Here is a 56,724-nt window from a genome sequence, read left to right on the forward strand (position 1 = left end):
CAACACCCCCGACCTGGCCCAGCTGATGCCGTTCGTGCTGCGCACCTGGATGTACGCCTCGGGCGTCATGTTCAGCATCCCGGCGATGCTCGCCGACAAGGACGTCCCGCACTGGCTCGCCGACGTCCTGCAGTGGAACCCGGCCGCGGTCTACATGGACCTGGTCCGCTTCGCGATGATCGACGACTACGGCTCCTCCTACCTGCCGCCGCACGTGTGGGCCTTCGCGGTGGGCTGGGCACTGCTGGCCGGCGTGATCGGCTTCGTCTACTTCTGGAAGGCGGAAGAGAGGTACGGCCGTGGCTGACGAGAGGACGGACACCCACATCCCCACCGTCATCGCGGACGACCTGCACATCGTCTACCGGGTCAACGGTGCCCGCGGCGGCCGCGGCAGCGCCACGGCGGCGCTCAGCCGGATGCTACGGCGGGGCAAGGACGCCGACGCGCGGGGCGTGCGCACGGTGCACGCCGTGCGCGGGGTCTCCTTCGTCGCCCGCCGCGGCGAGGCCATCGGCCTGATCGGCTCCAACGGCTCCGGCAAGTCGACCCTGCTGCGGGCCATCGCCGGCCTGCTCCCCGCCGAGAAGGGCAAGGTCTACACCGACGGCCAGCCCTCCCTGCTCGGCGTCAACGCCGCCCTGATGAACGACCTGACGGGCGAACGGAACGTCATACTCGGCGGGCTGGCCATGGGCATGACCCGCGAGCAGGTCAAGGAGCGTTACCAGGAGATCGTCGACTTCTCCGGCATCAACGAGAAGGGCGACTTCATCACCCTGCCGATGCGCACCTACTCCTCCGGCATGGCCGCCCGGCTCCGTTTCTCCATCGCGGCGGCCAAGGACCACGACGTCCTGATGATCGACGAGGCCCTGGCCACCGGCGACCGCAAGTTCCAGAAGCGCTCCGAGGCGCGGATCCGGGAACTGCGCAAGGAGGCCGGCACCGTCTTCCTGGTCAGCCACAACAACAAGTCGATCCGCGACACCTGCGACCGCGTGCTGTGGCTGGAGCGCGGCGAACTGCGCATGGACGGCCCGACCGAAGAGGTGCTCAAGGAGTACGAGAAGTTCACCGGTAAGTAGCCCGGTCGGCCCGGACCCCGCCACTACTGGCCCATGGGGTCCGGCGTCCGCAAAAGAAGTGTCAACTCCTGCCGTGCGCAGGAATCTTGACACCGGTCGGTGCGTTGTTCCGAGGCGCGGGGACACCCCGGCGGTCCGTACCGCGCTGTACAACGTAAGCTGTACCGGTCCCTAAAGACGGCAATCAGGGCCATAACGCGCGACACCGACGGGCGACCCGGCCGGGCTGAAGTGCGGGCGGCGTGTCCGAAATAGTGTGTATTGGGTCGGCAGTGTAGAACGGGAGATGTGACGGCAATGGCTACGGAGACTCCCCTGCTCAACGCAGTGTGCGCCGTCCCCGCCCAGGGCAGTCCGGGATGACGCGAACCGGCACGACGCGCGCGGAGGGCGCCGGGCGCGCCCCCCTGGACACCGAACGCGCCACCCTCGACAAGGCCGCCGCCGAGAACTTCCCGGTGGCGCCGTTCTTCCTGCCCAGAGCCTGGCGTGCCGACCTGATGGCGGTCTACGGCTACGCCCGGCTCGTCGACGACATCGGCGACGGCGACCTGGCCCCCGGCGGCGCCGACGCCGGACTGCTCGGTGTCGCCCCTGACCGGGCGGGCGACCGGACGGTGCTGCTGGACGCCTTCGAGGCGGACCTGCACCGTGTGTTCGACTCGGCCCCGCGCCATCCGCTGCTGCGCCGGCTCCAGCCGACGGTCCGCCGCTGCGGCCTGCCCCCCGAACCCTTCCTCGGCCTGATCGCCGCCAACCGCCAGGACCAGGTCGTCAGCCGCTACCAGACCTACGACGACCTGCTCGCCTACTGCGAACTGTCGGCCAACCCGGTCGGCCGCCTGGTCCTCGGCGTCACCGGGACCTCGACCCCCGAGCGGGTCCGCCGTTCGGACGCGGTCTGCACCGCCCTCCAGATCGTCGAGCACCTCCAGGACGTCACCGAGGACCTCGGCCGCGACCGCGTCTACCTGCCCGCCGAGGACATGAAACGCTTCCACGTCGAGGAGGCGGATCTCGCCGCGCCGCACGCCGGCGCGTCGGTGCGCGCACTGATCGCGTTCCAGGCGCAGCGCGCCCGGGAGCTCCTGGAGGAGGGCGCTCCCCTGGTGGACAGCGTCCGCGGCAGGCTGAAGCTGCTGCTCGCGGGGTTCGTGGCAGGAGGACGGGCGGCCCTGGGCGCGATCGCCGCCGCCGAATACGACGTACTTCCCGGCCCGCCCAAGCCCGGCAAGGTCCGGCTGCTGCGCGAGGCCGGCACGACGCTGCGAGGAGAGGGGTGATCCGGGCCGTGGAGCCGGACACACACACGTCGGCGCCGGTGCTCGCCGCATACCGGTACTGCGAGGCCGTCACCGGACAGCAGGCCCGGAACTTCGCCTACGGCATCCGGCTGCTGCCGACGCCCAAGCGGCGCGCGATGTCGGCGCTGTACGCGTTCTCCCGGCGCGTCGACGACATCGGCGACGGCGCGCTGCCGGACGACGTCAAGGCCGCCCGGCTCGAGGACACCCGGGCGCTGCTCACCCGGGTCCGGGACGGGGCGGTCGACGAGGACGACACCGACCCGGTCGCCGTCGCCCTCGCGCACACCGCGCAGCGGTTCCCGGTCCCGCTCGGCGGTCTGGACGAGCTGATCGACGGCGTGCAGATGGACCTGCGCGGCGAGACCTACGAGACCTGGGACGACCTGAAGGTCTACTGCCGCTGCGTCGCCGGCGCCATCGGGCGGATCTCCCTCGGCGTCTTCGGCACCGAACCCGGGGCACGGGGCGCCGAACGCGCCCCCGAGTACGCCGACACGCTGGGGCTCGCGCTCCAGCTCACCAACATCCTCCGGGACGTCCGGGAGGACGCCGAGGGCGGGCGCACCTACCTGCCCGCCGACGACCTGGCCAAGTTCGGCTGCTCGGCCGGGTTCAGTGGGCCGGTCCCGCCGGAGGGCTCCGACTTCGCCGGCCTCGTCCACTTCGAGGTGCGCCGGGCCCGCGCCCTGTTCGCCGAGGGCTACCGGCTGCTGCCCATGCTCGACCGGCGCAGCGGCGCCTGTGTCGCCGCCATGGCCGGCATCTACCGCCGTCTCCTCGACCGCATCGAGCGCGAGCCCGAGGCCGTACTGCGCGGCCGGGTCTCCCTGCCCGGACGGGAGAAGGCCTACGTCGCGGTGCGCGGCCTGTCCGGCCTGGACACCCGGCACGTCACCCGGCGGGCCGTCAGGAGGCGCGCCTGATGGACACACCACTCCCGCCCGACGGCGCGGCCGGCAAGCGGGACGCAACCCTCCGCCGCCGCCCTGCGTCCCTGACCAGGACGGCCGGCCGCACACCGATCCGGCGACACGGCGGCCGGGCGGGGGAGGGCGCGTCATGACCCGTGTCACCAGCTCCGAGGACCCGTTCACCGGCGACGACGCCCCGGCGGGACGGCACGCCGTCGTGGTCGGCGGCGGGCTCGCCGGCGCCACCGCCGCGCTCGCGCTCGCCGACGCCGGCGTGCGCGTCACCCTGCTCGAAGGCCGCCCCCGGCTCGGCGGGCTCGCCTTCTCCTTCCAGCGCGGCGACCTGACCGTCGACAACGGCCAGCACGTCTACCTGCGCTGCTGCACCGCCTACCGCTGGTTCCTCGACCGGATCGAGGGGGCCGCCCTGGCACCGCTGCAGAACCGCCTCGACGTGCCCGTGATCGACGCCGACCGGCCCGAGGGGCGCCGTCTCGGCCGGCTGCGCCGCGACCCCCTGCCGGTCCCCCTGCACCTGGGACGCAGCCTCGCCACCTACCCGCACCTCTCGCTCGCCGAACGGGCGAACGTGGGCCGGGCCGCGCTCGCGCTCAAGGGACTCGACCTCGCCGATCCCGCCCTCGACGACCAGGACTTCGGCAGCTGGCTGGCCGCGCACGGCCAGTCGCCGCGCGCCGTCGAGGCGCTGTGGGACCTGGTGGGGGTCGCCACCCTCAACGCGGTCGCGGGCGACTCGTCCCTGGCGCTCGCCGCGATGGTCTTCAAGACCGGGCTGCTGTCCGACCCGGGCGCGGCCGACATCGGCTGGGCCCATGTCCCCCTGGGCGAACTGCACGACCGGCTGACCCGCAAGGCGCTCGACTCCGCGGGCGTCCGCACCGAGGTCCGTACCCGCGTCACCTCCGTCTCCCCGCGCGGTGACGGGAGCTGGAGCGTGCAGGTTCCCGGCGAGACCCTCGACGCGGACGCCGTCGTCCTCGCCGTGCCGCAGCGCGAGGCGTACGACCTGCTGCCCGCCGGGGCGCTCGACGACCCCGGGCGGCTGCTCGGCATCGGCACCGCGCCGATCCTCAACCTGCACGTCGTCTACGACCGCACGGTGCTCACCAGTCCCTTCTTCGCGGCCCTCGGCAGCCCCGTGCAGTGGGTCTTCGACCGCACCCGGGCCTCCGGCCTGCGGGAGGGGCAGTACCTGGCCGTCTCGCAGTCGGTCGCCCAGAACGACATCGACGAGCCCGTGGCCGTGCTGCGCGAGCACTACCTGCCCGAACTGGAGCGCCTGCTGCCGGGCACCCGCGGCGCCACCGTGCGGGACTTCTTCGTCACCCGGGAGCGCACCGCGACATTCGCCCCCGCTCCCGGCGTCGGACGGCTCAGGCCCGGCGCCCGCACCAAGGCTCCCGGCCTGTACCTGGCCGGAGCGTGGACCGCCACCGGGTGGCCCGCGACCATGGAGGGTGCGGTCCGCAGCGGCGTCGGCGCGGCGGACGCCGCGCTGAACACCCTGGGCCGGCCCCGCCCCCGTCACCTCTTCGCGTGGGACGGGGCGGCCGGCCGCCCCGTCCCGGCCCCCGCCGTGCGAGAGGGACTCCGGTGAGCGCCGACGCACCCGCCGTGGCGGGTCCCCGCACCCCCGGTACCGCAACAAGAGGAGAGACTGTGCCCACTGTGCCCCCGGCCTCGAAGGCCGCTGGAAGGACCGCGGCGGACGTGCCCGCGCTCCTGGAGCGCGGCAGGACACTGGCCATGCCGGTACTGCGGGCGGCCATCGACCGCCTGGCGCCCCCCATGGACACCGTCGCCGCCTACCACTTCGGCTGGATCGACGCCCAGGGCAGGCCCGCCGACGGCGACGGCGGCAAGGCCGTGCGCCCCGCGCTCGCCGTGCTGTCCGCCGAGGTCACCGGCGCCGCCCCCGAAGTCGGCGTCCCCGGCGCGGTCGCCGTCGAACTCGTCCACAACTTCTCCCTGCTGCACGACGACCTCATGGACGGCGACGAGCAGCGCAGGCACCGCGACACCGTCTGGAAGGTGCACGGCCCCGCCCAGGCCATCCTGGTCGGCGACGCCCTGTTCGCCCTCGCCAACGAGGTGCTGCTGGAACTCGGCACCGTCGAGGCCGGCCGGGCCACCCGCCGGCTGACCACCGCCACCCGCGCCCTCATCGACGGCCAGGCGCAGGACATCTCCTACGAGCACCGCGACCGGGTCGGGGTCGAGGAGTGCCTGGAGATGGAGGGCAACAAGACCGGCGCCCTGCTCGCCTGCGCCAGCTCCGTCGGCGCGGTGCTCGGCGGCGCCGACCCGCACACCGCCGACACCCTGGAGAAGTACGGCTACCACCTCGGCCTGGCCTTCCAGGCCGTCGACGACCTCCTCGGCATCTGGGGCGACCCGGCGGCCACCGGCAAGCAGACCTGGAGCGATCTGCGCCAGCGCAAGAAGTCCCTCCCGGTCGTGGCGGCGCTCGCCGAGGGCGGCCCGGCCTCCGAGCAGCTCGCGGAGATCCTCGCCGCCGACGCGGGCAGCAGCGACTTCGCGAACTTCTCCGAGGAGGAGTTCGCGGCCCGCGCGGCCCTCATCGAGCAGGCCGGCGGACGGGAGTGGACCGCCGGGGAAGCACGCCGCCAGCACACCATCGCCATCGAGGCCCTCGACGCCGTCGACATGCCCGACAGGGTCCGGGAGCAGTTCACGGCGCTCGCGGACTTCGTCGTCGTACGAAAGAGATGATCACTATCGGTCGAATAACCCTCGCGTAGTCGCCGGCCGGTGCTGCGGGGAGGTACGGCACCGGCCGACGGCGGACCCACAGCAGACGCACACATTGCAGGACTGCACGAAGGGGAAGCCATGACAGCGACGACCGACGGAAGCACCGGGGCGGCCCTGCCGTCCTCGGTGGCCGCGGCCAGCGACACCGACACCGACACCGACATCCCCGTGGCGGCCGGGGTACCCGACATCGCCGCCGGCGCCATGCGGCGCGCCACCGAGTTCCTGCTGTCCCGCCAGGACGACCAGGGGTGGTGGAAGGGAGACCTCGAGACCAACGTCACGATGGACGCCGAGGACCTGCTGCTGCGTCAGTTCCTGGGCATCCTCGAGGAGGAGACCACCCGGGCCGCCGCCCTGTTCATCCGGGGGGAGCAGCGCGAGGACGGCACCTGGGCCACCTTCTACGGCGGGCCCGGCGACCTCTCCGCCACCATCGAGGCGTACGTCGCGCTGCGGCTGGCCGGTGACCGGCCGGACGCCCCGCACATGGCGCGCGCCGCCGCCTGGGTCCGCGACCGGGGCGGGGTCGCCGCCTCCCGGGTCTTCACCCGGATCTGGCTGGCCCTGTTCGGCTGGTGGAAGTGGGAGGACCTGCCCGAACTCCCGCCCGAGCTGATCTGGTTCCCGTCCTGGGTGCCGCTCAACATCTACGACTTCGGCTGCTGGGCCCGCCAGACCATCGTCCCGTTGACGATCGTCTCCGCCGAGCGGCCGGTACGGCCCGCCCCGTTCCCGCTCGACGAACTGCACACCGACCCGGCCAGGCCCAATCCTCCCGGACGGATGGCACCGGCGATCAGCTGGGACGGCGCCTTCCAGCGGCTCGACAAGGGCCTGCACGCGCTGCGCCGGGCCGTCCCGCGCCGGCTGCGCAGGGCGGCGATGAACACCGCGGCCCGCTGGATCATCGAGCGGCAGGAGAACGACGGCTGCTGGGGCGGCATCCAGCCGCCCGCCGTCTACTCCGTCATCGCGCTGCACCTGCTCGGCTACGACCTGAACCATCCGGTGATGCGCGCCGGACTGCGGTCCCTCGACCGGTTCGCGGTGTGGCGCGAGGACGGCGCCAGGATGATCGAGGCCTGCCAGTCCCCGGTGTGGGACACCTGCCTCGCGACCATCGCCCTCGCCGACGCCGGTCTGCCCGCCGACCATCCCCAACTGGTCAGAGCCGCCGACTGGATGCTCGGCGAACAGGTCGTACGGCCCGGCGACTGGTCGGTGCGCAGGCCCGGACTGGCGCCCGGGGGATGGGCGTTCGAGTTCCACAACGACAACTACCCCGACATCGACGACACCGCCGAGGTGGTCCTCGCGCTCCGCCGGGTCAAGCACCACGACCCGGAGCGGGTGGACAACGCCATCGGCCGCGGGGTCCGCTGGAACCTCGGCATGCAGTCCCGCAACGGTGCCTGGGGCGCCTTCGACGTCGACAACACCAGCCCGTTCCCCAACCGGCTGCCGTTCTGCGACTTCGGCGAGGTCATCGACCCGCCGTCGGCCGATGTCACCGCGCACGTCGTGGAGATGCTCGCCGTCGAAGGGCTCGCCCACGACCCGCGCACCAGGCGTGGCATCCGGTGGCTGCTCGCCGAACAGGAGCCGGACGGTTCGTGGTTCGGGCGCTGGGGCGTCAACTACCTCTACGGCACCGGGTCCGTGGTGCCCGCGCTGGTCGCCGCGGGCCTTCCCGGCTCGCACCCGGCCGTCCGACGGGCCGTGTCCTGGCTGGAGTCGGTCCAGAACGACGACGGCGGATGGGGCGAGGACCTGCGCTCCTACCGTGACTCCCGCGAGTGGAGCGGCAAGGGCGCCTCGACCCCCTCGCAGACCGGGTGGGCGCTGATGGCCCTGCTGGCGGCGGGCGAGAAGGAGTCCGCGGCCGTCGAACGCGGCATCGCCTGGCTGGCGGCCACCCAGCACGAGGACGGCTCCTGGGACGAGCCCTACTTCACGGGCACCGGGTTCCCCTGGGACTTCTCCATCAACTACCACCTCTACCGGCAGGTCTTCCCGCTCACCGCGCTCGGCCGGTACGTGAACGGGGAGCCGTTCGCCGAGCCGCCGGCGAAGCAGCCGGCGGAAATCCCGGGGATACAGCCGAGGGCGGGCACGACGGAGGCCGGCGTGCCGGGCGCCGGCGCACAGCAGCAACCGGCCGAGGCGAAGGGCAGCTGATGAGCCCCCGGGCGGCCCGGGCGCCGTTGCTGATCGCCTGCGCGCTCGGCATCGAGCGGCTCGCCCTGCGCGGGAAGGGCCGCGGCGGCCCCGGCGGGCCGGTCACCGTCCTGCGCACGGGCATGGGGCCCGCCGCGGCCGAGCGCTCCGTCACCCGGGCGCTCGCCGGCCCGGGGCTGCGCGACGCCGCCGTGCTGGCCACCGGCTTCTGCGCCGGGCTGGCCCCCGGGATGCACCCCGGAGACCTGGTGGTCGCCGGGGAGACCCGCGACCCGCGCGGCAGCGTGCCGTGCGTCGGGACCGGCCTGCTGGTGAAGGAGCTGGCCCGGGTCGCGCCGGGGCGCACCGTCCACACCGGACCGCTCATCGGCTCCGAGCACGTGGTCCGGGGGCACGAACGGGCCGAGCTGCTCGCCACCGGCGCGATCGCGGTCGACATGGAGTCCGCGGTCACGCTCCTGAGCGCCGTCCGCGCGGGTGCGCGCCCCGTTGCGGCCGTACGGGTGGTCGTGGACGCTCCTGAACATGAACTGGTCCGGATCGGCACGGTGCGCGGTGGAATATCGGCTTTCCGCGTTCTTCGTTCCGTTCTTCCCGCGTATCTCGAATGGCACCGTTCCTTGCTGCTCCCCAGGAGGTGAGCCAGATGGCCATGCCGCTGCGTCAGTCCATCAAGGTCGCTACATACTTGGCCGAACAGAAGCTCCGTCGGCGGGACAAGTTTCCGCTGATCGTCGAGCTGGAACCGCTCTTCGCCTGCAACCTCGCCTGTGAGGGCTGCGGCAAGATCCAGCACCCGGCCGGGGTGCTCAAGCAGCGCATGCCGGTCGCGCAGGCCGTGGGCGCGGTGCTGGAGTCCGGGGCGCCGATGGTGTCGATCGCCGGCGGCGAGCCGCTGATGCACCCTCAGATCGACGAGATCGTGCGCCAGCTGGTGGGCCGGCGCAAGTACGTGTTCCTGTGCACCAACGCCATGCTGCTGCGCAAGAAGATGGACAAGTTCACCCCGTCGCCGTACTTCGCGTTCGCCGTGCACATCGACGGCCTGCGCGAGCGGCACGACGAGTCCGTGGCGAAGGAAGGCGTGTTCGACGAGGCGGTGGCCGCCATGAAGGAGGCCAAGCGGCGCGGCTTCCGGGTCACCACCAACTCGACCTTCTTCAACACCGACACCCCGCAGACCATCGTCGAGGTGCTCAACTACCTCAACGACGACCTGAAGGTCGACGAGATGATGATCTCGCCCGCCTACGCCTACGAGAAGGCCCCCGACCAGGAGCACTTCCTCGGTGTGGAGCAGACCCGCGAGCTGTTCAGGAAGGCGTTCGCCGGGGGCAACCGCCGTCGCTGGCGGCTCAACCACTCGCCGCTGTTCCTGGACTTCCTCGAGGGCAGGGTCGACTTCCCGTGCACCGCGTGGGCGATCCCGAACTACTCGCTCTTCGGCTGGCAGCGCCCCTGCTACCTGATGAGCGACGGCTATGTGCCGACGTACCGGGAGCTGATCGAGGAGACCGACTGGGACAAGTACGGCCGCGGCAAGGACCCGCGCTGCGCCAACTGCATGGCGCACTGCGGCTACGAGCCCACCGCGGTCCTCGCCACCATGGGGTCCCTGAAGGAGTCCCTGCGCGCCATCCGCGACACGGTCTCGGGAAACGGGGAGTGAGGCCATGACCGCTGTCTCCCTCGGAGTGCCCGAGGTGCCCGTCCGGCCGCTCGCTCCGCGGCGCAGGAGCCGGCAGATCCAGGTCGGGTCGGTGGCGGTGGGTGGGGACGCGCCGGTGTCGGTGCAGTCGATGACGACGACGCGGACCTCGGACATCGGGGCGACGCTGCAGCAGATCGCGGAGCTGACGGCGTCGGGCTGTCAGATCGTGCGGGTGGCGTGTCCCACCCAGGACGACGCCGATGCGCTGGCGACGATCGCGCGCAAGTCGCAGATTCCGGTGATCGCGGACATTCACTTCCAGCCGAAGTACGTGTTCGCGGCGATCGAGGCGGGCTGTGCGGCGGTGCGGGTCAACCCGGGCAACATCAAGCAGTTCGACGACAAGGTCAGGGAGATCGCGCAGGCGGCCGGGGAGCACGGCACGCCGATCCGGATCGGGGTGAACGCGGGCTCGCTGGACCGGCGGCTGCTGCAGAAGTACGGCAGGGCGACGCCGGAGGCGCTGGCGGAGTCGGCGCTGTGGGAGGCGTCGCTGTTCGAGGAGCACGGCTTTCGGGACATCAAGATCTCGGTCAAGCACAACGATCCGGTGGTGATGGTGGAGGCCTACCGGCAGCTGGCCGCGCAGTGCGACTATCCGCTGCATCTGGGGGTGACCGAGGCGGGTCCGGCGTTCCAGGGCACGATCAAGTCGGCGGTGGCGTTCGGGGCGCTGCTCTCGCAGGGGATCGGTGACACGATCCGGGTCTCGCTGTCGGCGCCGCCGGTGGAGGAGGTCAAGGTGGGGCTGCAGATCCTGGAGTCGCTGAATTTGAAGCAGCGGGGTCTGGAGATCGTGTCGTGTCCCTCCTGTGGCCGGGCGCAGGTGGATGTGTACAAGCTGGCGGACGAGGTGACGGCGGGTCTGGAGGGGATGGACGTGCCGTTGCGGGTCGCGGTGATGGGCTGTGTGGTGAACGGTCCGGGGGAGGCGCGGGAGGCGGATCTGGGGGTGGCCTCGGGCAACGGCAAGGGGCAGATCTTCGTGAAGGGTGAGGTGATCAAGACCGTTCCGGAGTCGAAGATCGTGGAGACCCTCATCGAGGAGGCCATGAAGATCGCCGAGCAGATGGAAGCCGAACGGACGGAACAGGACGGCGCCGGCACCGGCGCCCCGGCCGGCACCGGAAAGCCGGCCGTGACGGTGGGTTGAGACGAGGCACGGACCGATAGGGGACCGAGCGTGACGATACTGGAGAGCATCAGGCAACCACGCGACCTGAAGGCGCTGTCCGAGGCGGAACTCGGTGAACTGTCCGAAGAGATCAGGGAGTTCCTGGTGCACGCGGTCGCCAGGACCGGCGGTCACCTCGGACCCAACCTGGGCGTGGTGGAGCTCACCGTCGCCCTGCACCGGGTCTTCGAGTCACCCGTCGACCGCATCCTGTGGGACACGGGTCACCAGAGCTACGTACACAAACTGCTCACGGGGCGTCAGGACTTCTCCAAGCTGCGCGGCAAGGGCGGCCTCTCCGGCTACCCCTCGCGCGAGGAGTCCGAGCACGACGTCATCGAGAACAGCCACGCCTCCACGGCACTGGGCTGGGCCGACGGGCTGGCCAAGGCACGCCGGGTGCGGGGGGAGAGGGGGCACGTCGTCGCGGTGATCGGCGACGGCGCCCTGACCGGCGGCATGGCCTGGGAGGCGCTGAACAACATCGCCGCCGCCAAGGACCGCCCGCTGATCATCGTCGTCAACGACAACGAGCGCTCCTACGCGCCGACCATCGGCGGCCTCGCCAACCACCTCGCGACCCTGCGCACCACCGACGGCTACGAGCAGGTACTCGCCTGGGGCAAGCACCTGCTCCAGCGCACCCCCGTGATCGGCGGCACCGTCTACGAGGCGCTGCACGGCGCCAAGAAGGGCTTCAAGGACGCCTTCGCCCCCCAGGGCCTCTTCGAGGACCTGGGCCTGAAGTACGTCGGCCCCATCGACGGGCACGACATCAAGGCCGTGGAATCCGCCCTGCGCCGCGCCAAACGCTTCCACGGGCCCGTCCTCGTCCACTGCCTCACCGAGAAGGGCCGTGGCTACGAACCCGCCGTCTCCCACGAGGAGGACCGCTTCCACACCGTCGGCGTGATGGACCCCCTCACCTGCGCGCCGCTCGCACCGGCCGGCGGGCCGTCCTGGACCTCCGTCTTCGGCGAGGAGATCGTCCGCATCGGCGAGGAGCGCGAGGACGTGGTGGCGATCACCGCCGCCATGCTGCACCCGGTCGGCCTGGGCGCCTTCGCCGAGCGGTTCCCCGACCGGGTCTACGACGTCGGCATCGCCGAGCAGCACGCCGCCGTGTCCGCGGCGGGCCTGGCGACGGGCGGCACGCACCCGGTCGTCGCCGTGTACGCCACCTTCCTCAACCGCGCCTTCGACCAGCTGCTGATGGACGTGGCCCTGCACCGCTGCGGGGTCACCTTCGTCCTGGACCGGGCCGGCGTCACCGGTGTCGACGGGCCCTCGCACAACGGCATGTGGGACCTGTCGGTGCTTCAGGTCGTGCCCGGTCTGCGCATCGCCGCACCACGCGACGCCGACCAGCTGCGTGCCCAGCTGCGGGAGGCGGTCGCCGTCGACGACGCGCCGACGCTGCTGCGGTTCCCCAAGGAGTCCGTGGGCCCGGCCGTCCCGGCGCTCGACCGGATCGGCGGCACGGACGTGCTGCACCGCTCCGGCGATCCCGAGGTGCTGCTGGTGTCGGTCGGCGTCATGGCGCCGGTCTGCCTGCGGGCCGCGGAACTGCTCGAGGCACGCGGCATCGGGTGCACCGTGGTCGACCCGCGCTGGGTCAAACCCGTCGCACCCGAACTCGTCGGCCTGTCCGCGCGGCACCGGCTGGTGGCCGTCGTCGAGGACAACAGCCGTGCGGCGGGCGTGGGTTCGGCCGTGGCACTGGCACTGGGCGACGCGGATGTCGACGTACCGGTACGGCGGTTCGGCATTCCGGAGCAGTTCCTCGCGCACGCCAAGCGCGGAGAGGTACTGGCGGACATCGGCCTGACGCCCGTCGAGATCGCCGGCCGGATCGGCGCGAGCCCGGCCGTGGGGCAGGAGCGGCGGTCCCCGAGCGAACCGTCCGAGGAACAACGGGAGCACCAGCCATGACCACCGCGGAGTCCGCCCCGGAGCCCTCGCGGGCCGGGGACTTCGACCTCGGCGCGCTGCTGGCCGAGCGCGGAGCCGAACGCTACGAGCTGCACACCAGGCACCTCAACCACCAGCTCCCGCGCATGCTGCACACCATCGGCTTCGACAAGGTCTACGAACGCGCCGAGGGGGCCCACTTCTGGGACGCGGACGGCAACGACCACCTGGACATGCTCGCCGGATTCGGGGTGATGGGCCTGGGACGCCACCACCCCGTGGTCCGCAAGGCGCTGCACGACGTCCTCGACGCCTCGCTCGCCGACCTCACCCGCTTCGACTGCCCGCCGCTGCCCGGACTGCTCGCCGAGAAACTGCTCACCCACAGCCCTCACCTGGACCGGGTGTTCTTCGGCAACAGCGGCACGGAGGCGGTCGAGACCGCGCTGAAGTTCGCCCGCTGCGCGACCGGAAGGCCCCGCGTGCTGTACTGCGCGCACGCCTTCCACGGGCTGACCACCGGTTCCCTGTCCGTCAACGGCGAATCCGGCTTCCGGGACGACTTCGCCCCGCTGCTGCCCGACACGGCCGTGCCCCTGGGCGATGTGGACGCGCTGGAGCGGGAGCTGGCCAGGGGCGACGTCGCCGCCCTCATCGTGGAACCCATCCAGGGCAAGGGCGTGCACGCGGCCCCGCCCGGCTATCTGCGCGCTGCCCAGGAGCTGCTGCACCGGCACAAGGCGCTGCTGATCGCCGACGAGGTGCAGACCGGACTCGGGCGGACCGGTGACTTCTACGCCTACCAGCACGAGGAAGGGGTCGAACCGGACCTGGTGTGCGTGGCCAAGGCGCTCTCCGGAGGCTACGTGCCGGTGGGGGCCACGCTCGGCAAGGACTGGATCTTCCGCAAGGTCTACTCGTCGATGGACCGGGTGCTGGTCCACTCGGCCAGTTTCGGGGGCAACGCCCAGGCCATGGCCGCCGGCCTCGCGGTGCTGGCGGTGATGGAGAACGAGCAGATCGTCGCGAACGTCCGGGCCACCGGGGAACTGCTGCGGTCCCGGCTCGCGGCCCTCGTCGACACGTACGAGCTGCTCGCCGACGTCCGTGGCCGGGGCCTGATGATCGGCATCGAGTTCGGCCGGCCGCGGTCGCTGAAGCTGCGCGGCCGCTGGGCCGTGCTGCAGGCCGCGCGCAAGGGACTCTTCGCGCAGATGGTGGTCGTCCCGCTGCTGCAGAAGCACAGGATCCTCACCCAGGTCTCCGGCGACCACCTGGAGGTGATCAAGCTGATCCCGCCGCTGATCATCGGCGAGCGGGAGGTGGACCGGTTCGTGGACGCCTTCACCGCGGTCATGGACGACGCCCATGACGGCGGTCTGGTGTGGGAGTTCGGCAGGACACTGGTGAAACAGGCGGTCGCCGACCGGTGAGACCATGACGGTCCGCCGGCCGGACGCGTTTTGCCTGTGAGGCAAGGAATTTGCCCCACAGGCAAAGATGCGGCTGAATGGGGCCATGAGTTCCCCCGAGGCCGAGCCGTCGGCCGGACCGGCCGCCGCGCTCCCCGCGGTCGCCCCGCAGCTGCGCGCCCTGAGGCGCCGGGCCTCCCTGACGCTGGAGGCCGCCGCCCGGGACGCGGGACTGTCGCCCGCCCATCTCTCCCGGCTGGAGACCGGGCAGCGCCAGCCCTCGCTGCCGATGCTGCTCTCCCTCGCTCGTATCTACGGTACGACGGTTTCCGAACTGCTCGGCGAGACGACCGCCGACCGCGAGCCGGTGACGCGCGCCGGCGACATGGAGCCGACCTCCGCGGGCGGCTGGACGTACTGGCAGGCCGGTTCCCCCGGGCGCGGGATGCAGGCCCTGCGGGTCCAGGTCCCGTACGGGGCCCAGGGCGACATCGTGCGGGTCCACCCGGGCGAGGAGTGGCTGTACGTCCTCAAGGGGCGGCTGCGGCTGCGCCTCGGGGACGCCCTGCACCGCCTCGCCCCGGGCGACAGCGCGCACTTCGACTCGCTGACCCCGCACCGTATCGCCGCCGAGGACCCCGACGGGGTCGAGCTGCTGTTCGTCCACACCCTGCTGCAGAGTCCCACGGCCGCCCTGTGCCTGGGCCCCACCCAAGGAGATGTGTCATGAAAGACCTGGAGGAGAAGTTTCCCCGCGCCCTGTGGGTGAGGCTGTTCGTCTACGTGGTGGTGGGGCACCTCTTCGCGGGCTTCATCTATCTGCTGTTCGAGGTGGGCGCGAAGCAGTAACTCCCGGACGGACACGGCAGGAGCCGAGCGGTCCTGTGATCCCCCGGTCGGGCAGGTGCCCGACCGGGGGATCACTCAGTCCAGCATGCGCTCGCGCAGCCGCTCCCGGTTCCCGGGGGTGAGCCCGAGCCCCTGCTCGAGGTAGGGGTCCACGCCGCCCCAGGTCTCCTCGATCGTCTCCAGCGCGGCCGACAGATACTCGGCGCGGGCGTCGAACAGCGGGTCGAGCAGCTCCATGACCTCGGGGGAGTAGGCCGAGGCGGAGGTGCCGCTGCGGCGCACCTTGTAGCGGCGGTGCGCGGCGCTGGACTTCAGGTAGTCGTCGAAGATCGCGTCCCGCTCCACGCCCAGCGCGAGCAGTGTCACCGCCACCGACAGGCCCGCGCGGTCCTTGCCCGCCGCGCAGTGCATCAGCGCGGGCACGCACTCCTCGGCGAGCGAGAGCAGCACCTGGGAGTGCTCGGCGGTGCGTTGCCTCACCGTCATGCGGTACGAGGTGATCATCCGCTCCGCCCCCTTGCCGCCGGCGAGGATCGAGCGGAGCTGGTCCAGGTCCCCGTCGCGGACCATCCTCCAGAACTCGGCGCCGTCGGCCGGGTCGCTCAGCGGCAGATTCACATTGCGCACGCCGGGCAGTTCGATGTCCCGCCCGTCCAGCTTGTGGTCGGCCGCGTTGCGGAAGTCGAAGACGGTGTGCAGTCCCAGGGAGGACAGGAAGGCGGCGTCCTCCTCCGTGGCGTGCGCGAGATGGCCACTGCGGAACAGCACCCCGTGCCGCACCCGGCGGCCGTCGACGGTCGGCAGACCGCCCACATCACGGAAATTGCGCACTCCGATGAGCTCGGGTTCGGTCGACGGGATCTGCTGCGTCACGGGGGCCCCTCTCCCACTCTGCGCCGCCGGCGCGTCGGCGCCGGCGGGTGTCACCCGACGATACGACATGCCTGGCAGGGGCAATGAGTTGGCGAGGGGGCCGTCGGAGTGGAGACGGGGCCCTCCCGGTGGAGCTCCCGGTGCGGAGTCGCCGGCGCGGACGGACCCGTGCCGGACCTGCGGCCCGGCCCGGCCGAACCATCCGAGATTCTCCCATTAGAGCGTTCTGTCCGTTTAAGGAGTTTCGCCATAACGTGCCCCGATAGGAAGGGAGATGGGAATGGGGTGGTGAGCATCGTCATAGAGGTGACGATGTGTTGTCGCCATGCTCACGTAATTCCGGTATTCAGCAAGGAGATTCGCGGGGTGTCGAAAATCCGGGGCGACTCTGGGTGACGGTTTTCAGGTCAATGGATCACGAAAACACGCCTTCGCTCGGAAGATCGCGCTTGTCCCTTTGCGTCTCGGTCGCCTACGTTCGCCATCGATCCGGACGGACGCCTAATCCTGCCGCTGTCCGGAGCCTTCACCCTCTGACCCGTATATGGCAGGAGCGGGGGACCCACAGGTACGACTGCCTGTTCCGGTCTCCGGAACGGCTTGGGGTTAAGCCGCGTTTTCGACGCGGCCGGGCATCTCCAGTCCGCACCCGACAGCTCACCTCGTAGGCGCCGGAGAGGAATTCGTCATGCCCGCAAAGGGTAAGCACCGTCGTCCCAGCGCTTTGCGTTTCACCCGCTCCATCGCCGTCGCCGGAACCGGTGGCGCCGCACTCGCCCTGCCGCTTCTCGGTGCCACCGGAGCGAACGCCGCCACTCCGCAGGCCGCCCCGGAAAAGGCCGTCCAGTCGTATGCCGTCGCCGGCAAGACGTCTGACGGCGTGAAGGCCGACGGCGACAAGAACGGCGAGACCCGCACGTACATCGTGAAGGGCGGCGACTACCTGGCGAAGATCGCCGAGTCCGAGAACGTCGACGGTGGCTGGAAGCAGCTCTACTCCGACAACCGCGAGGCCGTGGGCGGCGACCCGTCGCTCATCCACCCCGGTCTGAAGCTCTCGGTCGACGGCAAGGCCGCCGCGACCGGTGCGCCGAAGAAGTCCTCTTCTTCCGAGGCGCCCTCTTCGGCCGCTCCGTCGGCTCCGTCCTCCAAGGCGAAGCCGTCGACGGCCGGCGAGGCCTCCGAGCGGTCCGCGCCGAAGTCCTCCTCCGGCTCGGCCACCGCGAACCAGGCCGCGGCCACCTCCGGTTACAGCTCGCCGGTGCCCGGCGGCGGCCTCGGCACCGCCTACAAGGTGGCCGGCAGCATGTGGTCCAGCGGCTACCACACCGGTGTCGACTTCGCCGTTCCGACCGGCACCTCCCTGAAGGCCGTGGGCGCGGGCACCGTCGTCTCCGCCGGCTGGGCCGGCTCGTACGGCAACCAGGTCGTCATCAAGCTGGACGACGGCCACTACGCCCAGTACGCCCACCTCTCCTCGCTGTCCGTCTCGGCCGGCCAGACCGTGAGCGGCGGCCAGCAGGTCGGCCTCTCGGGCTCCACCGGCAACTCGACCGGTCCGCACCTGCACTTCGAGATCCGCACCACGCCGAACTACGGCTCGGACCTGGACCCGGTCTCCTACCTCCGCGGCAAGGGCGTCTCCATCGGCTGACCCCCGAGGCAACCCGCCTGACACGCCGCCGAAGGCCGGACCCCGATCCCCGGGTCCGGCCTTCGGTGCGTCCGGTGTGCCGGGTGTGCCCACAGAAAGGGAGTACGGGGAGTACCGGGAGTGTTCCGTGCGTCACGTTGCCCGCCGGTCAACGTCCCCGCCCGGAGGGCTATTCCAAATGTGCCGGCGCTTTACGAGTGGCTTATCTCACCGTCCGTCAATGCCTTCCTACGGTCGCGTAGGTCACATTCGAAGGTGAATCATGTCCGGTTGTGGCAGACGATTCGAAGAATGACAGCAAGGCAGTGATCGGGTCGTACGTGGCGGTGGGGGACAGCTTCACCGAGGGCGTCGGCGACCCCGGCCCCAACGGGGCATTCGTCGGCTGGGCCGACCGATTCGCGGTACTTCTCGCCGACCGGCGTCCCGAAGGCGACTTCCGGTACGCGAATCTCGCGGTGCGCGGAAAACTGCTCGACCAGGTCGTGTCCGACCAGCTTCCGCGGGCCGTCGAACTGGCCCCCGCACTGGTCTCTTTCTGTGCGGGCGGCAACGACATCCTGCGCCCCGGCAGCGACCCGGACGAGGTGGCCGAGCGTTTCGAGCGGGCGATCGCCGCGCTCGCGGCGGTCTCCGGCACGGTTCTGGTGACGACCGGGTTCGACACCCGTGGCGTGCCCGTGCTCAGGCATCTGCGCGGCAAGATCGCCACCTACAACGGGCATGTGCGGGCCGTCGCCGACCGGTACGGCTGCCCGGTGCTCGACCTCTGGTCCCTCAGGAGCATCCAGGACCGCAGGGCCTGGGACACCGACCGGCTGCACCTGTCGCCCGAGGGGCACACGCGCGTGGCGCTCCGCGCGGGACAGACCCTCGGCCTGGACGTCCCGGCCGACCCGGAGCAGACCTGGCCCCCGCTGCCGCCCCGCGGCAGCCTCGACGTCCGGCGGGACAATGTCCAATGGGCGCGCGAGTACCTGGTGCCGTGGATAGGGCGCAGGCTGCGGGGAGAGTCGTCGGGGGACCACGTGACGGCGAAGGGCGCGCTGTCCCCGCACGACATCAAGGAGCGCATCGCCTCGGTGGCATGACGAGGGGCGGGAGGGCGCGAGGCGGGGGGAGCGGGTGCGGGCGCGGCCCGCGCCGGGGGCGTCCGCGTTCCCGGTTCGGCGGGCCCGCCCGGACAGTTCCTCCCGCTCCGGCTCCCGCTCCCGGGCCGGCGGGATCCGGACAGCGGAGCCCGCCCGCGTGGGCGAAGGCGGTGACCGCCGGCTGTTCCTTCGCCGAGAAGTGAGGGAGCACGTGCACGGCTCCGGGACGCTTTCCGGCCAGTGAGGCGTACCGGCGCCGGACCGGCCGCACATAATGGAATGTCTGACCGACTCCACCTGGAGGCAATGTGGCCGGTACCCGTTCCCAGAGCTCCGGGCTCCGTGCGCTACGGCCCGCGGCCTTCGGCGCGGAGCCCACCGGTGAGCGCATGGCGCGTATCCGCAGGTCCCCGCACTACCGGGACGGCGTGTTCCAGAACCCCGAAGGCCCCACCCGGCTCCGGCCCCCGGGCTCCTCCCGGGACCTGGCGAAGACCTACTTCGACAAGGACACCCGCTCCCACCGTGCCCCGCACGGCGCCCTGCCGGTGCATGCCACCACCCTCGCCGACCTGGCCCGCCCGCCTGCCTCCGGACTGCGCCTGACCTGGATGGGCCACTCCAGTGTGCTCGCGGAGATCGACGGGCGGAGGGTGCTGTTCGACCCCGTGTGGGGTGAGCGCTGCTCCCCGTTCCCCTTCGCCGGGCCGAAGCGGCTGCACCCGGTGCCCCTGCCGCTGGCCGCGCTCGGTCCGGTCGACGTCGTCGTGATCTCGCACGACCACTACGACCACCTGGACCTGCCCACCATCAAGGCGCTCGCCGGCACGGACACGCTGTTCGCCGTACCGCTCGGTGTGGGCGCCCATCTCGAGCACTGGGGCGTGCCCGCCGACCGGCTGCGCGAACTGGACTGGCACGAGGCGACCGGGATCGGCGGACTCACCCTCACCGCCACCCCGGCCCGCCACTTCTGCGGCCGGGGCCTGCGCAACACCCAGCACACCCTGTGGGCCTCATGGGCCGTCGCGGGCGAGGAGCACCGCGTCTACCACAGCGGCGACACCGGCTACTTCGACGGCTTCAAGGACATCGGCGCCACCCACGGCCCCTTCGACGCGACGATGATCCAGATCGGCGCGTACTCGGACTTCTGGCCCAAGGGGCACTCGGACCCGATTCCCGGGCCCGGTTCCTGGCCGGAGATCCACATGAACCCCGCGGAGGGTCTCCAGGCCCACCTCGACCTCCAGCAGGGACGGCCGGGCGGGGTCTTCCTGCCGATCCACTGGGGCACCTTCAACCTGGCGCCGCACCCGTGGGCGGAACCCGGCGAGTGGACGATGGCCGCGGCCGACGCGGTCGGGCAGCCCGCCGCCTTCCCCGTTCCGGGCCTGCCGTTCGAGCCCGCCGGGGAGCTGCCGGCCGAACCGTGGTGGCGGGGTGTGGGACACGTCCCGAGCCGCAAGTGGCCCCTGCCCGACCCCGTCACGGACTCCTCCCGCGAGGACCTGGACCTGGTGGGGGAGGAATGAGCCTTGGCCTTGATCGCTACGGTGAGTGATATGTCCGCGAAGGGCACGCAGGGCGGGGAGGTCTTCCGAGGGGCCCTCCGGTAGGGCGGCCGAGCGGAAGACCGAGGGCCGGGGAGCTTGGAGCTCCCCGGCCCTCGGTGTTTCCCGGTGACCATCTCTGACCAGGTCGGATCGAGTGATGACTGTTCTTTGACGACTGGGTGACGGGTTTATCGGTCTGTCGTACGAAGCCTCATACCAGAGCGGGACGCTGTCCGTGTGAGTTTGTCAACTGACCACCGCACGTGATGCGGTGGTGACTACGGTGAGTGTCGGTCGGGCGACGCATGGCCGACGCCCTCGGCCTTCCGACGCGCCCCCGACCGGTACGGCGACACCACGACGACACCCGTCGCCCGGCGCATCGCGCCACGGGGTCGCACCCATCAGATCGGATCAGGGAGCGGGGACCGGTACGTGCAGGCAGAAGGCGGACGAGGGAGAGGACGGGGTGGCACACCCCGCCGCTCGGGCCCGGCCGGCGGGCCGCAGGCAGCCGCGGCTGCCCCGGGCGGGCCGCCGGCCGGGGCACGCACCGGTGCCGGCAACGGGCGTCCGCCCGCCGCGCGCGGCGACGAGCCGCGCGGAACACGGAACCGGTCCCGCGCGCCCGGCGGCCGCGGCCCCACGCGTTCCCCCGGCACCCAGGACCGACGGACCAGTTCGAGGACACCCATGCCCGATCTCCGCGCTCCCGCCGGTCCGCCCTCCCGCACCGACCGGCGGGAGGGCGGACGGCACGGACGCCCGCCCGCCCGGCCCGCCCCCACGCACCCCGAGGCGCAGATACGGTCCCAGTTGCTGCGACTCGCCGTCCTGCCGCCCGTGGCGGTCGCCCTCAGCGCCAGCGCCGCCGTGCTGTTCCTCGCCCGCTCCACCGGCGTACGGCCGGGCGCGACCCTGTGGGGTGTGCTCGGTGGCGCGGTGTCGGTGACCCTCGCCGGCATCGTCATCGCCGCCGTGGCCGCCGACCGCGCGGCCCGGTCCGTGCACGACCGCGTCGAGAGCCTGCGCCGGAGCACGGCCCGGCGCGAGGCCGACCTGCGCGCCCTCGTGGACGCCCTGCGCCGTGGCGACGGCCCGCCACCGCGCACGCAGCCGGGCGGGACGCCCATGGACGCCGACGACTTCGACCGGCTCGCCGCCGACCTGTCCCGGGCCCACGACAGCGCCGTCACCGCCGTCGTCCAGGCGTCCCAGCTCTCCAGCCAGGCGGGCAGCGAGCAGAAGCTCGAAGTGTTCGTCAACCTGGCCCGGCGTCTGCAGTCCCTGGTGCACCGCGAGATCTCCATCCTCGACGAGATGGAGAACGAGATCGAGGACCCCGACCTGCTCAAGGGCCTCTTCCACGTCGACCATCTCGCCACCCGCATCCGCCGTCACGCCGAGAACCTCGCCGTGCTCGGCGGGGCCGTCTCCCGGCGGCAGTGGAGCAACCCGGTCTCCATGACCGAGGTGCTGCGCTCGGCCATCGCCGAGGTCGAGCAGTACTCACGGGTCAAGCTGGTGCCGCCGATCGACGGCACCCTGCGCGGGCACGCCGTCGCCGACGTCATCCACCTGCTCGCCGAACTCGTCGAGAACGCCACGCTGTACTCCGCGCCGCACACCCAGGTGCTGCTGCGCGCCGGACTCGTCACCTCCGGGCTCGCCGTCGAGGTCGAGGACCGCGGGCTCGGCATGCCCGTGGACGAGCAGGAACGGATGAACGCCCTGCTCGCCGACCCGGACCAGGTCAATGTCGCCAGCCTCCTGGCCGACGGGCGCATCGGCCTGTACGTGGTCTCGCAGCTCGCGCGGCGGCACGGCATCCAGGTCCGGCTCCAGAACAACATCTACGGCGGAGTCCAGGCCGTGCTCGTGGTGCCGCAGGCACTGCTCGGTGCCGAGCCCTGGTCCTCGGGGCCGGGCGCGGGCGAGAGCCGGCCGGCCGAGGGCGACGCGGGGCCGGGCCCGGGGTACGGGAACGGAGCATGGCCGCAAGAGCCGCGGGCAGGCACCGACCCGTACGCCGGCCCCGGCCCGCAGACCCGACCCGATCTGCGGACGGGACCCGATGCGGGGACGGGCCTCGCGCAGCAGACCGGCTCCGGCTCGCCGCCGGAGCCCGGGAGCGGGACGTCCCTCCCCCCGGTGTCGCCCCCCGGCGTACCGGCGGCACGGCGCCCCGACCGGGCCGGCGCCCCGGCAGCCCCGACGGGTCCCGGCGGCGTGGCGCCGCCCCTGCCGCTGCGTGGCGCCCGCGCGGTGCGGCCCAATCCGGCCGAGGCCGTGCCCGGCGTCACCCCGGACGACCGGCAGACCCTCGAGGAGAGCGGGACCGGGGCCGCACCCCTCACCCCGCGCAACCCCACCGTGCGCGGCACCATGGGCAGACCCCGACTGCCCCGCCGCCGCGCCCAGGAGCACTTGGTGCCCCAGCTCCGCGACGGTCCCACGCCGCGTCAGGACACCGAGCACGTCGTCGGGCACGACCCCCACCTGATGGCGGCCTTCCGGCGGGGCGTCAGCCTCGCCGAAACCCAGCAGCACATGGACACGGGCCACCTGGGCAGCGACGACCTGGACCGTAACGACCCGCCCCCCGACGACACGAGGCACGAGGACATGGGCCGTGTCGGGACAAGGCATGTCGACACGGACCGTGGTGACACGGCCGACGGACACAGGGCGGGCGACCACCTGGTGGGCGACTACCTGGTGGGGGGCCACATGGCATCCGTGTCCATGCTGCCGTCGTCCCCCATGGACGACCGCTTCAGTCCTCCCGTCCGTCCCACGGACACTCACCCCACGGATGCCCACCCCGTGGACACCCCCTATGCGGACGCCCACCTCATGGACCCGCACCACACGATCAAGGCTCACGCGACGGAGTCCCACACCGTGGAGTCCCACACCGCCGACGCGCGTCCCACGCGGACGGCGTCCCGGGAGGCGCGCGGCGGCCACGACGGTGTGCCCGCGCCCCGCACCGACCACCCCACCGCACGGCACGACGGGAGCGCACCCGCCGGATGAGCACGCCCGCACCCTCCACCCCCTACCGGGCCCCCGCCTCCCCGCCCGCCCCCGCCCCCAGCGCTCCCGCAGACCTTCGTACCCCAAGGAGTCGATCCACCATGGCGAGCGATGCGCCGACCACCCACGTTTCCGATCTCGACTGGCTGATGAGCGGCCTCGTGCAACGGGTGCCGCACACCTCCAGCGCCGTGCTGCTCTCCTGCGACGGACTGGTGAAGTCCGTGCACGGCCTCGACCCGGACAGCGCCGACCACATGGCGGCCCTGGCCTCCGGCCTCTACTCCCTCGGCCGCAGCGCCGGCGTCCGCTTCGGCGCGGGCGGCGACGTACGCCAGGTCGTCGTCGAGCTCGACTCGATGCTGCTGTTCGTCTCCACCGCCGGTTCCGGCACCTGCCTCGCGGTGCTGGCCGGCCGCGAGGCCGACGCGGCGGTGCTCGGTTACGAGATGGCCATGCTGGTCAAGAGCGTCCGGCCGTACCTGGTGACCGCCCCCCGGCAGCCCGCCGTCGAACCGCCGGCGATGAAGCCTTGAACGTGGCGGCGGCCGGTGACGGCCCTTGGCTGGACGACGCGGCCGGCCGGCTGGTGCGCCCCTTCACCGTCAACGACGGCCGCACCCGCCCCACCGTCGAACTCGACCTGATGTCACAGGTGATGGCCACCGGGGCCACCCCCTTCGGCTACCTCGGCCCCGAGCACGCGCAGGCACTCGAACTGTGCCGCGCGCCCCTGCCGGTCGCCGAGGTGGCCGCCCACCTCAAGCTGCCGCTGGCCGTCACCAAGGTGCTGCTGGCGGATCTCGTCGACAGCGGAGGTCTCACCACCAAGCCCCCCGTGTTCGACCACAACCCGACGGACCGGGCCCTTCTGGAGGCAGTGCTTGATGGACTACGACGACAGCTCTGACCACGGCGCCGGCGCCGACGTGTTCCCCACCGCGCTCAAGATCCTCGTGGCGGGCGGGTTCGGCGTGGGCAAGACCACCTTCGTCGGCGCGGTCAGCGAGATCGCGCCGCTCAGCACGGAGGAACTGCTCACCACGGTCAGCGCCGCCACCGACCGGCTCGACGGCATCGAGAACAAGGTCGAGACGACCGTGGCGATGGACTTCGGCCGCATCACCCTGGACCGGCAACACGTGCTCTACCTGTTCGGCACACCGGGCCAGGAACGGTTCTGGTTCATGTGGGACGAACTCTGCGAAGGCGCCCTCGGCGCGGTCATCATCGCCGACACGCGGCGCCTGGAGGAGTGCTTCGCCGCCGTCGACTTCTTCGAGCAACGCGGTCTCGGCTTCATCATCGCCGTCAACGAGTTCGACGGCGCCTTCCGCTACGACCCCCAGGAGGTACGCGCCGCTCTGGACCTGCCGGACGAGATCCCCGTCGTGTGCTGCGACGCCCGGATCTCCAGCTCGGGCGTACAGACCCTGCTGACCCTGGTCCGCCACCTCATCGCCCACGCCCCGGCCACCGCGACGGGGTACGGCGCCCACATGTGATCCCCACACACCGACACGGAGCCCGTATATGACATGTGCCCACATCCAGGGAGCCCGCCCATGAGCTACGACCCGCCACGTCCGGCCGGTCGTCTGTTGCTCACCCCCGAGGACAAGGAGGCCCCGGCCCGCACCGAGCGGCTGCGCCGGCTGGGACTGGGCGAACGCCCCGAGCCCGCACTCGACGCCTTCGCGTACGGCCTCTCCGAGTTCACGGGGGCGGCGTACGCCATGGTCAACTTCCTGGGGCAGGAAGGGCAGTTCTTCGCCGGTCTGCACACACCGGCGGTCGCGCCCGTCGTCCGCGGCGACGGCACCGGCGCACTGCTGGGCCGGTCGCTGCCCCGCGACCACGGCTTCTGCCCCCATGTGGTGGTCCGCCGCAAGGCGCTGGTCCTGGGGGACGTGAGCGACTACCCCCGGTTCGCGGGCAACCCGGTCGTGGACGAGTTCGGGGTGCGCTCCTACCTGGGTGCCCCGCTCATCGACAGCACCGGCATGGTGCTGGGCACCGTGTCCGTCTCCGACACCCGGCCGCGGGCCTGGGGGCAGGAAGGGCTCGTGGCCATCAAGGAACAGGCCGCGGATCTCGTCGTACGGATCGAACGCGGGGAGAGCGACGGACTGCCGTTCTGAATCCGCGGACGCGGTGTGCTGCCGCCGATGGGGTGAGGCGTGAAGGAAAGCTGTGGCCGCGCTTAAGAAATCCTCGATGGACCGGTGAGGGTGTCGTACGGCAGATTGCAGTGCGATCCCACCCCGTTCCCGGCCAGGGCTGCTCCGGCATGCCCGGAGCCGGGACTCACCCCGAGGAGCCGTGGCGTTGAAGGCGCTCGTCAAGGACAAGGCCGAACCCGGGCTGTGGCTCGCGGACGTCCCGGAGCCGGCCGTCGGCCCCGGCGAGGTGCTGATCAAGGTGCTGCGCACCGGCATCTGCGGCACCGACCTGCACATCCGCGCCTGGGACGGCTGGGCCCGGCAGACGATCAGCACCCCGCTGATCCTCGGGCACGAGTTCGTCGGCGAGGTCGTGGAGACCGGACGGGACGTCGACGAGATCAAGACCGGTGACCGGGTCAGCGGCGAGGGCCACCTGGTGTGCGGCAAGTGCCGCAACTGCCAGGCCGGACGCCGGCACCTGTGCCGCGCCACCGTCGGTCTCGGCGTCGGCCGCGACGGCGCGTTCGCCGAGTACGTCACCCTGCCCGCGGCCAACGTCTGGGTGCACCGCGTCCCCGTCGACCTCGACGTCGCCGCGATCTTCGACCCGTTCGGCAACGCCGTGCACACCGCCCTGTCCTTCCCGCTCGTCGGCGAGGACGTCCTGATCACCGGTGCCGGACCGATCGGCCTGATGGCCGCCGCGGTGGCCCGGCACGCCGGCGCCCGCCACGTCATGATCACCGACGTCAGCGAGGAGCGCCTGGAGCTCGCCCGCAAGATCGGGGTGAGCCTGGCGCTGAACGTGCGGGACTCGGCGATCGCCGACGGGCAGCACATCCTCGGCCTGCGCGAGGGCTTCGACATCGGCCTCGAGATGTCGGGCCGCCCCGAGGCACTGCGCGACATGATCGCCAACATGACCCACGGCGGCCGGATCGCGATGCTCGGCCTGCCGGCCGAGGAGTTCCCGGTCGACTGGTCCCGGATCGTCACCTCGATGATCACCCTCAAGGGCATCTACGGCCGTGAGATGTTCGAGACCTGGTACGCCATGTCGGTGCTCCTCGAGGGCGGCCTGGACCTCGCCCCCGTGATCACCGGCCGGTACTCCCACCGCGACTTCGAGGCGGCCTTCGAGGACGCGGCGAGCGGCCGCAGCGGGAAGATCATCCTCGACTGGACGGCGTAGCCCCCTCGGCGCCCTTCCCGGCACCCTCGCTGCCACCTCCCCGGCCCTTCCTCCCCTTCCGCGAGCACCTTCAGGAGCCTCTCCATGTTCGACTCCGTGCGCGACGACCTCCGCACCACCCTCGACGAGATCCGCGCCGCCGGACTGCACAAGCCCGAGCGCGTGATCGGCACCCCGCAGTCCGCCACCGTGAACGTCACCGCGGGCGGCCGGCCCGGTGAGGTCCTCAACTTCTGCGCCAACAACTACCTCGGCCTCGCCGACCACCCCGAGGTGCTCGCCGCCGCCCACGAGGCCCTCGACCGCTGGGGCTACGGCATGGCCTCGGTGCGCTTCATCTGCGGCACGCAGGAGGTGCACAAGGAGCTGGAGGCGCGGCTGTCGGCGTTCCTCGGCCAGGAGGACACGATCCTCTACTCGTCCTGCTTCGACGCCAACGGCGGCGTGTTCGAGACGCTGCTCGGCGCGCAGGACGCGGTGATCTCCGACGCGCTGAACCACGCGTCGATCATCGACGGCATCCGGCTGTCCAAGGCCCGCCGCTTCCGCTACGCCAACCGCGACATGGCCGACCTGGAACGCCAGTTGAAGGAGGCCGCCGAGGGCGGGGCGCGGCGCAAGCTGATCGTCACCGACGGCGTCTTCTCCATGGACGGCCATGTCGCACCGCTGGCCGAGATCTGCGACCTCGCCGACCGCCACGGCGCCATGGTCATGGTCGACGACTCGCACGCCGTGGGCTTCGTCGGAACCGGCGGACGCGGCACGCCCGAACTGCACGGGGTCATGGACCGTGTCGACATCCTCACCGGCACCCTCGGCAAGGCGCTCGGCGGTGCCTCCGGCGGTTACGTCGCCGCCCGCGCGGAGATCGTCGCCCTGCTGCGCCAGCGCTCCCGGCCGTACCTGTTCTCGAACACGCTCGCCCCGGTGATCGCCGCGGCCTCGCTGAAGGTCCTCGACCTGCTGGAGTCCGCCGACGACCTGCGGGTCCGGCTGGGCGAGAACACCGCCCTGTTCCGCCGCCGGATGACCGAGGAGGGCTTCGACATCCTCCCCGGCGACCACCCCATCGCCCCGGTGATGATCGGCGACGCGTCCCGCGCCGGACGCCTCGCGGAGCTGCTGCTGGAGCGCGGTGTGTACGTGATCGGCTTCTCCTACCCCGTGGTGCCCGAGGGACAGGCCCGGATCCGCGTCCAGCTGTCCGCCGCGCACTCCACCGAGGACGTGAACCGCGCGGTGGACGCCTTCGTGGCGGCACGGGCGGAGCTCGACGCCTGAGCGAGGCCTGACGCGCCCTGCCCGCGCGCCCTGCCCCCGTGGGCCGCCCGGGCGGGGCGCGCGGCGGCGTTTGAGAGAATCGATTCCATGATCGAGGCACGGCGGCTCCACATCCTCCGCGCGGTGGCCGACCACCGCACGGTCACGGCGGCGGCCGCCGCGCTGTACCTGACCCCGTCGGCGGTGTCCCAGCAGCTCGCCGCACTGGAGCAGGAGACCGGCCACCGGCTGGTGGAGCGCGGTGCCAAGGGCGTACGGCTGACCCCGGCCGGCGAGATCCTGCTCGGCCACACCAACGTGGTCCTCGCCCAGCTGGAGCGGGCCGCGGCCGAACTCGCCGCGTACGGTGCGGGCGCGGCCGGCACCGTCACCGTCGCCTCCTTCGCGACCGGGATCGCCCAGGTCGTCGTCCCCGCGGTGGTCCGCCTCGCCGCGACGGCACCCGGTATCCGCATCCGCGTCCAGGACGCCGAGGGCGACGCCAGCCTGCCGATGCTGCTGGACCGGCAGGTCGACGTCGCCGTGGCCGTCGAGTACCGCGGGGCGCCGCCCGCCGACGATCCCCGGCTGTCCCACGTACCGCTGTACGCGGAGCCCTTCGACGCGGTCGTCCCCGTCACCCACCGGCTGGCCGACACCGCGGAGGTACCACTCGCCGAGCTGGCCAAGGACCCGTGGATCGGCCCGTACCCCGGCAACCCCTGCCATGACGTCGTCGTCCTGGCCTGTGAGAACGCCGGATTCCAGCCCCTGCTCGAGCATTCCTCGGACGACTTCCGCGCGGTGGTGGCCCTGGCCTCGGCGGACGTGGGTGTCGCACTGGTCCCCCGTTCGGCGCTGCGCGGCATGGACCTGACCGGCGTGGTCGTCCGCCCGGTCGACGGTGTCGCGCCGACCCGCCGTGTCTTCGCCGCCGTACGCCGGGGGGCCGAGGAACACCCGCTGATCCGCCCGGTCCTGGACGCACTCGGCGAGGCCGCCGGGGAGGCGTAGGGCCCGCACCGCCGCCAGGTGATTGTCAGTGGCAGCCGCTACGTTGCCTGCCATGCCGGATGCCGAAGACGTACGACGGATCACGCTGTCCCTGCCGGACACGACGGAGAAGGTGGCCTGGAGCATGCCCACGTTCCGGGTGGCGGGAAAGATGTTCGTCACCCTGCCCGAGGACGAGACGTCCATCGCCGTGCGCTGCCCCAAGGAGGAGCGCGACGAACTGGCCCTCGCCGAGCCGGAGAAGTTCTGGATCGCGGACCACGAGGCGCAGTTCGCCTGGGTCCGGGTCCGCCTCGCCGCCCTGGAGGACGAGGACGAACTGCACGACATCCTCGCCGACTCCTGGCGCCAGGCGGCCCCGACCCAGCTGCTCGAAGCGCATCCCCGGCTCGGCCGGCCGCCCGGGGACTGAACCCCCGGGGCGTTGTCAGTGGGCCACGGCACGATCCGGGGCGGGGGGCGGCGGCCGGAGGGAGATTCCGGCCGCCGTGAACGCTCCGACGCGCTCCCGCAGCGAGCGGGCGTCGAGCCCGTGCGCGGCGACATGCTCCTCGAGCTGCCCGTACCGTCGCAGCTCCCGCCGGCCCACACCCAGTCCCAGCACCCGGTGCGGCACGTCGGACAACGCGTCGTTCGCCGCCGCCACCGACGTACCCGCCAGATACGGTTCGGCCAGGACGACATCCGTCCCGGAGGCCTCGGTGGCCCGGCGCAGGGCGGCCGCGTCGAAGGGCCGGACCGTGGTGGCGTACAGGACGGTCACGTCGAGCCCCTCCGTGGCCGCGAGCACCGCGTCCAGCACGGGACCGACGGCGACCACCACACCCGCACGGCCCTCGCGGACGGTGCGGAACCGCTCGCCGTCCACCGGCAGCGGGTGCGCGTTGGCCTGCAGGGACAGCCGCACGTACACCTTGTCGTCCCCGGCGGCCACCGCGTGCCGCACCAGGGTCTCGGCCTCGTCCGGATGCCCCGGCACGTGCACGGTCCAGCCGTCCAGGGTGTCCAGCAGCGCCACGTCGCCCGGCGCCATGTGCGTGTAGCCGCCGGCCGGCCAGTCGAAGGAGGCGGCGGCGCTCACCAGCACCGCGCCCGCGTCCTGATGGCCGAGGTCCAGCTTGACCTGCTCGAACGGCCGCTCGACGAGGAAGCTGGCGAACGTGTGCACGACGGGCCGCAGGCCGGTGAGCGCCATCCCGGCGGCGGCTCCCACCAGGAGCTGTTCCCGGATGCCGACGTTGACGACCCGGTCCGGATGCCGGCGGGCGGCCTCGGTGAAGGCGTCCGTGCCGATCTCGGCGAGGACGACGGCGACCCGGGGGTCCTCGTCCAGCAACCGGGTGACGACGGGAGCGAACCGGTCACGCATGGTTTCCACGGGAGGGGTCCTTTCAGAGGGAGGAGCCGGAAGGAGAATCCGGAAGAACGAGCCGGAAGAAGGAGCAGGAAAGGGGAAGGTCACGCGGACTTCGGCTCGACCCGGGCCACCACCACGTGCGGCCGCCCCGGATGCGGCGCGGTGAACGCCGCGTGCAGCGCCTCGTGGTCACGGCCGTCGACCGTGAGCGCGGACCAGCCGGCCGCCTCGAAGCGCGCGGCGATCCCACCGGGCCGGGCGTGACTGGCGGAGGAGTTGTCCACGACGACGGTGTGCAGCCGTGCCAGCCCGGCCGGACCGGCGAACGCGATCGCCTCGTGGTTGCTGCCCTCGTCCAGTTCGGCGTCCCCGATCAGCGCCCACACGGCGGGCCCGTCGAGTCCCTGCGCGCGCAGTCCCAGCGCCGTTCCGACCGCGATCGGCAGCCCGTGCCCCAGCGATCCGCTGCCGATCTCGACGCCCGGCACCAGCGTCCGGTCGGGGTGATGGCCGAGCGGTGAGTCGTACGAGCCGAACCCGGTCAGCCACTCCACCGGCAGGAAGCCCTTGGCGGCCAGCACGGCGTAGTACGCCATCGGCCCGTGCCCCTTCGACAGCAGGAACCTGTCCCGGTCCCGGTCGTCCATCCGCTCCGGCGAGACGCGCAGGACACGGTCGTAGAGCACCCACAGCACGTCCAGGGTGGAGGTCGCCGCCGGCCCGTGCTTCTCGTCGCCGGTCATCCTGCCCATCAGCGCGGGCAGATCCGCACGGCCGTACGCAGCCGTCGTCCCGCGGGTGTGTTCCTCGGTGATCGTCATACGGCGATCGTGCGACCTCAACCGAACTTGAGGTCAAGTGCCGCCCCCGGTGCCCCGGACAAAGGGATGCGCGATCACCGCCCTGGGTGCGGTATTGTTTCCGTGCACGTCGACGCCGGGGAATCACCAGGTCAGACGGGCAACGGGACGTGGCGCAGCTTGGTAGCGCACTTGACTGGGGGTCAAGGGGTCGCAGGTTCAAATCCTGTCGTCCCGACTTAACGAAGTCGCAGATCGAGGGGCGGTTTCGGAGCAATCCGAAACCGCCCCTCGACCGTTCCCCGGAAGCCGGCTTCACCGCAGGCCGGAAGCGGGCTTCCCGGGAATGAGGAGCCGGTCTCCGTGGTTTCCGTAGGCAACGGTGGGAGCCGCCGGGACCGGTGGCCGCTCGTTCGCCGCCGCCCCTTCTGATGTGGAGCCGCTCATGACCACAGCGCGGGATCTGCTCGTCGTCGTCATCGACACACGTTCCGGTACGTCCGTCGAGCAGGGCGATCTGTCGCTGGCGCTCGCGGGAGCGGAGCTGATCGACCTCATCGACGCCGGGGCCGCCGACCTCGACGGGGACCGGGTGGTGCCCGCAGTGGAGCCGGCCACCGACGACCTCCTGCTGCGACGGGCCGCGTCCTCGCTGGTCCGGCAGGAACCCCACGAGCCGGTCGAGGACTGGCTGTGGCGCCGCGGCCGCGACCTGGTGGCCGCGTATCTCGCGGAGCTGGAGACCACGGGTGCGGCTGCCGCCCGGTGGCGCGCCCGGAAGCCGTCGCTGAGCATCGACCCGTCGGCGCTGGCCGACTCGTCGGCGCGCCGCCACGCGAACGACCGCTGGGCGGCGCACGAACCCGTGCTCACCGCCCTCGCCACCGCCGCGGGCGTCGGCACCCGGTACGACGGCGATCCGGGCGACGGCGACCCGGGCGAGGGTTCCGAGGGCCGCGACGATCTCACGGATCTCGGCGACGACCGGATCGTGACCGTGCTGGCCGCGGTCAACGAAGCCGTCGTCGAACTGGCCGGTGTGCGGCAGCGGCGGGCCGTCGAGACGGCGGCCTTCGACAACATCTGGCGTGCCGTCTGACCCGTCCGTGAAGGAAAACGGGGCCGGTGAACGGCGCGGGACGTGACCTTCGCCGTACGACGGAGGCGCGATCCCCGCGCCGCGTCAGCTCAGGCAGCCCGCGTGCGCCAGGGCCTGCCTCAGCAGTACGCCGTGCCCGCCCGGCATCTCGCTCTGCACCGCCTCCGACAGCGCCTCCCGCGGGCTGAACCACACCAGGTCGAGGGCGTCCTGCCGGGGCCGGCAGTCACCCGTCACCGGCACGATGTAGGCGAGGGACACCGCGTGCTGACGCGGGTCGTGGTACGGCGTGACCCCGTGCGTGGGGAAGTACTCGGCGACCGTGAACGGCTGGAGCGAGGCCGGGACATGGGGCAGCGCCACCGGGCCGAGGTCCTTCTCCAGGTGGCGCAGCAGCGCGTCCCGGATGCGCTCGTGGTGCAGCACCCGGCCGGAGACCAGCGTCCGGCTGACCGTGCCGTCCGGTCCGATGCGCAGCAGCAGGCCTACGCTGGTGACTTCGCCGCTGTCGTCGACACGTACGGGGACGGACTCGACGTACAGGATCGGCATGCGGGCACGTGTCATCTCCAGTTCGTCGGAGGACAGCCATCCCGGCGTGGTTTCGGTCGTGTCAGACATTGCTTGATCATACTTTCGACGGTTCGGGCTGACGAGGACGGCCGCTCCGCGGTGGTGTCGTCCTCCACTACGGGTTCGGCCGGACCCGGCGGCGACGGGGATCCGGGATGCGTCAGGGCTTCACGGCCACCGCGCCGTACTGCGGTACGACCGGGGCGGAGCCGGGCCGGGCGCGCCACTGCGAGCAGGACACCAGGCCGGGCTCGACCGGGTTCAGCCCTTCGAGGAACGCGGCGATGTCCTCGGCGCTGCGAGCCGTGATCGGGGGAGTGGCGTTCTCGTTCCAGAACTCCATCGCGGGGATCTGGTTCTCGCCGCCGACCTCGGCGTCGTAGGTGGGGTGGGTGAGGACGAGGAAGCTGCCGGAGGGGACCCTGTCCATGATCCGGCGGACGGTTCCGCGCGCCTTCTCGGTGTCGAGGACGAAGTTGAGGATGCCCAGCATCATCACCGCGACCGGGCGGCCGAAGTCGAGGGTTCCGGCGGCCCGTTCGAGCAGGGCGTCCGGGTCGTGCACATCGGCGTCGACGTAGTCGGTGGCGCCGGCCCCGGTGCCGGCGAGCAGGGTCCGGGCGTGCAGCAGCACGGTCGGATCGTTGTCGACGTAGACGGTCCGGGAGTCGGGCGCGATCCGCTGGGCGATCTCGTGGGTGTTGTCCGCGGTGGGCAGTCCGGTGCCGACGTCGAGGAACTGCCGCACACCCCGCTCACCGGCCAGGTACGTGACGGCCCGCCCCAGGAACTCCCGGTCCGCGCGGGCGATGTCCCGGATGACGGGGATGATCGAGGCGACCCGGTCGCCGACCCGCCGGTCGACCTCGTAGTTGTCCTTGCCGCCGATCCAGTGGTTCCACACGCGTGCGTTGTGCGCCACCGAGGTGTCCGGTCGTGCCGAGCCGCGCGGCGGGGTGTGGCTCTCACCCACGTCTCTTCCCCTCCCTCTCCCTGCCCTTCCCTGCGGCCGGATCCGGCCGTCGCGGCCATTGTGCCTGCGTAGTGATCACTTTGTCCCCGGAACGGGGGAGCGGACGCGGGGCGGGAGGGGAGGGGGAACGCCAACGGCGGACGGAAGGCGCCGGGGGTTCGCCGGCGGGCTTCGTCACGCCTCGGCGGGGGTGCTCTCCGCCTGGAACATCCAGCGCTGCTTCTCCAGATCGGCGGTGACGGAGATCAGCAGGTCCTGGGTGACCGGGTCCGCCTTCTCGGTGGCGTCGACGCGCTCGCGCAGCCGTACGATCGCGGCTCCCAGCGCCTCCGCCATCAGCCGCACGACGTCCGCGTCGCGCAGCAGGCCCTCCTCGGGGACGGGCAGGGCGAAGACCTTGGCGATGGTCTCCGGGCGGCCGTCCGGCGGCACGCCGAGCGTCGCGGCCCGCTCCGCGACCGTGTCGGCCTGGGTGCGGGCGGCCGAGACCACTTCGTCCAGCTGGAGGTGGACCGAGCGGAACCTGGGACCCACGACGTTCCAGTGGGCCTGCTTGCCGATCAGTGAGAGACCGAGGAGATCCACCAGGGTCTCCTGGAGTGCCTTGCCGGCGACTCGGCGGGCCTCGTCGGGCAGGGTGCTCCGTACAACGGTCATGGGGTATCGCTCCTTCTCGAATCCTCGGGCTGTTCCGCGAACGCGCGGGTGCCCTCGTTCCTCCGGCGCAAACCCGGACCCGCCCCGTGCGGGCCCGGCCGGGCGCGGTGTGCGCGGGCGGCGGCAGGAAACGCCGTACGAGGTGCGAGGAGCCGACAGGCGAGACGGTGCTTACGGCGGTCGTTAGGTGGACATACCATCAGTCCCCGCAATGGACATGATGACGCTCTGGCACCTCACCGCCTGGGAATTCGCCGCCCTCGCCTTCGCCGCCCTGCTCGTGGGCTTCTCCAAGACCGCCGTCAGCGGGGCCAACACGGTCAGCCTCGCCATCTTCGCGGCGATGCTGCCCGCCCGCGCCTCCACCGGCGTACTGCTGCCCATCCTGATCGCCGGGGACGTGCTCGCCGTCCTCACCTACCGGCGGCACGCCCACTGGCCCACCCTGTGGCGGCTGTTCCCGGCGGTCGCGGCCGGTGTCGTCGTCGGCACCCTCTTCCTGATGTGGGCGGACGACGAGGCCGTGAGAACGTCGATCGGGGCGATCCTGCTGCTGATGGCCGCGGTGACGGTGTGGCGGCGGCGAGCGGCGGACCGGGCCGCGCAGACCGCCGTCGACGCGGAGGGAGAACCCGGCGGACGGAGCGGACGGAACGGGCCCGAGGAGGTCACCTCCCGAGCCGGCCGGATCAAGGCCCGCTCGTACGGCGTCCTCGGCGGCTTCACCACCATGGTCGCCAACGCGGGCGGGCCGGTGATGTCCCTGTACCTGCTCTCCGCCGGCTTCCGGAAGCTGAGCTTTCTGGGGACATCGGCGTTCTTCTTCCTGATCGTCAACACGTCCAAGGTGCCGTTCAGCGTGGGTCTCGGACTGATCGACGCGCAATCACTGCTGCTCGACGCGGCACTCGTACTGTTCGTCGTGCCCGGCGCGCTGCTCGGGAAATGGGCCGTGAGCCGGATCAACCAGCGGCTGTTCGAACAGCTGGTGATCGCGGCGACGGTGGTGGGCGGCGTACAACTGCTGGTGCGCTGAGCCGGGAGCCGGGTGCCGGGAGCCGGGTGCCGGGTGCCGGGTGCCGGGTGCCGGGTGCCGGGTGCCGGGTGCCGGGTGCCGGGTGCCGGGTGCCGGGAGCCGTTGCGGTGCGCGCCGGGTCTACCGACCGAGGAAGGGTCCCTGTCCTTCCGGGACGTCAGGGATCTCCGGATGGTGCCGGAACCGGCTCGGAGCCGCCGTACGGCCGACCGTCGCCGCCAGCTTGCGCAGCCGCCGCCAGTTCAGGCGCGGAGGCGGCTGGGCCACGCCGGGCCGTTTGCGCGGGACGCGGACGCGGAGCGCGCCGGGCGCGATACGGCAGTGGACGGGCGCGGACAGCAGCAGGGCCTCCCCGTCGACCCCGGCCTCGATCTCCGCACGGTCGCCCTCGATGAGGACCTCGGATGCGGTCAGATTGGTGAGCCGGCCCCGCGAGGGGTCCAGCAGCAACGCGGCGGCGTCGATCGCGCTCTCGACCTTGACGCCGAGGACCCCGAGCACACCTGTGTCCAGCCGTTCCCGTCGGCCGAGGCCGAAGGGATCGTCGGTGCGGTAGGGGTTGTTGCTGACCAGTACGGCCTGCGGATTGTCGAGCGACGTGTCCCCGACATGGGCGACCAGCCGGGCTCCCTGCTGCCCGGTGAGCAGGTCGGGCAGCATCTCCAGGCTGGTGCCGATCTTGTCGTTCCGGTACGCCGGACTCTGCACGATCGACGCGTACGCGCCGAAGGACGCGTTGTTCACGAAGGGCTGATCACCGGCGAAACCCAGATCGACGCGCAACTCCACCCCGTCGCTGAGGGCGTTCAGGCAGGCCGCCGGATCGCCGCGGTCCAGGCCCAGGTCCAGGGCGAAGTGGTTGCGGGTCCCGGCGCTGATGACCAGGAACGGGATGTCGTGCTCGGCGGCCACGGCCGCGACCAGCGCCTGCGTGCCGTCACCGCCCGCGGCGCCCAGCAGATCCGCACCGCCCGCGACGGCCTCCCGGGCCATCGCCGTCACGTCGTTCTCCTTCTCCGGATCGAGCAGGACGACCCGCGCACCCAGCCGTTCCGCCTTCTCCCGCAGGCGGTAGCGGCCCACTTTGCCGCCGCCCGACCGCGGATTCATGATGAGCACCGCCCGCCGGGGCAGCGGCATCCGCCGCTCCCGCTGCCGCTGCCCCGACTGCTCGCTCCCCGTCCCACGCAGCGCGAACCGCCCGCTCCACACGGCCAGGGCCCACAGCGCCAGCGACACCGGGAGAGCCCAGAACAGGACGACCGCGTACAGGGCGATGACGGCCGCGGGCACACACACGGCCACCAGCGCGGCCACCCAGCGCAACGGCCCCCGCAGCGTGAGCGTCCACCACAGCGCGGCTGCGCCGAGGGCGAGCCCCACCGCACCGCAGAGCAACAGCACCAGGCCCTGCAGGCCCCCGTAGAGGAGCGGGAACACCACCGCGAGCGCGGCGGCGACCAGGGCCACCCGCGCGGCCCACCGCTGGGCCCGGTAGGCCCGCCTGCTCAAGTCCACGGCCATGACTCCTCCAGTCGCCGGCGTCATCGTAGGCCGTACGGGACCATGGGGACGTCGGCTTCCGGGGCCCGGGCACGGCGCATGTCCGGCATCCGAGGGACTGCCCCGTTCCCGTACCCGCCCTGATCGCACGCCCTGGGCGTGCCGCGCGCCGCTGACACCGGGCGCACCGCGTCCGCGTACCGCCCCGGCCCCGTTGCCGGGAGCCGCCGTCCGGGCCCCCGCTCAGGAGCCCTGCTCCCGGCCGCCCGCCCGCAGCCGCGGCGCCCGCGCCCCCGCGTCCACGGGAACGCCGTCGCCCCGCTCCACCTCCGCCGCCAGGTCCCGGGCCCAGGCGACGACACCGCCGAGGTCGATCCCGTACGGACGCGGCCGCCCGGCGTCCGCCGCCCATTCCTCGGCGGAGCCCGCCCCGCGCCGCAGCAGCCGGGCTCCGCCGGTCGTGTTCCCGCGCGCCGTGTGCGTGAGCCCGACGGCGAGCTGGGCGAGCCCCCGCCACAGCTCCCGCTCCTCCTCGGGCCCCGACTTCCAGGCGTCCTCGAACACCTCGTGCGCGTGGAACGGTTTCCCCTCGTCCAGCAGGCGTTGCGCCTCGGCGACGCTCTCCAGCGGCGGCCGGACCACCCCCTCCGGCTGCCGGGGCACCCCCCGCGCCCCGTAGGGCAGTGGCTGCCCCAGCCCGTCCCGGGGCCGCGCGCTGCGCGCCCGCCCGTCACCGTCCCGGTCGCGCCGGTCGCCCGCCCGGCCCGAGGGGACGCCGTCCCTGACGCCGACGGGATCGCTGTCCTGGTCCGAGGAGGTGCTGTCCATGCTGCCCATGCCCCGATTGTCCCGCGCCCGGACCGCTTTCGGCCCGGGCGGGGCGGTGGGGTAAAGTACTGACCGCGTGATCACGCGGTTCACCGCACGTGAGCGCATCGGGACGTGGCGCAGCTTGGTAGCGCACTTGACTGGGGGTCAAGGGGTCGCAGGTTCAAATCCTGTCGTCCCGACTCGTGAGAGTCGTGGGTCAGGGCCGGTTTCGGAGGTATCCGAAACCGGCCCTTGATCATTTGTGGAGCCCGGGCGGGGCCGGCGCGGGTTCGTAAAGGTCTCCGGTGAAGGCGACGCGGCAGTCCTCGCCGACCTGCCGTGAATGCCGCTGGGTGACGACACGGGCTGTCTCGAGTCACCACCATGACGTAGGTCGTCCGTGTGCATCTGCATCGGGTGTGTTTGCCGTCGCGTCGACTGGAAAGGGGCTCTGTGATCACCAGACGTGACCATCCGGTGGATGATGACCCAAAAGCTCGGAAAGAGGAGGTTCGATGTCCTCGAAGCGACGTCGTAAGAAGAAGTCCCGCCGCAAGAACGCCGCGAACCACGGCAGCCGTCCGCAGTCCTGAGGAAGTCCTGTGGGCGTGCCGACGCATCGGGTGGGTGGCAGGTGCCACCCACCCGAACGCGTTCGCAGGCACGGTACGACCGGGTCGCCCGCGGGTCAGGAGTGCTACGGACAGGGCGCCGGCCCTGAGGGGCAGGCCGGGGGCCACAGGGTGCCCGCGCCGGTCGTGCCGCTTCCGGGCGGCCGGGAACACCCCGCCGGGTCGTGACCGTGCCGGTGCCCGTGAGGTGCCGCAGGTCATGGACGGTGCCCCGGTCACGGACCATACTGATCAGGCCCCCGACCACTCACAGAACGACTCCATGGTCAAAAACAGCACTCCCACGTCCACCGTCCCCGACACCGTATGGCTGGCGCGCGGACGCCATACGGGTCCCGAGCCCGAACTCGACGTCCGGCGCAACCTCATCGCCCTCAAGGCGGCCGGCGGCCTCGACGACTTCCTGGAGCTCGACCCCGTCGAGGCGGCCCGGTCCACCGTCCTGTACCCCCGGGACGCCTCCGCCGACCCCGGCCCGTCGGCCCGCCGCCTCTTCGAGGCCCGCTGGCGTGTGGCCGAGGACGTCACGGTGCGCGCGCAGCTGACCACGTACGATCCCCAGGCCCGCGGGGACGGGGCCGAAGGCGTCACCTGGCTCCTCGCCGCCGAGGCGGAGCGTGCGTGGGACGCCCGCTGGCCCTCACCCGCCACCATGTTCTGGCCCGACAGCAGCCAGGTCGAGTGGGACCACGACACGGTGCCGGGCGTACGCCTGCGGACGGTGAACCACCTGCCGAAGGACGACGACGAGGTGCGCCGCCGGCTGCGGGACTGCGCCCGGAACAGCTGGTTCGTCCACGTCGTGGTGCACGAGGCGATGACGCCGGACGCGCGGGGGCAGCGGCCGGTCGCGGAGTTCCTGCCGCCGAGCCTGCGGCACCGGGTGGTCGAGCACCGGGGCACACCCGAGCAGGCCCGGATCGCCGACTTCGCGCTGCAGCGGGAGCTGAAGTTGAGGATGCCGCGCGGCGGCGCCGTCGTCCTGCCCACGGTGCCGCCGGGACCGGACTACGACCCGGAGCACTTCACGGTGCGCAGCATCTTCCTGGACGGCTCGGAACCGGTCGAATTCCTCGGCAGGATCATCGAGTTCGCCGCACTGCCGCAGCCCCTGCCGGCCGAGGCCGAGCAGGCCCTGACGCGGCTGCGCCGGGGCTGGCACCTGCTCAGCCCGGAAGAGGAACTGGCCCACGCCCAGGACATGGTCGCCAGGTACGCCCACGCGCTCGACGTCATGACGGAGTCCCGTGACCTGTACCGGGAGGCGGCCGAGGCCGCGCAGGCCGCACTCGCCGAGGCGGCCCGCGGCGCCGGCGCGCCCCGGCCGCCCGTGCCGGGGCCGGCCGGCGAGGAGGGCTCGCCACTGAGCGGCTTGACGAAGGCCTTCGGCCGCTTCCGGGGCACGAACAAGTAGGCCGCGCTCCCGTCGGCGCCCGGCTCCCCGCCCGTGGGGAGCCTCTTCGCCGATTCGCCGCGTACGGCCTTGACCTGTAGTGCGCTTCAAGCTGAAGACTCCCGTTCCGTGCCCCGACGACGGGGTGCTCACGGGAGGGAAACCCCATGAAGTACCGCACCATCGGCAGCGATCCGCGGACCCGACGGGAGGTGAGCGTGCTCGCGCTCGGCGCGATGCTGTTCGGCTCCGTGACGGACGAGAAGACCTCCTTCGCCGTACTCGACCGGTACGTCGAGGCGGGCGGGAACTTCATCGACACGTCCGACAACTACGCCTTCTGGGCCGACGGCGGTCAGGGCGGGCAGAGCGAGGCGCTGCTCGGGCGCTGGCGGCGCAGCCGGGGCGTCGGCGACGAGATCGTCGTCGCGACCAAGCTGGGCGCCCGCCCGCTCGCCCCCGGCACGAGCTACCTCGACAACCCGGAGGGCCTGTCGGCGAAGGTGATCCGGGAGTCGGCCGAGCGCAGCCGGGAGCGGCTCGGCATGGACCGGCTCGACCTGCTGTACGCCCACATAGAGGACCGCGCCGTCCCGCTCCAGGAGACCGTGGAGGGCTTCGCCGGCCTCGTCGCCGAGGGCACGGTCGGACTGCTCGGCGCGAGCAATCACGCGGTGTGGCGGGTGGAGCGGGCCCGTGCCCTCGCCGCCGCGGCGGGACTGCCCGGCTACGAGGTGCTCCAGTACCAGCACAGCTACCTGCGCCCCCGCACCGACCTGCCCGAGGACCTCTTCCCCGACGGCAGCCTCGGACACGCCGGCGCCGAGCTGCTCACCTACCTGCGGGCCGAGCCCGGGCCGGCCCTGGTCGCCTACTCGCCGCTGCTGAAGGGCGCGTACGCCCGGCCGGAGCGGCTGCCCCGGGACTACGACCACCCGGGGACCCCCGCCCGGCTGAAGGCGCTGCACGAGGTCGCCCGGGAGACCGGGGCGAGCGCCGGCCAGGTGGTGCTGGCCTGGCAGCTCGGCCACGAACTGCCGATCCTGCCGCTGGCCGGGGTGTCCTCGGTGGCGCAACTGGAGGAGAACCTGGCAGCGGTGGACCTGGAACTGTCGCCGGAGCAGCGGGCCCGGCTGGACGCGGCGCACTGAGACGGCGCACCCGGGCGACGCTCAGGACCTGACCAGCAGCTGGAAGTCGAACGAGTAGCGCGAGGCACGGTAGACGTGGGTCGCGTACTCCACCGCGCGGCCCGTGTCGTCGTAGGCGGTGCGGTGCATGGTGAGCAGGGCGGCGCCCTCCTTCTCGTCCAGGCGGGACGCCTCCCCGGCGGTGGCCGAGCGGGCGCCGACGGTCTGCCGGGCACTGTGCAGAGTGATGCCCGCCGCGCGCATCATGCGGTACAGGCCGGTCGACTCCAGCCGGGCGTCGTCCAGTTCCAGCAGGCCCGACGGGAGGTAGTTGCAGAGGAGGGCGACGGGCTGGCCGTGGGTGCGGCGCAGGCGTTCGAGGAGGACCGTTTCTTCGCCCTCGGACAGGCCCAGGGCCGCCGCCACGCCGGGGGGTGCCGGGACCGTCTCGTGGCGGACGACCTGCGTACTCGGGCCCTGGCCGGCCGCCTCCAGGTCGTCGTAGAGGCTGCTGAGCTCCAGGGGGCGCCTGACCTGGCTGTGCACCACCTGGGTGCCCACCCCACGCCGCCGGACCAGCAGTCCCTTGTCGACAAGGGACTGGATGGCCTGGCGGACCGTGGGGCGGGACAGACCGAGGCGTACCGAGAGGTCGACCTCGTTGCCCAGGAGGTTGCCCGGGGCGAGGTCGCCGTGCGTGATCGCCGCCTCCAGCTGCTGGGCGAGCTGGTAGTACAGCGGCACCGGACTGCCCCGGTCCAGGGCGAAGTCCAGTGAGCTGAGCGCGGGTTCGGTCACGGAACGGGCCCGGTCACCGGTCTTCGCCATGGGCGTACCTTCCTGTTGGGTGGCGCTGTCGAGGGCAGGAGCCGCTCGGGCGGCCGAGGGTCAGGAGTTGCTCGGGAAGCCGAGGTTGATGCCTCCGTCGGACGGGTCCGGCCAGCGCGTGGTGATGACCTTGCCCTGGGTGTAGAAGGCGACGCCGTCGTTGCCGTAGATGTGGTGGCCGCCGAAGAGGGAGTCCTTCCAGCCGCCGAAGGAGTGGTAGCCGACCGGGACCGGGATCGGCACGTTGACGCCGACCATGCCCGCCTTCACCTCGAGCTGGAAGCGGCGGGCGGCGCCGCCGTCCCGGGTGAAGATCGCGGTGCCGTTGCCCCAGCGGGAGTCGTTGATCAGCGCGATGGCCTCGTCGTAGGTCTCCGCGCGGACCACGCACAGCACCGGGCCGAAGATCTCGTCCCGGTAGGCGTCCGCGGTCACCGGCACCCGGTCGAGCAGCGAGACGCCGACGAAGAAGCCGTCCTCGTGGCCGTCGACCGCCAGGCCCGTGCCGTCGAGCACGACCTCGGCGCCCTGCGCCGCCGCGCCCGCCACGTACGAGGCCACCTTGTCGCGGTGCTCGCGGGTGATCAGCGGGCCCATCTCCGAGGTGGGATCGTTGCCCGGACCGATGCGGAGCTTCTTCGCCCGCTCGGTGATCCGGCCGACCAGGTCGTCGCCGATGTCGCCGACCGCGACCACGACCGACACGGCCATGCAGCGCTCGCCGGCCGAACCGTACGCCGCGTTGATCGCCTGGTCGGCGGCCAGGTCCAGGTCGGCGTCGGGCAGGACCAGCATGTGGTTCTTGGCGCCGCCCAGCGCCTGGACGCGCTTGCCGTGCTCGGTCGCCTTCAGCTGGATGTGCCGGGCGATCGGAGTGGAGCCGACGAAGGAGACGGCCTCGATGTCGGGGTGCTCCAGGATGCGGTCCACGGCCGTCCGGTCGCCGTGCACGACGTTCAGCACACCGTCCGGCAGGCCCGCCTCGGTGGCCAGTTCCGCGAGACGGACGGAGGCCGAGGGGTCCTTCTCGGAGGGCTTCAGCACGAACGTGTTGCCGCACGCGATGGCCAGCGGGAACATCCACATCGGCACCATGGCCGGGAAGTTGAACGGCGTGATGCCGGCGACCACGCCCAGCGGCTGGCGGATCGAGGCGACGTCGACGCGGTTGGAGACCTGCGTGGACAGCTCGCCCTTCAGCTGCACGCTGATCCCGCAGGCCAGTTCCACGATCTCCATGCCCCGCGCGACCTCGCCGAGGGCGTCGGAGTGCACCTTGCCGTGCTCGGCGGTGATCAGCTCCGCGATCTCGTCGCGGTGGGCGTCCAGCAGCTCGCGGTACTTGAACAGGATCGCCGTGCGCTTGGCCAGCGACGAGGTGCCCCAGCTCTCGAAGGCGTCCTTCGCGGCGGCGACGGCGGCGTCCACCTCGGTGGTGTCCGCGAACGCGACCTGCTTCTCCTGGGCGCCGGTGGCCGGGTTCCAGACAGGGCCGAAACGGCCGGAGGCGCCTTCGACGGGCTTGCCGCCGATCCAGTGGCTGATGGTCTTCATGAGAGCGGACGACCTTTCGTGCGCGGAGAGTGCGGAGAGTGGAGAAGGGGTTCCGAAGGGACTCGCGAGGAGTCCGGGGGCCGGCCGGAAGCGGTGCGGTGGGACCGGCCGGAACGGTTCAGAGGTGCCGGCGACGGCCGGCGACCCGGGCCTCGTACCGTTCGCGCGCCAGGACGGCGGCCTCGCGGGAGGCGACCTCGGCCACCGGCACGTCCCACCAGGCCTCGGCCGGGGGAGAGGTGGGCGCCGGGTCCGTCTCGACGTACACGCACGTCGGACGCTCGGCGGTGCGGGCCTCGGCCAGGGCATGGCGCAGCTCGCGCACGGTCTTGACGCGCAGCACGTCCATGCCCAGGCTGGCCGCGTTCGCCGCGAGGTCCACGGGCAGCGGGGCACCGGTGAAGGTGCCGTCCTCGGCCCGGTACCGGTAGGCGGTGCCGAAACGCTCGCCGCCGGTCTCCTCGGACAGGCCGCCGATGGAGGCGTAACCGTGGTTCTGGATCAGCACCATCTTCACGGGCAGCCGCTCCTGGACGGCCGTGACGATCTCGGTCGGCATCATCAGATACGTGCCGTCGCCGACCAGCGCCCACACGGGCGTGCCGGGCGCGGCCTGCTGGACGCCGATCGCGGCCGGGATCTCGTAGCCCATGCAGGAGTAGCCGTACTCGAGGTGGTACTGGCGCGGGCTGCGCGCGCGCCACAGCTTGTGCAGGTCGCCGGGGAGCGAGCCGGCCGCGTTGATCACCACGTCGGTCTCGCCCACCACCGCGTCCAGCGCGCCGAGCACCTGGGTCTGGGTGGGTACGGCGTTCTCGTCGTCGGCGCGGTAGGCGGCCTCGACGACCCGCTCCCAGCGCTCCTTCCCGGCTGCGTACCCGGCCTCGTACGCCGGGTCCACGCGGTGCCCGGCCAGCGCCCCGGCCAGTGCCTCCAGACCGCTCCGCGCGTCGCACACCAGGGTGCGCGCTCCCAGCTTGTGGGCGTCGAAGCCGGTGATGTTGAGGTTGAGGAAGCGCACGTCCGGGTCGGCGAAGAGGGTGCCGGAGGCGGTGGTGAAATCGGAGTAGCGGGTGCCGACCCCGATCACCAGGTCGGCGGTGCGGGCCAGTTCGTCGCTCACCGCCGTGCCGGTGTGGCCGATGCCGCCCAGGTCGGCCGGGTGGTCGTGGCGCAGGGAGCCCTTGCCGGCCTGGGTGGAGGCGACCGGGATGCCGGTGGCGTCCACGAGGGCCCGGAGCGCCCCCTCGGCCTCACTGTGGTGGACACCGCCGCCCGCGACGATCAGCGGACGACGGGCGGCTCGTACGGCCCGGACCGCCGCCTCCAGCTCGACCGGGTCCGGAGCCGGACGCCGTACCCGCCAGACGCGGTCGGCGAAGAACTCCTCCGGCCAGTCGTACGCCTCGGCCTGCACGTCCTGCGGCAGGGCGAGGGTGACGGCGCCGGTCCCGGCCGGGTCGGCGAGCACCCGTACGGCGTTCAGCGCGGACGCGATCAGCGCCTCGGGGCGGGTGATCCGGTCGAAGTAACGGGAGACGGGACGCAGCGTGTCGTTGACGGACACGTCCGCCTCGACCGGGTGCTCCAGCTGCTGGAGCAGCGGGTCCGCCGCGTGCGAGGCGAAGTAGTCGCCGGGGAGCAGCAGCACCGGCAGCCGGTTGACGGTGGCGAGTGCCGCACCGGTGACCAGGTTGGTCGCGCCGGGGCCGATCGACGTCGTCACGGCCTGCGCCGACAGCCGGTTGAGCTGACGGGCGTGGGCGACGGCCGCGTGCACCATGGACTGCTCGTTGCGGCCCTGGTGGTACGGCATGACATCCGCGTACTCGACGAGCGCCTGCCCGACGCCCGCCACGTTTCCGTGGCCGAAGATGCCCCAGGTGCCCGCGATCAGCCGGTGCCGGACGCCGTCCCGCTCGGTGTACTGGGCGGCCAGGAACCGCACGAGTGCCTGGGCGGTCGTCAGTCGGCGGGTGGCGGCGCTCATACGGACCTCTCGGGGGCGGTGTAGAGGGGCAGGCGGGGGTCGAGGGGCTGGTCGGGCCAGGTGGAGCGGATCCAGGCGTGCTCGGGATGGTCACAGATCAGCCAGGCGCGTTCGTCCTCGGGACCCGCCATGACGTTGAGGTAGTACATGTGGTGGCCTGGCACCGCCATGGACGGCCCGTGCCAGCCGTCCGGGATGAGCACCACGTCACCGTCGCGCACCTCGGCCAGTACGTCCGTGTCCCGGCCCGGACCGGACGGGGAGACCCGCTGGTAGCCGAGGCCGGGGATGCCGTCGTGGTCCGCGAACTCGAAGTAGTAGATCTCCTCCAGCACGGACTCCTCGCCCGGCCGGTGCTCGTCGTGCTTGTGCGGAGGGAACGACGACCAGTTGCCGCCCGGGGTGATCACCTCGACCGCGATCAGCTTGTCGCACTCGAAACCCTGTCCGTCACCGCCTCCGGCGGGGGCTGCGGCCCCGAAGTTGTTGACCTGGCGGGAGCAGTTGCCGGTGCCGCGCAGCTCCACGGGGACGTCCGAGGCGGGGCCGTAGCGGGCGGGCAGCCGCCGGGTGCAGCGGGCGCCGGTGAGCGCGAACCGTCCGCCGCCCGCCGACGTGACGGTCGCGCGGGCGTCGCGCGGTACGTAGGCGAAGTCGCTGACGCCGTCGAACACGCTCGTGCGGCCGGCGAGATCGAACGTGTCGTGGCCGAAGTCGTCGGCGGAGGCGACCGTGCAGCCGCCGCTGAGCGGCAGCACGATCCACTCGCTCCCGCCGGTGTCGAAGGTGTGCGAGCCGCCCGGTGGCAGCTCCAGCACACGCAGGCCGGAATGACTCCAGCCGGCCGACTCCGGAGTGACGTCGACGAGGTACGGGCCGGCCGAGGCGCGGCCCGCGGGAAGGTGATGTGTCATGGCAGCCTTTCCGGTCACAGCAGGCTCACGGCCGTGTCCACCGCTTCCTCCACACTGCCCCCGGCCGGGTAGAGCAGTGAGCGGCCGACGACCATGCCCTGCACGGAGGGCAGCTTCAGCGCCTTGCCCCACCGCTCGTACGCCGCCTCCTGGTCGCCGACCTCCCCGCCGAGCAGGACGACGGGCAGCGTGGAGGCGCGCAGGACCTCCGCCATGTCGTCGGCGTTCTCGGTGACGGGGAGCTTCAGCCAGGTGTAGGCGGAGGTGCCGCCGAGGCCGGAGGCTATGGCGATGGAGCGGGTGACGGCCTCGGCGGACAGGTCGTTGCGGACCCTGCCGTCGACCCGGCGCGAGATGAACGGCTCCACGAACACCGGGAGCCGGCGTGCGGCCATGGCGTCGACGGCGCGGGCGGTGGACTCCAGGGTGTTCAGGGAGCCCGGGTCGTCGTAGTCGACGCGGACCAGCAGCTTGCCCGCGTCGAAGCCGAACCGCTCGATGTCCTCGGGACGGTGCCCCGTGAAGCGGTCGTCCATCTCGAAGGCCGAGCCGGCCAGACCGCCGCGGTTCATCGACCCCATGACGACCTTGTTCTCGAGCGCGCCGAGCAGCAGCAGGTCCTCCAGGATGTCGGCGGTGGCCAGCACCCCGTCGACGCCGGGCCGGGACAGCGCGACGCACAGCCGTTCCAGCAGATCGGCACGGTCGGCCATGGCCAGGGGCCGGTCGCCGATGCCGAGCGCACCCCGCGCGGGGTGGTCGGCGGCCACGATCATCAGCCGTCCGCTGTCGCCGATCAGCGGGCGGCGGGCCCGGCGGGCCGCCGCCTCGGCGACGGCCTGCGGGTTCCGGGCCCGGACCGTGGTGAGGTCACAGATGCTGAGATTCAAGGAAGGACTCCGTTCAGGACTGGCTCGGCAGGGTCGCGCCGCCCGGCGGCACGGTCCCCGCGAGGAGGTCCGCCACTTCGGCCGCAGTGGGCATGGCGGACGAACAGGCCAGGCGCGAGGCGACGAGAGCGCCGGCGGCGTTGGCATGGCGCATGGTCCGCTCCAGGTCCCAGCCCGAGAGCAGACCGTGGCAGAGCGACCCGCCGAAGGCGTCGCCCGCACCGAGGCCGTTGACCACGTCGACCGGGACCGGCGGCACTTCGGCGCGGGTGCCGTCGCGGTGCACGGCGAGCACGCCCCGGGGGCCCTGCTTGACGACGGCGAGTTCCACGCCGGCCGCCAGCAGTGCCTCGGCACAGGCCTCGGGCTCGCGCACTCCGGTGGCGACCTCGCACTCGTCGAGGTTGCCGACCGCGACCGTGGCGTGCCGCAGGGCCTGGCGGTAATAGGGGCGGGCCTCGTCGGGATCGCGCCAGAACATCGGGCGCCAGTCCAGGTCGAACACGGTGGTGCCCGCCTTGGCACGGGCCTGGAGCGCGTCGAGCGTCGCCGAGCGGCTCGGCTCCTCGCTCAGACCGGTGCCGGTGATCCAGAAGATCCCGGCCTCGCGAACGGCGGCGAGATCCAGCTCGGCGGTGTGGATCTCCAGGTCGGGAGCCTTGGGCCGGCGGTAGAAGTACAGCGGGAAGTCGTCCGGCGGGAAGATCTCGCAGAAGGTGACCGGTGTCGGGTACGCGGCGACCGGGGTGACCCACCGGTCGTCGACGCCGAAGTCCTTCAGGGCCTCGTGCAGATAGGTGCCGAAGGGGTCGTCTCCCGTACGGGTGATCACGGCCGTCGAGCGGCCGAGCCGGGCGGCGGCGACCGCGACGTTCGCGGCCGAACCACCGAGGAACTTTCCGAATGTTTCGACCTTTGTCAGCGGAACGCCGGTCTCCAGTGGGTAAAGGTCGACCCCGATGCGGCCCATGGTGATCAGGTCGAAATACTGTGGTGCGTCTGAGTCGGTCATCGAGCGAAGCTCCTCGAACTGCTGGGGATGCGGGTCCCGAGGTGCCCTGCCACGGTGGGGGCGTGGAATCCAGGGACCTGCCGCCTCTCAGGTGTAGGTCTCGGAGGGCGGCGCTGTCAATAGTTTGTACTTACATTCGGACTAGCTAGTGAACTGATGTCTTAACAAAGTATTGACAGAGTGCGCGCCAGGGGATTTGATCCCGTCCCAACACGCCAGGCGTTTCGCACGATGACACAGACTCGGACGTCCGAGGCTCCGGGGAGGATCCTCGGACCCGCCCTTTTTCCGCGTAGCACAGTGAGGTGCAGGCAAAGATGGACCGCTCTTCTCACAACCGCCCCCGCAGAATCGCGCCCTTCGTGGCAGTGGCTGCGGCGGCCGCGCTGACCCTCGCCGGCTGCTCCAGTGGTTCCGGTGGCAAGAAGGCCGAGGAAGGCGGCGACGGCGCGTCGGCCGGCAAGGCGAACACGCCGCAGATGACGGTCGCCCTCGTGACCCACCAGGCGCCCGGCGACACGTTCTGGGACATCGTCCGCAAGGGTGCCGAGGCCGCCGCGGCCAAGGACAACGTCAAGCTCATCTACTCCGCCGACCCGAACGCCGGCAACCAGGCCAACCTGGTGCAGAACGCGATCGACCAGAAGGTCGACGGCATCGCCGTCACCCTCGCCAAGCCGGACGCCCTCAAGGGCGTCCTCGGCAAGGCGGAGAAGGCGGGCATACCCGTCGTCGGCCTCAACTCCGGACTGAGCGACTGGAAGGACCTCGGCCTGCTGGAGTTCTTCGGCCAGGACGAGTCCGTGGCCGGCGAGGCCTTCGGCAAGAAGCTCAACGAGGTCGGTGCCAAGAACACCGTCTGTGTCATCCACGAGCAGGGCAACGTCGGCCTGACCCAGCGCTGCGACGGCCTGAAGAAGACCTTCGAGGGCAACACCCAGATCCTCAACGTCAACGGCACCGACATGCCGTCGGTGAAGTCGACGATCACCGCCAAGCTCAAGCAGGACTCCGCCATCGACTACGTCGCCACCCTCGGCGCTCCGTTCGCGCCGACCGCGGTGCAGTCGGTGGGCGACGCGGGCAGCAAGGCGAAGGTCGCCACCTTCGACCTCAACAAGGACCTGACCAAGGCGATCCAGGCCGGCGACATCGAGTTCGCCGTGGACCAGCAGCCCTACCTCCAGGGCTACCTCGCCATCGACGGCCTGTGGCTCTACAAGAACAACGGCAACTACAGCGGCGGAGGTGAGCAGCCGGTGCTGACCGGCCCCGCGTTCGTCGACAAGTCCAACGTCGACGCGGTCTCCGAGTACGCCGCGAAGGGCACTCGGTGATGAGCATGACCCGACAGGCTGAGCCGGCGGTGAACCCACCGCCGGCCCCCGGCCCGAAGGCGAACGACGGCCGCACCACGCTGCGCACGCCGGCCCGGAGGCTGCTGGCCCGTCCCGAGGTCGGCGTCTTCCTCGGCGTCGTGGTCGTTCTGGTGTTCTTCCTGATCGCGGCCCCGCCGATGCGGGACAGCAGCTCGATGGCGAACATCCTGTACCAGTCCTCGACCATCGGCATCATGGCCCTGCCCGTGGCGCTGCTGATGATCGGCGGCGAGGTGGACCTCTCGGCCGGTGTCGCCGTGGTCACCTCGGCCCTCACCGCGAGCATGCTCGCCTACCAGCTGTCCATGAACGTATGGGTCGGCGTCATCGTCGCCCTCGCGGTGTCCCTCGCCGTCGGCATGTTCAACGGCTGGTTCCTGATGAAGACGGGCCTGCCCAGCTTCCTGGTCACCCTCGGCACCTTCCTGATCCTCCAGGGCATCAACCTGGCCGTGACCAAGACGGTCACCGGGAACGTCGCGACCGACGACATCAGCGACATGGACGGCTTCGAGCAGGCCAAGGCCCTCTTCGCGTCCAGCTTCGAGGTGGGCGGCGTCCAGGTGAAGATCACCATCGTGTGGTGGCTCGTCTTCGCCGTCCTCGCCGCCTGGGTGCTGCTCCGTACCAAGTACGGCAACTGGATCTTCGCGGTGGGCGGCAACAAGGAGAGCGCCCGGGCCGTCGGCGTGCCGGTGAACTTCACCAAGATCTCCCTGTACATGCTGGTCGGCTTCGGCGCCTGGTTCGTCGGCATGCACCAGCTGTTCTCCTTCAACACCGTGCAGTCCGGCGAGGGCGTAGGCCAGGAGCTCATCTACATCGCCGCCGCGGTGATCGGCGGCTGCCTGATGACCGGCGGCTACGGCTCCGCGATCGGCCCGGTCTTCGGCGCCTTCATGTTCGGCATGGTGCAGCAGGGCATCGTCTACGCCGGCTGGAACCCGGACTGGTTCAAGGCATTCCTCGGCGTGATGCTCCTCGGCGCCGTCCTCATCAATCTGTGGGTCCAGCGCACGGCGACCCGGAGGTGACCGCAATGACCGACGACACGACCGGCACCCACGGTGCCGTCCTGCAGGACACCGCCCCGGACGGGGAACACCCCCTGGTCGAACTCCGCGGGGCCGGCAAGTCCTACGGCAACATCCGCGCCCTGCACGGGGTCGACCTGAGCGTCCACCCCGGCCGCGTGACCTGCGTGCTCGGCGACAACGGCGCCGGCAAGTCCACCCTCATCAAGATCATCTCCGGGCTGCACCAGCACACCGAGGGCGAATTCCTCGTCGACGGCACCCCGGTACGGTTCTCCACCCCGCGCGAGGCCCTCGACAAGGGCATCGCCACCGTCTACCAGGACCTCGCCGTCGTCCCGCTGATGCCGGTGTGGCGCAACTTCTTCCTCGGCTCCGAGATGACCAAGGGCCCCTGGCCGGTCCGCCGTCTCGACATCGAGCGGATGAAGAGGACCGCGGACGAGGAACTGCGCAACATGGGCATCGTCCTCGACGATCTCGAGCAGCCCATCGGCACCCTCTCCGGCGGCCAGCGCCAGTGCGTGGCCATCGCCCGCGCCGTCTACTTCGGCGCCCGCGTCCTCATCCTGGACGAGCCCACCGCCGCACTCGGCGTCAAGCAGTCCGGCGTGGTCCTGAAGTACATCGCGATGGCCCGCGACCGCGGTCTCGGCGTCATCTTCATCACCCACAACCCGCACCACGCCTACATGGTGGGCGACCACTTCAGTGTCCTGCGCCTGGGCACCCTGGAGCTCTCCGCCGCCCGCAGCGAGGTCTCCCTCGAGGAACTCACCAACCACATGGCCGGCGGCACCGAACTCGCGGCCCTCAAGCACGAGCTGGCACAGGTACGCGGTGTCGACGTCGAGGAGCTCCCCGAGGAGTCGGACCTCCAGGCCCCCGCAGTGGCATCCCCGGAAGGAAAGTCCTGACATGGCAGTCGCGCTCGACCGCATCAGGGTGGGCTCCGCCCCCGACTCCTGGGGCGTCTGGTTCCCCGACGACCCGCAGCAGGTGCCCTGGCAGCGCTTCCTCGACGAGGTCGCCGAGGCCGGCTACTCCTGGATCGAACTCGGCCCCTACGGCTACCTCCCCACCGACCCGGCCCGCCTGGCCGACGAGGTGAAGAAGCGGGACCTCAAGGTCTCCGCCGGCACCATCTTCTGCGGACTGCACCGCGGCCCCTCCGAGTGGGAGTCCACCTGGGAGCAGGTCAGCCGGGTCGCCTCGCTCACCCGGGCCATGGACGCCAAGCACCTCGTCGTCATCCCGTCCTTCTGGCGCGACGACAAGACCGCCGAGATCCTGGAGCCCCGGGAGCTCACCACCGAGCAGTGGGGCCACCTCGCCAAGGGCATGGAACGCCTCGGCCGGGAGGTACGGGACACCTACGGTCTCGACATCGTCGTGCACCCGCACGCCGACACCCACATCGACACCGAGGAGCACGTCGAGCGCTTCCTCGACTCCACCGACTCCTCCCTGGTCAACCTCTGCCTCGACACCGGGCACTACGCCTACTGCGGCGGCGACAGCGTCAAGCTGATCGAGACCTACGGCGAACGCATCGGCTACCTGCACCTCAAGCAGGTCGACCCGGACATCCTCGCCGACGTGGTCGCGGGCGGGATCCCGTTCGGCCCCGCCGTCCAGCGCGGCGTGATGTGCGAACCGCCCGCCGGAGTACCGGAGCTGGGGGCGGTCCTGACCGCCGCCCAGAAGCTGGACGTGGACCTGTTCGCGATCGTCGAGCAGGACATGTACCCCTGCGAGCCGGACAAGCCGCTGCCGATCGCGGTCCGCACCCGCACGTTCCTCCGCTCCTGCGGCGCCTGATCCCGGCGCCCGACCCCCCGGAAAGGGAGGCGAGAACCGTGCACGGGAACGAACCCCTGGGAATCGCCGTCATCGGCACGGGCCGCATGGGCGCGGACCACGTGCGCCGGATCGACCGGGTCGTCAGCGGCGCCCGGGTCGCCGCCGTCGCCGACACCGACGCGGAACGGGCCAAGGCGGTGGCCGCCGGCATCGACGGCTGCACCGTACACACCGACCCGGCCGCCGCGATGGCGGCGGCCGGCGTCGACGCCGTGCTCATCGCCTCCCCGGGGCCGGCCCACGAGGCCGCCCTGCTCACCGCGTTCGAGCGCGACCTGCCCGTCCTGTGCGAGAAGCCGCTCACCCCCGACGCCGCTTCCGCGCTGCGCGTCGTCGAAGCCGAACAGGCACTCGGCCACCGCCGCGTCCAGGTCGGCTTCATGCGCCGCTACGACGCCGAGTACGTCCGCCTCAAGACGCTGCTGGAGACGGGGCGGCTGGGCCGGCCCCTGATGCTGCACAACAGGCACCGCAATGTGGCAGGTCCCCCCTTCTTCACCAGCTCCATGCTGATCACCGACTCCGTCTCCCACGAAGTGGACGTCACCCGCTGGCTGCTGGGCCACGAGATCACGGCGGTCACGGTGCTCACCCCCGCCTCCTCTCCCGGGGCGCCCGACGGGCTGCGCGACCCGCAGTTCGTCGTCCTGGAGACCGACGGCGGCGCGCTCAGCGACGTCGAGATCTTCGTCAACTGCGGCTTCGGCTACCAGGTCCAGGCCGAGGTGGTCTGCGAACGCGGCACCGCACGCGTCGGCGACGACCACCACTTGGTCACCCACACGGCCGGCCGCTGGGGCGGCACCATCACCCAGGACTGGACCGAACGCTTCGCCCAGGCCTACGACGACGAGCTCCAGGCCTGGGTCGACACCACCCGCCGGGGCGAGGTCGGCGGCCCCAGCACCTGGGACGGTTACGCGGCAGCCGCCGTCTGCGAGGCCGGCGTCCGGGCCCTGGAGGAGGGCGGCCGGGTGGAGGTCGAACTGGCGGAGAAGCCCGCGCTGTACGGGTGAGAGGACGTGATGCGTGTGTGGGGGCCGCCCTTCCGGAGGGCGGCCCCCACACACGTTGCTCATGTCACCCGATTCCGGGAGCGCGTACCACCGCTCACGCCTGCCGTACCTCCTCGAGGGTGACGGGGCGGTGCTCGTGCAGGGACAGGGTGCACGCGTCGGCGATCCAGCCCGCCTCCAGGGCGTCCGCCACCGTGCACGGGGACGGCCGGGAGCCGGCCACGACCTCGGTGAAAGCGGTGAGTTCGGCGCGGTAGGCGGCGGTGAAGCGGTCCATGAAGAAGTCGTGGGGAGTGCCTGCCGGGAAGGTCACCCCGGGCTCCACCGACCGCAGCGGCAGCTTGTCCTCCAGACCGACCGCGATGGAGTCGGTGAAGCCGTGGATCTCCATGCGGACGTCGTGACCGCGGGCGTTGTGGCGGCTGTTGGAGACCACGGCGATGGTGCCGTCGTCCAGGGTGAGGATCGCCCCGGTGGTGTCGGCGTCGCCCGCCTCCTTGATGTAGTCGGCACCCCGGTTGCCGCCGACCGCGTACACCTCGGTCACCTCGCGGCCGGTCACCCAGCGGATGATGTCGAAGTCGTGCACGGAGCAGTCGCGGAAGATGCCACCGGAGGCGGCGATGTACGCGGCCGGCGGCGGCGCGGGGTCCAGCGTGGTCGAGCGCACGGTGTGGAGCTTGCCCAGCTCCCCGCCCCGCACGGCCTCCCGCGCGGCGACGAAGCCGGCGTCGAAACGGCGGTTGTAGCCGATCTGGATCGGCACGTCCCGGCCCTCGACCGCCTTCAGCACCTGCACGCCCTCGGCCATCGTGCGGGCCACCGGCTTCTCGCAGAACACGGGGACGCCCGCCTCGACACAGGCGAGGATCAGCCCCGGGTGGGCGTCGGTCGCCGCGGCGATCACCACACCGTCCACGCCGGCGGCGAGCACGGCCTCGGGGGAGTCCGCGACCTCGGCGTCGAACCGCTCGGCGGCGGCCTTCGCGGCGTCCGCGAACGGGTCGGAGACGACGAGCGACTCGACGGTGCCGAGTCCGGAGAGGGTCTCGGCGTGGAAGGCGCCGATGCGGCCGAGACCGAGGATTCCGATGCGCATGGGGGTGGTGCTCCTTGAGTGCGGGGGTGCGGGTGTTCTCTTACGTGGGGGAAGGCCGGGCGGGGTCCGTCAGTCGAGGCCGCCGAGGACGTTCTGGTCCCAGTCGATCACGGAGCCGGTCACCACGCCGGACCGGTCGGACAGCAGCAGGACCACGAAGTCGGCGATCTCGTCCGGCCGGCCGAGCCTGCCCATCGGCAGCCGGGCGGCGGCCCGCTCCTTCCAGTCGTCGCCCGCGCCGTGGAAGGTGCGCTGGGTGGCGTCCTCGCCCTCGGTGGCGGTCCAGCCGATGTTCAGTCCGTTGATCCGGATCCGGTCCCAGCGGTGGGCGTGCGCCGCGATGGGGGTCCCCCGCGCGAGCGGAGCCGAGCGTGGGGGAGGGTCAGGCCGATGAGCCCGGCCTTCGCGGCGACGTAGGGGGCCAGGAAGGGCTGCCCGCCGTGCGCCGACGAGGTGATGATGTTGACGATCGTGCCGGGTTCCTCGCGCCGCACCATGTCCGCCACGACGGCCTGCATGGCGAAGAACGGTGCCTTGAGGTTGATCGCGATGTGCTGGTCGAACAGTTCCGGGGTGGTGTCCAGCAGCGTTCCGCGCGAGGTCGGCCCCGCCGAGTCGACCAGGCAGTCGACCCGCCCGTACGCCCGCACCACCTCGGCGACGGATTCCTTGGCCTGTTCGGCGTCGGCCAGGTCGGCGCGGACGAACAGCGCCTTGCCGCCCGCGGCGGCCAGCTCCGCCACTAGGGCCTCACCGGGCGCGGGGCGGCGCCCGGTGACGGCCACCACCGCTCCCTCGCGCACCGCGGCCCGCGCGACGGCGGCACCGACACCCTGGCTGCCGCCGTTGACGAGGACGATCCTGTCGTCGAGAAGTCCCATGCCGTTCGGGGGTCCTTTCCGTTCCTGAGCCGGTCGTGCGGGGTGGTGGGGCGGGCGGGGGAGCGTGGTGTCAGCTCTCGCGCCGCTTCGTGCCGGCCCGCAGTGCCTCCCGCAGGGTCCGCACGGTCCAGCCCTCGCGCAGCGCTCGCCGGACCAGGTCCGCCTGCGAGGGCGGGGCCAGGCCGTCGACCGGCGGGTCGTTGTCGAGGTTGGTGGGGAAGGGGTAGCCCTCGGCGCTCGCCGCGATCACGTTCTCCTGCCACTGCTCGCCGGCGCCCTCGGCCCGCGCCTTGAGCAGCACCGGGTAGACGGCTGCCGTCACGGTCTCGCGGTCCACCGTCTCCATGGCCCGCCCGAACGCGGAGGACACCTGGAGCAGGTTGGCCATGCGCCGGATGTCCGTCGAGTGGTTGGCGCCGGCGGCGTGGAACAGGGCCGGGTTGAAGAAGACCGCGTCGCCCTTGGCGAGGGGCAGCTGCACGTGGTGCTCCTCGAAGTACGCCTGGAACTCGGGCAGCCGCCAGGCGAGGTAGCCGGGCCCGTACTTCTGCGAGTGCGGCAGGTACAGCGTGGGACCGGACTCGACGGGCATGTCGCAGTGCGCGACCGCGCCCTGCAGGGTGAGCACGGGGGAGAGGTGGTGCACGTGCGCCGGGTAGGCGGCGGCGACCTCGTTGGAGAGGAAACCGAGGTGGTAGTCACGGTGCACGGTCTGGGCGGCGCCGCCCGGATTGACCACGTTCACCTGGGAGGTGACCTGGTAGCCGGGGCCGAGCCAGGCCGTGGACACCAGGGCGATCACGTCGTTGGCGTAGTAGTCGGCGAAGGCCTGCGGGTCGTGGAGGGCGGCCTTCTCCAGGGCGTTCCACACCCGGTCGTTGGCGCCCGGCTTGGCGAAGTGGTCGCCGGAGGTGGCGCCCGTGGCGCGCTGCTGGGCGATCAGGGCGTCGAACACGGCGGTGGCCCGGTCCACGACCGCCGGGTCGGGGAAGGCACCCCGGACGACCACGATGCCGGGGCCGTCGGTGAGGGCGCGCACCAGCTCGGCCTGGGCCTCGCGGCGGTCCGCGAGGGCGAGCCGGCCGGCGTCGTACAACAGCACGTTCTGCTCCAC

The 56,724-nt window shown here is 71.9% G+C and carries 53 protein-coding genes, 2 tRNA genes, 1 pseudogene and 1 riboswitch (1 of these 57 only partly in view); of the genes and pseudogenes, 39 read left to right on the top strand and 17 right to left on the bottom strand.

What is annotated here, in order from left to right:
• The 15 genes from ACIF80_RS34255 to ACIF80_RS34325 form a co-directional block, all read left to right on the top strand.
• Positions 1–307 (top strand): ABC transporter permease (locus ACIF80_RS34255; RefSeq protein ID WP_399812057.1); only part of this gene is annotated, 307 nt, incomplete at its 5' end.
• Positions 300–1,088 (top strand): ABC transporter ATP-binding protein, encoded by a 789-nt coding sequence (locus ACIF80_RS34260; RefSeq protein ID WP_399812060.1) that lies wholly within the window; start codon positions 300–302, stop codon positions 1,086–1,088. The genes ACIF80_RS34255 and ACIF80_RS34260, both read left to right, overlap by 8 nt.
• Before the next feature lie 359 nt (positions 1,089–1,447).
• Entirely contained in the window at positions 1,448–2,371 is a 924-nt protein-coding gene (gene hpnC, locus ACIF80_RS34265) for a squalene synthase HpnC (RefSeq protein WP_399812062.1), read from the top strand.
• Entirely contained in the window at positions 2,368–3,318 is a 951-nt protein-coding gene (gene hpnD, locus ACIF80_RS34270; RefSeq protein ID WP_399812065.1) for a presqualene diphosphate synthase HpnD, read from the top strand. Before hpnC ends, hpnD begins: the two co-directional genes overlap by 4 nt.
• Positions 3,318–3,458, top strand: a complete 141-nt coding sequence (locus ACIF80_RS34275; RefSeq protein ID WP_399812068.1) for a DUF6380 family protein — start codon at positions 3,318–3,320, stop codon at positions 3,456–3,458. Before hpnD ends, ACIF80_RS34275 begins: the two co-directional genes overlap by 1 nt.
• Complete coding sequence (hpnE, locus tag ACIF80_RS34280) at positions 3,455–4,924, top strand: hydroxysqualene dehydroxylase HpnE (RefSeq protein WP_399812071.1); 1,470 nt, start codon at positions 3,455–3,457, stop codon at positions 4,922–4,924. The genes ACIF80_RS34275 and hpnE overlap by 4 nt, the downstream gene beginning before the upstream one ends.
• Positions 4,925–4,986: 62 nt before the next feature.
• A complete protein-coding gene (locus ACIF80_RS34285; RefSeq protein WP_399812073.1) occupies positions 4,987–6,060 on the top strand; it encodes a polyprenyl synthetase family protein in 1,074 nt (357 codons plus the stop codon).
• A 120-nt stretch (positions 6,061–6,180) separates the two neighbouring features.
• Entirely contained in the window at positions 6,181–8,283 is a 2,103-nt protein-coding gene (shc, locus tag ACIF80_RS34290) for a squalene--hopene cyclase (RefSeq protein ID WP_399812076.1), read from the top strand.
• Positions 8,283–8,924 (top strand): 1-hydroxy-2-methyl-2-butenyl 4-diphosphate reductase, encoded by a 642-nt coding sequence (locus ACIF80_RS34295; protein ID WP_399812078.1) that lies wholly within the window; start codon positions 8,283–8,285, stop codon positions 8,922–8,924. The genes shc and ACIF80_RS34295 overlap by 1 nt, the downstream gene beginning before the upstream one ends.
• Before the next feature lie 5 nt (positions 8,925–8,929).
• A complete protein-coding gene (gene hpnH / locus ACIF80_RS34300) occupies positions 8,930–9,952 on the top strand; it encodes an adenosyl-hopene transferase HpnH (RefSeq protein ID WP_399812081.1) in 1,023 nt (340 codons plus the stop codon).
• Between the two features lie 4 nt (positions 9,953–9,956).
• Positions 9,957–11,147, top strand: a complete 1,191-nt coding sequence (gene ispG, locus ACIF80_RS34305) for a flavodoxin-dependent (E)-4-hydroxy-3-methylbut-2-enyl-diphosphate synthase (protein WP_399812083.1) — start codon at positions 9,957–9,959, stop codon at positions 11,145–11,147.
• A 30-nt stretch (positions 11,148–11,177) separates the two neighbouring features.
• Entirely contained in the window at positions 11,178–13,100 is a 1,923-nt protein-coding gene (gene dxs, locus ACIF80_RS34310) for a 1-deoxy-D-xylulose-5-phosphate synthase (RefSeq protein WP_399812085.1), read from the top strand.
• Positions 13,097–14,512 carry an aspartate aminotransferase family protein gene (locus ACIF80_RS34315; RefSeq protein ID WP_399812087.1) on the top strand — a complete coding sequence of 472 codons (1,416 nt, stop codon included), beginning with the start codon at positions 13,097–13,099 and terminating at the stop codon, positions 14,510–14,512. The genes dxs and ACIF80_RS34315 overlap by 4 nt, the downstream gene beginning before the upstream one ends.
• 85 nt (positions 14,513–14,597) lie before the next feature.
• The gene (locus ACIF80_RS34320) at positions 14,598–15,221 is read left to right on the top strand and encodes a helix-turn-helix domain-containing protein (RefSeq protein WP_399812089.1); all 624 of its coding nucleotides are present in this window, start codon (positions 14,598–14,600) and stop codon (positions 15,219–15,221) included.
• Entirely contained in the window at positions 15,218–15,340 is a 123-nt protein-coding gene (locus ACIF80_RS34325; protein ID WP_055572108.1) for a DUF6126 family protein, read from the top strand. The genes ACIF80_RS34320 and ACIF80_RS34325 overlap by 4 nt, the downstream gene beginning before the upstream one ends.
• A 75-nt stretch (positions 15,341–15,415) precedes the next feature.
• On the opposite strand, the gene ACIF80_RS34330 is transcribed toward ACIF80_RS34325, so the two are convergent.
• Positions 15,416–16,213 carry a tyrosine-protein phosphatase gene (locus tag ACIF80_RS34330; protein ID WP_399812092.1) on the bottom strand — a complete coding sequence of 266 codons (798 nt, stop codon included), beginning with the start codon at positions 16,211–16,213 and terminating at the stop codon, positions 15,416–15,418.
• Between the two features lie 521 nt (positions 16,214–16,734).
• A riboswitch (cyclic di-AMP (ydaO/yuaA leader) is annotated at positions 16,735–16,897 on the top strand.
• Positions 16,898–16,901: 4 nt separating this feature from the next.
• Between ACIF80_RS34330 and ACIF80_RS34335 the strand changes: the two genes are divergently transcribed.
• The 12 genes from ACIF80_RS34335 (at position 16,902) to ACIF80_RS34390 (ending at position 29,599) form a co-directional block, all read left to right on the top strand.
• Positions 16,902–17,867, top strand: coding sequence for a peptidoglycan DD-metalloendopeptidase family protein (locus tag ACIF80_RS34335; protein WP_399812094.1), 966 nt, complete (start codon positions 16,902–16,904; stop codon positions 17,865–17,867).
• Positions 17,868–18,172: 305 nt separating this feature from the next.
• The gene (locus ACIF80_RS34340; RefSeq protein ID WP_399812208.1) at positions 18,173–18,958 is read left to right on the top strand and encodes an SGNH/GDSL hydrolase family protein; all 786 of its coding nucleotides are present in this window, start codon (positions 18,173–18,175) and stop codon (positions 18,956–18,958) included.
• A gap of 308 nt (positions 18,959–19,266) precedes the next feature.
• Positions 19,267–20,493 carry an MBL fold metallo-hydrolase gene (locus ACIF80_RS34345; protein WP_399812097.1) on the top strand — a complete coding sequence of 409 codons (1,227 nt, stop codon included), beginning with the start codon at positions 19,267–19,269 and terminating at the stop codon, positions 20,491–20,493.
• 714 nt (positions 20,494–21,207) lie between these two features.
• On the top strand, positions 21,208–23,553 hold the full coding sequence (locus tag ACIF80_RS34350; protein ID WP_399812100.1) for an ATP-binding protein: 2,346 nt from the start codon (positions 21,208–21,210) through the stop codon (positions 23,551–23,553).
• Between the two features lie 101 nt (positions 23,554–23,654).
• On the top strand, positions 23,655–24,089 hold the full coding sequence (locus ACIF80_RS34355) for a roadblock/LC7 domain-containing protein (protein ID WP_399812103.1): 435 nt from the start codon (positions 23,655–23,657) through the stop codon (positions 24,087–24,089).
• 2 nt (positions 24,090–24,091) lie between these two features.
• A complete protein-coding gene (locus ACIF80_RS34360; protein WP_332433092.1) occupies positions 24,092–24,463 on the top strand; it encodes a DUF742 domain-containing protein in 372 nt (123 codons plus the stop codon).
• On the top strand, positions 24,441–25,058 hold the full coding sequence (locus ACIF80_RS34365; protein ID WP_399812106.1) for a GTP-binding protein: 618 nt from the start codon (positions 24,441–24,443) through the stop codon (positions 25,056–25,058). The genes ACIF80_RS34360 and ACIF80_RS34365 overlap by 23 nt, the downstream gene beginning before the upstream one ends.
• 60 nt (positions 25,059–25,118) lie before the next feature.
• A complete protein-coding gene (locus tag ACIF80_RS34370) occupies positions 25,119–25,694 on the top strand; it encodes a GAF domain-containing protein (RefSeq protein ID WP_399812108.1) in 576 nt (191 codons plus the stop codon).
• Positions 25,695–25,881: 187 nt separating this feature from the next.
• On the top strand, positions 25,882–26,910 hold the full coding sequence (gene tdh, locus ACIF80_RS34375; protein WP_399812211.1) for an L-threonine 3-dehydrogenase: 1,029 nt from the start codon (positions 25,882–25,884) through the stop codon (positions 26,908–26,910).
• Positions 26,911–26,994: 84 nt separating this feature from the next.
• A complete protein-coding gene (locus ACIF80_RS34380; protein WP_326756079.1) occupies positions 26,995–28,194 on the top strand; it encodes a glycine C-acetyltransferase in 1,200 nt (399 codons plus the stop codon).
• An 87-nt stretch (positions 28,195–28,281) separates the two neighbouring features.
• A complete protein-coding gene (locus ACIF80_RS34385) occupies positions 28,282–29,187 on the top strand; it encodes a LysR family transcriptional regulator (RefSeq protein WP_055594402.1) in 906 nt (301 codons plus the stop codon).
• Between the two features lie 52 nt (positions 29,188–29,239).
• Positions 29,240–29,599, top strand: a complete 360-nt coding sequence (locus ACIF80_RS34390; RefSeq protein WP_399812112.1) for an MmcQ/YjbR family DNA-binding protein — start codon at positions 29,240–29,242, stop codon at positions 29,597–29,599.
• A 15-nt stretch (positions 29,600–29,614) separates the two neighbouring features.
• Here the strand turns inward: ACIF80_RS34390 and ACIF80_RS34395 are convergent, their stop codons facing one another.
• On the bottom strand, positions 29,615–30,565 hold the full coding sequence (locus ACIF80_RS34395) for a transketolase family protein (RefSeq protein WP_399812114.1): 951 nt from the start codon (positions 30,563–30,565) through the stop codon (positions 29,615–29,617).
• Between the two features lie 80 nt (positions 30,566–30,645).
• The gene (locus ACIF80_RS34400; protein WP_399812116.1) at positions 30,646–31,365 is read right to left on the bottom strand and encodes a transketolase; all 720 of its coding nucleotides are present in this window, start codon (positions 31,363–31,365) and stop codon (positions 30,646–30,648) included.
• Between the two features lie 143 nt (positions 31,366–31,508).
• On the opposite strand from ACIF80_RS34400, the gene ACIF80_RS34405 reads away from it, so the two are divergent.
• Positions 31,509–31,582 (top strand) — tRNA-Pro (locus tag ACIF80_RS34405).
• Between the two features lie 207 nt (positions 31,583–31,789).
• Entirely contained in the window at positions 31,790–32,443 is a 654-nt protein-coding gene (locus tag ACIF80_RS34410) for a GPP34 family phosphoprotein (RefSeq protein ID WP_399812118.1), read from the top strand.
• Positions 32,444–32,527: 84 nt separating this feature from the next.
• Here the strand turns inward: ACIF80_RS34410 and ACIF80_RS34415 are convergent, their stop codons facing one another.
• The 3 genes from ACIF80_RS34415 to ACIF80_RS34425 form a co-directional block, all read right to left on the bottom strand.
• Positions 32,528–33,064, bottom strand: coding sequence for an NUDIX hydrolase family protein (locus ACIF80_RS34415; RefSeq protein WP_399812122.1), 537 nt, complete (start codon positions 33,062–33,064; stop codon positions 32,528–32,530).
• A gap of 112 nt (positions 33,065–33,176) precedes the next feature.
• Complete coding sequence (locus ACIF80_RS34420) at positions 33,177–33,989, bottom strand: SAM-dependent methyltransferase (RefSeq protein WP_399812124.1); 813 nt, start codon at positions 33,987–33,989, stop codon at positions 33,177–33,179.
• Between the two features lie 174 nt (positions 33,990–34,163).
• Positions 34,164–34,646 (bottom strand): Dps family protein, encoded by a 483-nt coding sequence (locus ACIF80_RS34425; protein ID WP_399812126.1) that lies wholly within the window; start codon positions 34,644–34,646, stop codon positions 34,164–34,166.
• A gap of 211 nt (positions 34,647–34,857) precedes the next feature.
• Between ACIF80_RS34425 and ACIF80_RS34430 the strand changes: the two genes are divergently transcribed.
• Positions 34,858–35,682: a sulfite exporter TauE/SafE family protein gene (locus tag ACIF80_RS34430; RefSeq protein WP_399812129.1), complete on the top strand. Its 825-nt coding sequence runs from the start codon at positions 34,858–34,860 to the stop codon at positions 35,680–35,682.
• Between the two features lie 120 nt (positions 35,683–35,802).
• Here the strand turns inward: ACIF80_RS34430 and ACIF80_RS34435 are convergent, their stop codons facing one another.
• Complete coding sequence (locus ACIF80_RS34435) at positions 35,803–37,206, bottom strand: diacylglycerol/lipid kinase family protein (RefSeq protein ID WP_399812131.1); 1,404 nt, start codon at positions 37,204–37,206, stop codon at positions 35,803–35,805.
• Between the two features lie 222 nt (positions 37,207–37,428).
• The gene (locus ACIF80_RS34440; protein ID WP_399812213.1) at positions 37,429–38,013 is read right to left on the bottom strand and encodes a DUF309 domain-containing protein; all 585 of its coding nucleotides are present in this window, start codon (positions 38,011–38,013) and stop codon (positions 37,429–37,431) included.
• A gap of 108 nt (positions 38,014–38,121) precedes the next feature.
• Here ACIF80_RS34440 and ACIF80_RS34445 point away from each other — a divergent pair.
• From ACIF80_RS34445 to ACIF80_RS34460, 4 genes are all read left to right on the top strand, one after another.
• Positions 38,122–38,195 (top strand) — tRNA-Pro (locus ACIF80_RS34445).
• A 315-nt stretch (positions 38,196–38,510) separates the two neighbouring features.
• Positions 38,511–38,588 (top strand): 50S ribosomal protein bL37, encoded by a 78-nt coding sequence (locus ACIF80_RS34450; protein WP_399812216.1) that lies wholly within the window; start codon positions 38,511–38,513, stop codon positions 38,586–38,588.
• A gap of 301 nt (positions 38,589–38,889) precedes the next feature.
• Entirely contained in the window at positions 38,890–40,041 is a 1,152-nt protein-coding gene (locus tag ACIF80_RS34455) for a hypothetical protein (RefSeq protein ID WP_399812133.1), read from the top strand.
• 146 nt (positions 40,042–40,187) lie between these two features.
• On the top strand, positions 40,188–41,171 hold the full coding sequence (locus ACIF80_RS34460; protein ID WP_399812135.1) for an aldo/keto reductase: 984 nt from the start codon (positions 40,188–40,190) through the stop codon (positions 41,169–41,171).
• A gap of 21 nt (positions 41,172–41,192) precedes the next feature.
• Here ACIF80_RS34460 and ACIF80_RS34465 read toward each other — a convergent pair whose 3' ends face one another.
• The 6 genes from ACIF80_RS34465 to iolC form a co-directional block, all read right to left on the bottom strand.
• Entirely contained in the window at positions 41,193–41,978 is a 786-nt protein-coding gene (locus ACIF80_RS34465) for a GntR family transcriptional regulator (protein WP_399812137.1), read from the bottom strand.
• 60 nt (positions 41,979–42,038) lie between these two features.
• Positions 42,039–43,532 (bottom strand): CoA-acylating methylmalonate-semialdehyde dehydrogenase, encoded by a 1,494-nt coding sequence (locus ACIF80_RS34470; protein ID WP_399812140.1) that lies wholly within the window; start codon positions 43,530–43,532, stop codon positions 42,039–42,041.
• A 118-nt stretch (positions 43,533–43,650) separates the two neighbouring features.
• Positions 43,651–45,522, bottom strand: a complete 1,872-nt coding sequence (gene iolD, locus ACIF80_RS34475; protein WP_399812143.1) for a 3D-(3,5/4)-trihydroxycyclohexane-1,2-dione acylhydrolase (decyclizing) — start codon at positions 45,520–45,522, stop codon at positions 43,651–43,653.
• The gene (gene iolB, locus ACIF80_RS34480) at positions 45,519–46,436 is read right to left on the bottom strand and encodes a 5-deoxy-glucuronate isomerase (RefSeq protein WP_399812145.1); all 918 of its coding nucleotides are present in this window, start codon (positions 46,434–46,436) and stop codon (positions 45,519–45,521) included. The genes iolD and iolB overlap by 4 nt, the downstream gene beginning before the upstream one ends.
• Positions 46,437–46,450: 14 nt before the next feature.
• Positions 46,451–47,326 carry a deoxyribose-phosphate aldolase gene (locus ACIF80_RS34485; protein WP_399812147.1) on the bottom strand — a complete coding sequence of 292 codons (876 nt, stop codon included), beginning with the start codon at positions 47,324–47,326 and terminating at the stop codon, positions 46,451–46,453.
• A 13-nt stretch (positions 47,327–47,339) separates the two neighbouring features.
• The gene (iolC, locus tag ACIF80_RS34490; protein ID WP_399812149.1) at positions 47,340–48,338 is read right to left on the bottom strand and encodes a 5-dehydro-2-deoxygluconokinase; all 999 of its coding nucleotides are present in this window, start codon (positions 48,336–48,338) and stop codon (positions 47,340–47,342) included.
• A 317-nt stretch (positions 48,339–48,655) separates the two neighbouring features.
• Between iolC and ACIF80_RS34495 the strand changes: the two genes are divergently transcribed.
• The 5 genes from ACIF80_RS34495 to ACIF80_RS34515 are packed head-to-tail and all read left to right on the top strand — an operon-like array spanning position 48,656 to position 53,630.
• Positions 48,656–49,675, top strand: coding sequence for a sugar ABC transporter substrate-binding protein (locus tag ACIF80_RS34495; protein ID WP_399812152.1), 1,020 nt, complete (start codon positions 48,656–48,658; stop codon positions 49,673–49,675).
• A complete protein-coding gene (locus ACIF80_RS34500; protein ID WP_399812155.1) occupies positions 49,675–50,751 on the top strand; it encodes an ABC transporter permease in 1,077 nt (358 codons plus the stop codon). The genes ACIF80_RS34495 and ACIF80_RS34500 overlap by 1 nt, the downstream gene beginning before the upstream one ends.
• A gap of 5 nt (positions 50,752–50,756) precedes the next feature.
• Positions 50,757–51,668, top strand: coding sequence for an ATP-binding cassette domain-containing protein (locus ACIF80_RS34505; protein ID WP_399812158.1), 912 nt, complete (start codon positions 50,757–50,759; stop codon positions 51,666–51,668).
• A gap of 1 nt (position 51,669) precedes the next feature.
• Complete coding sequence (locus ACIF80_RS34510; protein WP_399812160.1) at positions 51,670–52,572, top strand: sugar phosphate isomerase/epimerase family protein; 903 nt, start codon at positions 51,670–51,672, stop codon at positions 52,570–52,572.
• 38 nt (positions 52,573–52,610) lie between these two features.
• Entirely contained in the window at positions 52,611–53,630 is a 1,020-nt protein-coding gene (locus ACIF80_RS34515; RefSeq protein WP_399812163.1) for a Gfo/Idh/MocA family protein, read from the top strand.
• A 94-nt stretch (positions 53,631–53,724) separates the two neighbouring features.
• On the opposite strand, the gene ACIF80_RS34520 is transcribed toward ACIF80_RS34515, so the two are convergent.
• From ACIF80_RS34520 to ACIF80_RS34530, 3 genes and pseudogenes are all read right to left on the bottom strand, one after another.
• Positions 53,725–54,729: a Gfo/Idh/MocA family oxidoreductase gene (locus ACIF80_RS34520; protein WP_399812166.1), complete on the bottom strand. Its 1,005-nt coding sequence runs from the start codon at positions 54,727–54,729 to the stop codon at positions 53,725–53,727.
• A 69-nt stretch (positions 54,730–54,798) separates the two neighbouring features.
• Positions 54,799–55,610, bottom strand: a pseudogene (locus ACIF80_RS34525) (SDR family oxidoreductase).
• Between the two features lie 70 nt (positions 55,611–55,680).
• A protein-coding gene (locus tag ACIF80_RS34530; RefSeq protein WP_399812169.1) for a phytanoyl-CoA dioxygenase family protein crosses the window boundary here: on the bottom strand, positions 55,681–56,724 show its 3' portion. The gene runs 144 nt beyond the window's last position; the window shows 1,044 of its 1,188 coding nt (coding positions 145–1,188); the start codon falls outside the window, past its right edge — the gene reads right to left on this strand; the stop codon is at positions 55,681–55,683.

This window comes from Streptomyces sp. NPDC085927, assembly GCF_044540975.1.
Taxonomy (GTDB): Bacteria; Actinomycetota; Actinomycetes; order Streptomycetales; family Streptomycetaceae; genus Streptomyces; species Streptomyces hirsutus.

Coding starts and splice junctions, on each gene's coding strand:
- hpnC (WP_399812062.1), top strand. CDS start 1,448: ATGACGCGAACCGGCACGACGCGCGCGGAGGGCGCCGGGCGCGCCCCC.
- ACIF80_RS34275 (WP_399812068.1), top strand. CDS start 3,318: ATGGACACACCACTCCCGCCCGACGGCGCGGCCGGCAAGCGGGACGCA.
- hpnE (WP_399812071.1), top strand. CDS start 3,455: ATGACCCGTGTCACCAGCTCCGAGGACCCGTTCACCGGCGACGACGCC.
- shc (WP_399812076.1), top strand. CDS start 6,181: ATGACAGCGACGACCGACGGAAGCACCGGGGCGGCCCTGCCGTCCTCG.
- ACIF80_RS34295 (WP_399812078.1), top strand. CDS start 8,283: ATGAGCCCCCGGGCGGCCCGGGCGCCGTTGCTGATCGCCTGCGCGCTC.
- hpnH (WP_399812081.1), top strand. CDS start 8,930: ATGGCCATGCCGCTGCGTCAGTCCATCAAGGTCGCTACATACTTGGCC.
- ispG (WP_399812083.1), top strand. CDS start 9,957: ATGACCGCTGTCTCCCTCGGAGTGCCCGAGGTGCCCGTCCGGCCGCTC.
- ACIF80_RS34315 (WP_399812087.1), top strand. CDS start 13,097: ATGACCACCGCGGAGTCCGCCCCGGAGCCCTCGCGGGCCGGGGACTTC.
- ACIF80_RS34320 (WP_399812089.1), top strand. CDS start 14,598: ATGAGTTCCCCCGAGGCCGAGCCGTCGGCCGGACCGGCCGCCGCGCTC.
- ACIF80_RS34325 (WP_055572108.1), top strand. CDS start 15,218: ATGAAAGACCTGGAGGAGAAGTTTCCCCGCGCCCTGTGGGTGAGGCTG.
- ACIF80_RS34335 (WP_399812094.1), top strand. CDS start 16,902: ATGCCCGCAAAGGGTAAGCACCGTCGTCCCAGCGCTTTGCGTTTCACC.
- ACIF80_RS34350 (WP_399812100.1), top strand. CDS start 21,208: ATGCCCGATCTCCGCGCTCCCGCCGGTCCGCCCTCCCGCACCGACCGG.
- ACIF80_RS34355 (WP_399812103.1), top strand. CDS start 23,655: ATGGCGAGCGATGCGCCGACCACCCACGTTTCCGATCTCGACTGGCTG.
- ACIF80_RS34365 (WP_399812106.1), top strand. CDS start 24,441: ATGGACTACGACGACAGCTCTGACCACGGCGCCGGCGCCGACGTGTTC.
- ACIF80_RS34370 (WP_399812108.1), top strand. CDS start 25,119: ATGAGCTACGACCCGCCACGTCCGGCCGGTCGTCTGTTGCTCACCCCC.
- ACIF80_RS34380 (WP_326756079.1), top strand. CDS start 26,995: ATGTTCGACTCCGTGCGCGACGACCTCCGCACCACCCTCGACGAGATC.
- ACIF80_RS34385 (WP_055594402.1), top strand. CDS start 28,282: ATGATCGAGGCACGGCGGCTCCACATCCTCCGCGCGGTGGCCGACCAC.
- ACIF80_RS34390 (WP_399812112.1), top strand. CDS start 29,240: ATGCCGGATGCCGAAGACGTACGACGGATCACGCTGTCCCTGCCGGAC.
- ACIF80_RS34400 (WP_399812116.1), bottom strand. CDS start 31,365: ATGACGATCACCGAGGAACACACCCGCGGGACGACGGCTGCGTACGGC.
- ACIF80_RS34410 (WP_399812118.1), top strand. CDS start 31,790: ATGACCACAGCGCGGGATCTGCTCGTCGTCGTCATCGACACACGTTCC.
- ACIF80_RS34415 (WP_399812122.1), bottom strand. CDS start 33,064: ATGTCTGACACGACCGAAACCACGCCGGGATGGCTGTCCTCCGACGAA.
- ACIF80_RS34425 (WP_399812126.1), bottom strand. CDS start 34,646: ATGACCGTTGTACGGAGCACCCTGCCCGACGAGGCCCGCCGAGTCGCC.
- ACIF80_RS34430 (WP_399812129.1), top strand. CDS start 34,858: ATGGACATGATGACGCTCTGGCACCTCACCGCCTGGGAATTCGCCGCC.
- ACIF80_RS34435 (WP_399812131.1), bottom strand. CDS start 37,206: ATGGCCGTGGACTTGAGCAGGCGGGCCTACCGGGCCCAGCGGTGGGCC.
- ACIF80_RS34440 (WP_399812213.1), bottom strand. CDS start 38,013: ATGGACAGCACCTCCTCGGACCAGGACAGCGATCCCGTCGGCGTCAGG.
- ACIF80_RS34450 (WP_399812216.1), top strand. CDS start 38,511: ATGTCCTCGAAGCGACGTCGTAAGAAGAAGTCCCGCCGCAAGAACGCC.
- ACIF80_RS34455 (WP_399812133.1), top strand. CDS start 38,890: ATGGTCAAAAACAGCACTCCCACGTCCACCGTCCCCGACACCGTATGG.
- ACIF80_RS34460 (WP_399812135.1), top strand. CDS start 40,188: ATGAAGTACCGCACCATCGGCAGCGATCCGCGGACCCGACGGGAGGTG.
- ACIF80_RS34465 (WP_399812137.1), bottom strand. CDS start 41,978: ATGGCGAAGACCGGTGACCGGGCCCGTTCCGTGACCGAACCCGCGCTC.
- ACIF80_RS34470 (WP_399812140.1), bottom strand. CDS start 43,532: ATGAAGACCATCAGCCACTGGATCGGCGGCAAGCCCGTCGAAGGCGCC.
- iolD (WP_399812143.1), bottom strand. CDS start 45,522: ATGAGCGCCGCCACCCGCCGACTGACGACCGCCCAGGCACTCGTGCGG.
- iolB (WP_399812145.1), bottom strand. CDS start 46,436: ATGACACATCACCTTCCCGCGGGCCGCGCCTCGGCCGGCCCGTACCTC.
- iolC (WP_399812149.1), bottom strand. CDS start 48,338: ATGACCGACTCAGACGCACCACAGTATTTCGACCTGATCACCATGGGC.
- ACIF80_RS34495 (WP_399812152.1), top strand. CDS start 48,656: ATGGACCGCTCTTCTCACAACCGCCCCCGCAGAATCGCGCCCTTCGTG.
- ACIF80_RS34500 (WP_399812155.1), top strand. CDS start 49,675: ATGAGCATGACCCGACAGGCTGAGCCGGCGGTGAACCCACCGCCGGCC.
- ACIF80_RS34505 (WP_399812158.1), top strand. CDS start 50,757: ATGACCGACGACACGACCGGCACCCACGGTGCCGTCCTGCAGGACACC.
- ACIF80_RS34510 (WP_399812160.1), top strand. CDS start 51,670: ATGGCAGTCGCGCTCGACCGCATCAGGGTGGGCTCCGCCCCCGACTCC.
- ACIF80_RS34520 (WP_399812166.1), bottom strand. CDS start 54,729: ATGCGCATCGGAATCCTCGGTCTCGGCCGCATCGGCGCCTTCCACGCC.